Source organism: Bacillus sp. SJ-10, from assembly GCF_002843505.1.
Lineage (GTDB): Bacteria > Bacillota > Bacilli > Bacillales > Bacillaceae > Bacillus > Bacillus velezensis.
In genome coordinates this window covers 3,674,048-3,731,718 of sequence record NZ_CP025258.1, presented here as the reverse complement: position 1 = coordinate 3,731,718, position 57,671 = coordinate 3,674,048, and the positions used below count along the sequence as shown (strand labels likewise).

The 57,671-nt window shown below is 47.5% G+C and carries 58 protein-coding genes (2 of these 58 running past the window's edge); 31 read left to right on the top strand and 27 right to left on the bottom strand.

Annotated elements, in window-relative coordinates; all coding sequences use genetic code 11:
• The 7 genes from CXL14_RS18420 to CXL14_RS18390 form a co-directional block, all read left to right on the top strand.
• Positions 1–10: the 3' end of an MIP/aquaporin family protein gene (locus tag CXL14_RS18420; protein WP_021494903.1), read on the top strand. Its footprint begins 818 nt before the window's first position; only the last 10 of its 828 coding nucleotides appear in the window; its start codon lies off the left edge, out of view; its stop codon occupies positions 8–10.
• A 16-nt stretch (positions 11–26) separates the two neighbouring features.
• A complete protein-coding gene (glpK, locus tag CXL14_RS18415; RefSeq protein WP_014417284.1) occupies positions 27–1,517 on the top strand; it encodes a glycerol kinase GlpK in 1,491 nt (496 codons plus the stop codon).
• A gap of 138 nt (positions 1,518–1,655) precedes the next feature.
• Positions 1,656–3,323, top strand: a complete 1,668-nt coding sequence (gene glpD, locus CXL14_RS18410; protein ID WP_003155341.1) for a glycerol-3-phosphate dehydrogenase — start codon at positions 1,656–1,658, stop codon at positions 3,321–3,323.
• Between the two features lie 139 nt (positions 3,324–3,462).
• On the top strand, positions 3,463–5,205 hold the full coding sequence (locus CXL14_RS18405) for a phospho-sugar mutase (protein WP_088056542.1): 1,743 nt from the start codon (positions 3,463–3,465) through the stop codon (positions 5,203–5,205).
• Positions 5,206–5,347: 142 nt separating this feature from the next.
• Positions 5,348–6,484, top strand: coding sequence for a GAF domain-containing sensor histidine kinase (locus CXL14_RS18400; protein WP_014417287.1), 1,137 nt, complete (start codon positions 5,348–5,350; stop codon positions 6,482–6,484).
• The gene (locus tag CXL14_RS18395) at positions 6,484–7,131 is read left to right on the top strand and encodes a response regulator (RefSeq protein ID WP_014417288.1); all 648 of its coding nucleotides are present in this window, start codon (positions 6,484–6,486) and stop codon (positions 7,129–7,131) included. The genes CXL14_RS18400 and CXL14_RS18395 overlap by 1 nt, the downstream gene beginning before the upstream one ends.
• Positions 7,128–7,652, top strand: a complete 525-nt coding sequence (locus tag CXL14_RS18390) for an NADPH-dependent FMN reductase (protein ID WP_014417289.1) — start codon at positions 7,128–7,130, stop codon at positions 7,650–7,652. Before CXL14_RS18395 ends, CXL14_RS18390 begins: the two co-directional genes overlap by 4 nt.
• Positions 7,653–7,665: 13 nt before the next feature.
• On the opposite strand, the gene CXL14_RS18385 is transcribed toward CXL14_RS18390, so the two are convergent.
• Positions 7,666–7,908, bottom strand: a complete 243-nt coding sequence (locus CXL14_RS18385) for a YhdB family protein (RefSeq protein WP_003155335.1) — start codon at positions 7,906–7,908, stop codon at positions 7,666–7,668.
• 190 nt (positions 7,909–8,098) lie between these two features.
• Here CXL14_RS18385 and CXL14_RS18380 point away from each other — a divergent pair, with 190 nt between their 5' ends.
• A complete protein-coding gene (locus CXL14_RS18380; protein ID WP_003155332.1) occupies positions 8,099–8,422 on the top strand; it encodes a DUF3889 domain-containing protein in 324 nt (107 codons plus the stop codon).
• Positions 8,423–8,466: 44 nt separating this feature from the next.
• Here the strand turns inward: CXL14_RS18380 and CXL14_RS18375 are convergent, their stop codons facing one another.
• From CXL14_RS18375 to CXL14_RS18365, 3 genes are all read right to left on the bottom strand, one after another.
• Complete coding sequence (locus CXL14_RS18375) at positions 8,467–9,921, bottom strand: peptidoglycan endopeptidase LytF (RefSeq protein ID WP_014417290.1); 1,455 nt, start codon at positions 9,919–9,921, stop codon at positions 8,467–8,469.
• Between the two features lie 178 nt (positions 9,922–10,099).
• Positions 10,100–10,534, bottom strand: coding sequence for a nitric oxide-sensing transcriptional repressor NsrR (nsrR, locus tag CXL14_RS18370; protein ID WP_007610306.1), 435 nt, complete (start codon positions 10,532–10,534; stop codon positions 10,100–10,102).
• A gap of 133 nt (positions 10,535–10,667) precedes the next feature.
• Entirely contained in the window at positions 10,668–12,182 is a 1,515-nt protein-coding gene (locus CXL14_RS18365) for a mechanosensitive ion channel (protein WP_014417291.1), read from the bottom strand.
• Between the two features lie 168 nt (positions 12,183–12,350).
• On the opposite strand from CXL14_RS18365, the gene CXL14_RS18360 reads away from it, so the two are divergent.
• Positions 12,351–13,757 (top strand): SpoVR family protein, encoded by a 1,407-nt coding sequence (locus CXL14_RS18360; RefSeq protein WP_014417292.1) that lies wholly within the window; start codon positions 12,351–12,353, stop codon positions 13,755–13,757.
• A 38-nt stretch (positions 13,758–13,795) separates the two neighbouring features.
• Here the strand turns inward: CXL14_RS18360 and CXL14_RS18355 are convergent, their stop codons facing one another.
• Positions 13,796–15,175, bottom strand: coding sequence for an alkaline phosphatase PhoA (locus CXL14_RS18355; protein WP_014417293.1), 1,380 nt, complete (start codon positions 15,173–15,175; stop codon positions 13,796–13,798).
• Positions 15,176–15,633: 458 nt separating this feature from the next.
• Here CXL14_RS18355 and CXL14_RS18350 point away from each other — a divergent pair, with 458 nt between their 5' ends.
• A complete protein-coding gene (locus CXL14_RS18350) occupies positions 15,634–16,458 on the top strand; it encodes a C40 family peptidase (protein ID WP_014417294.1) in 825 nt (274 codons plus the stop codon).
• A 68-nt stretch (positions 16,459–16,526) separates the two neighbouring features.
• Here CXL14_RS18350 and CXL14_RS18345 read toward each other — a convergent pair whose 3' ends face one another.
• The gene (locus tag CXL14_RS18345; RefSeq protein ID WP_007409271.1) at positions 16,527–17,402 is read right to left on the bottom strand and encodes a transcriptional regulator CitR; all 876 of its coding nucleotides are present in this window, start codon (positions 17,400–17,402) and stop codon (positions 16,527–16,529) included.
• Between the two features lie 109 nt (positions 17,403–17,511).
• Between CXL14_RS18345 and CXL14_RS18340 the strand changes: the two genes are divergently transcribed.
• The 4 genes from CXL14_RS18340 (at position 17,512) to CXL14_RS18325 (ending at position 22,771) form a co-directional block, all read left to right on the top strand.
• On the top strand, positions 17,512–18,615 hold the full coding sequence (locus tag CXL14_RS18340; RefSeq protein ID WP_032863841.1) for a citrate synthase/methylcitrate synthase: 1,104 nt from the start codon (positions 17,512–17,514) through the stop codon (positions 18,613–18,615).
• 78 nt (positions 18,616–18,693) lie between these two features.
• Positions 18,694–19,563: an SDR family oxidoreductase gene (locus CXL14_RS18335; protein ID WP_014417296.1), complete on the top strand. Its 870-nt coding sequence runs from the start codon at positions 18,694–18,696 to the stop codon at positions 19,561–19,563.
• A 334-nt stretch (positions 19,564–19,897) separates the two neighbouring features.
• Complete coding sequence (locus CXL14_RS18330; RefSeq protein WP_014417297.1) at positions 19,898–21,301, top strand: branched-chain amino acid transporter BcaP; 1,404 nt, start codon at positions 19,898–19,900, stop codon at positions 21,299–21,301.
• A 114-nt stretch (positions 21,302–21,415) separates the two neighbouring features.
• Positions 21,416–22,771: a sodium-dependent transporter gene (locus tag CXL14_RS18325; RefSeq protein WP_014417298.1), complete on the top strand. Its 1,356-nt coding sequence runs from the start codon at positions 21,416–21,418 to the stop codon at positions 22,769–22,771.
• A 36-nt stretch (positions 22,772–22,807) separates the two neighbouring features.
• Here the strand turns inward: CXL14_RS18325 and CXL14_RS18320 are convergent, their stop codons facing one another.
• The 3 genes from CXL14_RS18320 to sigM are packed head-to-tail and all read right to left on the bottom strand — an operon-like array spanning position 22,808 to position 24,643.
• Positions 22,808–23,098, bottom strand: coding sequence for an anti-sigma-M factor (locus CXL14_RS18320; RefSeq protein ID WP_003155315.1), 291 nt, complete (start codon positions 23,096–23,098; stop codon positions 22,808–22,810).
• Positions 23,086–24,162, bottom strand: a complete 1,077-nt coding sequence (locus CXL14_RS18315; RefSeq protein ID WP_087920756.1) for an anti-sigma factor — start codon at positions 24,160–24,162, stop codon at positions 23,086–23,088. The genes CXL14_RS18320 and CXL14_RS18315 overlap by 13 nt, the downstream gene beginning before the upstream one ends.
• The gene (sigM, locus tag CXL14_RS18310; RefSeq protein WP_003155312.1) at positions 24,152–24,643 is read right to left on the bottom strand and encodes an RNA polymerase sigma factor SigM; all 492 of its coding nucleotides are present in this window, start codon (positions 24,641–24,643) and stop codon (positions 24,152–24,154) included. The genes CXL14_RS18315 and sigM overlap by 11 nt, the downstream gene beginning before the upstream one ends.
• 240 nt (positions 24,644–24,883) lie before the next feature.
• On the opposite strand from sigM, the gene CXL14_RS18305 reads away from it, so the two are divergent.
• Positions 24,884–25,483, top strand: coding sequence for a lysophospholipid acyltransferase family protein (locus CXL14_RS18305; RefSeq protein WP_007409265.1), 600 nt, complete (start codon positions 24,884–24,886; stop codon positions 25,481–25,483).
• A gap of 45 nt (positions 25,484–25,528) precedes the next feature.
• Here the strand turns inward: CXL14_RS18305 and CXL14_RS18300 are convergent, their stop codons facing one another.
• Together CXL14_RS18300 and CXL14_RS18295 are read right to left on the bottom strand one after the other, a co-directional pair.
• Positions 25,529–26,863, bottom strand: coding sequence for a hemolysin family protein (locus CXL14_RS18300; RefSeq protein ID WP_007409264.1), 1,335 nt, complete (start codon positions 26,861–26,863; stop codon positions 25,529–25,531).
• Between the two features lie 61 nt (positions 26,864–26,924).
• Complete coding sequence (locus CXL14_RS18295) at positions 26,925–27,350, bottom strand: Cu(I)-responsive transcriptional regulator (RefSeq protein WP_007409263.1); 426 nt, start codon at positions 27,348–27,350, stop codon at positions 26,925–26,927.
• A gap of 179 nt (positions 27,351–27,529) precedes the next feature.
• On the opposite strand from CXL14_RS18295, the gene CXL14_RS18290 reads away from it, so the two are divergent.
• The 3 genes from CXL14_RS18290 (at position 27,530) to CXL14_RS18280 (ending at position 31,611) form a co-directional block, all read left to right on the top strand.
• A complete protein-coding gene (locus tag CXL14_RS18290; RefSeq protein ID WP_014417299.1) occupies positions 27,530–28,714 on the top strand; it encodes a pyridoxal phosphate-dependent aminotransferase in 1,185 nt (394 codons plus the stop codon).
• A 32-nt stretch (positions 28,715–28,746) separates the two neighbouring features.
• Positions 28,747–29,991 (top strand): beta-ketoacyl synthase N-terminal-like domain-containing protein, encoded by a 1,245-nt coding sequence (locus CXL14_RS18285; RefSeq protein WP_014417300.1) that lies wholly within the window; start codon positions 28,747–28,749, stop codon positions 29,989–29,991.
• Positions 29,992–30,222: 231 nt separating this feature from the next.
• Positions 30,223–31,611: a hemolysin family protein gene (locus CXL14_RS18280; RefSeq protein WP_014417301.1), complete on the top strand. Its 1,389-nt coding sequence runs from the start codon at positions 30,223–30,225 to the stop codon at positions 31,609–31,611.
• Positions 31,612–31,624: 13 nt separating this feature from the next.
• Here the strand turns inward: CXL14_RS18280 and crcB are convergent, their stop codons facing one another.
• From crcB to CXL14_RS18265, 3 genes are read right to left on the bottom strand one after another with little or no spacing between them, the layout of a single operon-like run.
• Positions 31,625–31,984, bottom strand: a complete 360-nt coding sequence (gene crcB, locus CXL14_RS18275) for a fluoride efflux transporter CrcB (protein ID WP_014417302.1) — start codon at positions 31,982–31,984, stop codon at positions 31,625–31,627.
• The gene (locus tag CXL14_RS18270; protein WP_014417303.1) at positions 31,981–32,376 is read right to left on the bottom strand and encodes a fluoride efflux transporter FluC; all 396 of its coding nucleotides are present in this window, start codon (positions 32,374–32,376) and stop codon (positions 31,981–31,983) included. Before CXL14_RS18270 ends, crcB begins: the two co-directional genes overlap by 4 nt.
• A 1-nt stretch (position 32,377) precedes the next feature.
• Complete coding sequence (locus CXL14_RS18265) at positions 32,378–33,094, bottom strand: glycerophosphodiester phosphodiesterase (protein WP_014417304.1); 717 nt, start codon at positions 33,092–33,094, stop codon at positions 32,378–32,380.
• A 169-nt stretch (positions 33,095–33,263) separates the two neighbouring features.
• Here CXL14_RS18265 and CXL14_RS18260 point away from each other — a divergent pair, with 169 nt between their 5' ends.
• The 3 genes from CXL14_RS18260 to CXL14_RS18250 all read left to right on the top strand — a co-directional run bounded on the left by CXL14_RS18260 (position 33,264) and on the right by CXL14_RS18250 (position 35,439).
• On the top strand, positions 33,264–33,368 hold the full coding sequence (locus CXL14_RS18260; RefSeq protein ID WP_003155299.1) for a YhdX family protein: 105 nt from the start codon (positions 33,264–33,266) through the stop codon (positions 33,366–33,368).
• Positions 33,369–33,528: 160 nt separating this feature from the next.
• Positions 33,529–34,644, top strand: coding sequence for a mechanosensitive ion channel family protein (locus CXL14_RS18255; protein ID WP_014417305.1), 1,116 nt, complete (start codon positions 33,529–33,531; stop codon positions 34,642–34,644).
• Positions 34,645–34,707: 63 nt separating this feature from the next.
• Positions 34,708–35,439, top strand: coding sequence for an NAD-dependent protein deacylase (locus tag CXL14_RS18250; RefSeq protein WP_370531147.1), 732 nt, complete (start codon positions 34,708–34,710; stop codon positions 35,437–35,439).
• Between the two features lie 32 nt (positions 35,440–35,471).
• On the opposite strand, the gene CXL14_RS18245 is transcribed toward CXL14_RS18250, so the two are convergent.
• Entirely contained in the window at positions 35,472–36,320 is an 849-nt protein-coding gene (locus tag CXL14_RS18245; RefSeq protein ID WP_014417307.1) for a polysaccharide deacetylase family protein, read from the bottom strand.
• Positions 36,321–36,576: 256 nt separating this feature from the next.
• On the opposite strand from CXL14_RS18245, the gene dat reads away from it, so the two are divergent.
• Positions 36,577–37,428: a D-amino-acid transaminase gene (gene dat / locus CXL14_RS18240; RefSeq protein ID WP_014417308.1), complete on the top strand. Its 852-nt coding sequence runs from the start codon at positions 36,577–36,579 to the stop codon at positions 37,426–37,428.
• Between the two features lie 42 nt (positions 37,429–37,470).
• On the opposite strand, the gene CXL14_RS18235 is transcribed toward dat, so the two are convergent.
• Positions 37,471–38,055, bottom strand: coding sequence for a TetR/AcrR family transcriptional regulator (locus tag CXL14_RS18235; RefSeq protein ID WP_014720932.1), 585 nt, complete (start codon positions 38,053–38,055; stop codon positions 37,471–37,473).
• Positions 38,056–38,163: 108 nt separating this feature from the next.
• Between CXL14_RS18235 and CXL14_RS18230 the strand changes: the two genes are divergently transcribed.
• Positions 38,164–38,715 (top strand): hypothetical protein, encoded by a 552-nt coding sequence (locus tag CXL14_RS18230; protein ID WP_014417310.1) that lies wholly within the window; start codon positions 38,164–38,166, stop codon positions 38,713–38,715.
• 38 nt (positions 38,716–38,753) lie between these two features.
• Here CXL14_RS18230 and CXL14_RS18225 read toward each other — a convergent pair whose 3' ends face one another.
• Entirely contained in the window at positions 38,754–39,254 is a 501-nt protein-coding gene (locus CXL14_RS18225; protein WP_007409250.1) for a universal stress protein, read from the bottom strand.
• 421 nt (positions 39,255–39,675) lie between these two features.
• Between CXL14_RS18225 and CXL14_RS18220 the strand changes: the two genes are divergently transcribed.
• Entirely contained in the window at positions 39,676–41,433 is a 1,758-nt protein-coding gene (locus tag CXL14_RS18220) for a multidrug ABC transporter ATP-binding protein BmrC (protein ID WP_014417312.1), read from the top strand.
• On the top strand, positions 41,430–43,451 hold the full coding sequence (locus tag CXL14_RS18215) for a multidrug resistance ABC transporter ATP-binding protein/permease BmrD (RefSeq protein WP_014417313.1): 2,022 nt from the start codon (positions 41,430–41,432) through the stop codon (positions 43,449–43,451). Before CXL14_RS18220 ends, CXL14_RS18215 begins: the two co-directional genes overlap by 4 nt.
• Before the next feature lie 39 nt (positions 43,452–43,490).
• Here the strand turns inward: CXL14_RS18215 and CXL14_RS18210 are convergent, their stop codons facing one another.
• The 6 genes from CXL14_RS18210 to CXL14_RS18185 all read right to left on the bottom strand — a co-directional run bounded on the left by CXL14_RS18210 (position 43,491) and on the right by CXL14_RS18185 (position 47,535).
• Complete coding sequence (locus CXL14_RS18210) at positions 43,491–44,111, bottom strand: NAD(P)-dependent oxidoreductase (RefSeq protein ID WP_014417314.1); 621 nt, start codon at positions 44,109–44,111, stop codon at positions 43,491–43,493.
• Positions 44,112–44,139: 28 nt separating this feature from the next.
• Positions 44,140–44,265, bottom strand: coding sequence for a hypothetical protein (locus CXL14_RS20465; protein WP_007610363.1), 126 nt, complete (start codon positions 44,263–44,265; stop codon positions 44,140–44,142).
• Positions 44,266–44,366: 101 nt separating this feature from the next.
• Positions 44,367–44,573, bottom strand: a complete 207-nt coding sequence (locus tag CXL14_RS18205; protein WP_014417315.1) for an alpha/beta-type small acid-soluble spore protein — start codon at positions 44,571–44,573, stop codon at positions 44,367–44,369.
• Positions 44,574–44,797: 224 nt separating this feature from the next.
• Positions 44,798–45,013 carry a YheE family protein gene (locus tag CXL14_RS18195; protein WP_012117190.1) on the bottom strand — a complete coding sequence of 72 codons (216 nt, stop codon included), beginning with the start codon at positions 45,011–45,013 and terminating at the stop codon, positions 44,798–44,800.
• A gap of 82 nt (positions 45,014–45,095) precedes the next feature.
• A complete protein-coding gene (locus tag CXL14_RS18190; protein ID WP_014417316.1) occupies positions 45,096–46,454 on the bottom strand; it encodes a YheC/YheD family endospore coat-associated protein in 1,359 nt (452 codons plus the stop codon).
• A complete protein-coding gene (locus CXL14_RS18185; RefSeq protein ID WP_014417317.1) occupies positions 46,444–47,535 on the bottom strand; it encodes a YheC/YheD family endospore coat-associated protein in 1,092 nt (363 codons plus the stop codon). Before CXL14_RS18185 ends, CXL14_RS18190 begins: the two co-directional genes overlap by 11 nt.
• A 238-nt stretch (positions 47,536–47,773) precedes the next feature.
• Between CXL14_RS18185 and CXL14_RS18180 the strand changes: the two genes are divergently transcribed.
• The gene (locus CXL14_RS18180) at positions 47,774–48,907 is read left to right on the top strand and encodes a DUF445 domain-containing protein (RefSeq protein WP_014417318.1); all 1,134 of its coding nucleotides are present in this window, start codon (positions 47,774–47,776) and stop codon (positions 48,905–48,907) included.
• Between the two features lie 85 nt (positions 48,908–48,992).
• Entirely contained in the window at positions 48,993–49,343 is a 351-nt protein-coding gene (locus CXL14_RS18175) for a YlbF/YmcA family competence regulator (protein WP_014720937.1), read from the top strand.
• A 38-nt stretch (positions 49,344–49,381) separates the two neighbouring features.
• Here the strand turns inward: CXL14_RS18175 and CXL14_RS18170 are convergent, their stop codons facing one another.
• Positions 49,382–50,521 carry a DNA alkylation repair protein gene (locus tag CXL14_RS18170; protein WP_014720938.1) on the bottom strand — a complete coding sequence of 380 codons (1,140 nt, stop codon included), beginning with the start codon at positions 50,519–50,521 and terminating at the stop codon, positions 49,382–49,384.
• Positions 50,522–50,904: 383 nt separating this feature from the next.
• On the opposite strand from CXL14_RS18170, the gene CXL14_RS18165 reads away from it, so the two are divergent.
• The 3 genes from CXL14_RS18165 to CXL14_RS18155 all read left to right on the top strand — a co-directional run bounded on the left by CXL14_RS18165 (position 50,905) and on the right by CXL14_RS18155 (position 54,776).
• On the top strand, positions 50,905–51,771 hold the full coding sequence (locus CXL14_RS18165; RefSeq protein WP_007409237.1) for a Cof-type HAD-IIB family hydrolase: 867 nt from the start codon (positions 50,905–50,907) through the stop codon (positions 51,769–51,771).
• A gap of 112 nt (positions 51,772–51,883) precedes the next feature.
• On the top strand, positions 51,884–53,386 hold the full coding sequence (locus CXL14_RS18160; protein ID WP_007409236.1) for a coproporphyrinogen III oxidase: 1,503 nt from the start codon (positions 51,884–51,886) through the stop codon (positions 53,384–53,386).
• Positions 53,387–53,486: 100 nt separating this feature from the next.
• Complete coding sequence (locus CXL14_RS18155; protein ID WP_014417321.1) at positions 53,487–54,776, top strand: lysine N(6)-hydroxylase/L-ornithine N(5)-oxygenase family protein; 1,290 nt, start codon at positions 53,487–53,489, stop codon at positions 54,774–54,776.
• 25 nt (positions 54,777–54,801) lie between these two features.
• Here the strand turns inward: CXL14_RS18155 and CXL14_RS18150 are convergent, their stop codons facing one another.
• From CXL14_RS18150 to CXL14_RS18140, 3 genes are read right to left on the bottom strand one after another with little or no spacing between them, the layout of a single operon-like run.
• The gene (locus CXL14_RS18150; RefSeq protein WP_003155266.1) at positions 54,802–56,016 is read right to left on the bottom strand and encodes a cation:proton antiporter; all 1,215 of its coding nucleotides are present in this window, start codon (positions 56,014–56,016) and stop codon (positions 54,802–54,804) included.
• Positions 56,017–56,023: 7 nt separating this feature from the next.
• Positions 56,024–56,521 (bottom strand): cation:proton antiporter regulatory subunit, encoded by a 498-nt coding sequence (locus CXL14_RS18145; protein WP_012117200.1) that lies wholly within the window; start codon positions 56,519–56,521, stop codon positions 56,024–56,026.
• A gap of 27 nt (positions 56,522–56,548) precedes the next feature.
• On the bottom strand, positions 56,549–56,902 hold the full coding sequence (locus tag CXL14_RS18140) for a hypothetical protein (protein WP_014417322.1): 354 nt from the start codon (positions 56,900–56,902) through the stop codon (positions 56,549–56,551).
• Between the two features lie 184 nt (positions 56,903–57,086).
• Here CXL14_RS18140 and CXL14_RS18135 point away from each other — a divergent pair, with 184 nt between their 5' ends.
• Positions 57,087–57,671 carry the 5' portion of an enoyl-CoA hydratase gene (locus tag CXL14_RS18135; RefSeq protein WP_007409232.1) on the top strand. Its footprint extends 183 nt past the window's final position, so only the first 585 of its 768 coding nucleotides appear in the window; it begins with the start codon at positions 57,087–57,089; its stop codon lies off the right edge, out of view.

The window sequence follows — 57,671 nt, the reverse complement described above, 5'->3', positions numbered from 1 at the left end:
ATATATTTAAAAAGGAGAGCGGCATCATGGAGACCTATATTTTATCAATTGACCAAGGCACAACAAGTTCAAGAGCGATTCTTTTTAATAAAGAAGGAAAAATCGTGCATTCCGCTCAAAAGGAATTCACACAGCATTTCCCTCAGCCGGGCTGGGTGGAGCACAATGCGAACGAAATCTGGGGATCGGTGCTCGCCGTTATCGCGACTGTGATCTCCGAGTCCGGAATCAGCGCTGATCAAATTGCCGGCATCGGCATCACGAACCAAAGGGAAACGACGGTCGTATGGGATAAAGATACCGGAAAGCCGGTATACAATGCGATTGTGTGGCAATCGAGACAAACATCCGGCATTTGCGAAGAGCTTCGTGAAAAAGGATATAATGATACATTCAGAGAAAAAACGGGACTTTTGATCGACCCTTATTTCTCAGGAACGAAAGTCAAATGGATTCTTGACAATGTAGAAGGCGCGCGGGAAAAAGCGGAAAACGGAAATCTTCTGTTCGGAACGATTGATTCATGGCTCATCTGGAAAATGTCCGGAGGGGCGGCGCACGTAACGGATTATTCCAACGCTTCAAGAACGCTGATGTTTAATATTCATGAATTAAAATGGGATGACGAGCTGCTTGATATTTTAGGCGTGCCGAAATCAATGCTGCCGGAAGTGAAACCGTCTTCTCATGTGTACGCGAAAACGGTTGATTATCATTTCTTCGGTAAAAACATTCCGATTGCGGGAGCGGCGGGAGACCAGCAGTCAGCGCTGTTCGGCCAGGCGTGCTTTGAAGAAGGCATGGGGAAAAACACATACGGCACAGGCTGCTTTATGCTGATGAATACCGGAGAAAAAGCCATCACTTCTGATCACGGCCTTCTGACGACAATCGCCTGGGGATTAGACGGAAAAGTCGAGTATGCACTGGAAGGAAGCATCTTTGTCGCAGGTTCTGCCATCCAATGGCTGAGAGACGGCATGCGGATGTTCCAGGATTCAAAAGAAAGCGAGACATACGCAGAGCGCGTGGATTCCGCTGACGGTGTTTATGTCGTGCCCGCTTTCGTCGGATTAGGCACACCGTACTGGGACAGTGACGTGCGCGGCTCAGTTTTCGGCCTGACACGCGGAACGACGAAGGAGCATTTCATCCGGGCTACGCTTGAATCTCTCGCTTATCAGGCGAAAGATGTGCTTGATGCCATGGAGGCTGATTCAGGCATCTCTTTAAAAACATTGCGTGTAGACGGCGGAGCGGTAAAAAATAACTTCCTCATGCAGTTCCAAAGCGACTTGCTTGATGTGCCGGTCGAACGTCCGGAAATTAATGAAACGACGGCGCTCGGTGCCGCGTATTTGGCCGGAATCGCTGTCGGATACTGGAAGGACAGCACTGAAATCGCCGATCAGTGGAACCTTGATAAGCAATTCAAACCGGAAATGGAAGATGAAAAGCGCGAAGAATTGTACGGCGGATGGAAAAAAGCAGTAAATGCAGCTATGGCTTTTAAATAAGATAAAAATGTGGTATACTGAAAACAAGTTAATAGGAACGGTCCTGAGATGAGGAGAGACCACAGCACCAAAGTGATGACATGCGCTTTGGCTGTTGTGGTCTCTTTTTCTATACCGTGACAACAAGGAGGAAACGTAATGATGAATCACCAATTTTCAAGTTTGGAACGGGATCATATGCTGGAAGACATGACTAAAAAAACATACGATCTGTTTATTATAGGCGGAGGTATTACGGGTGCCGGTACGGCGCTTGACGCAGCTTCAAGGGGAATGAAAGTCGCTTTGAGCGAAATGCAGGATTTCGCGGCCGGCACATCAAGCCGATCCACAAAGCTTGTCCACGGCGGTTTGCGTTATCTGAAGCAATTTGAAGTCAAAATGGTTGCAGAAGTCGGTAAGGAACGTGCCATCGTGTACGAAAACGGCCCGCACGTCACGACGCCGGAATGGATGCTGCTGCCGTTTCATAAAGGCGGCACGTTCGGTTCATTCTCTACTTCCATCGGCCTGCGTGTGTATGACTATTTAGCGGGAGTAAAAAAATCAGAGCGCAGAAGCATGCTGTCTGCTAAAGAAACGCTGCAAAAAGAGCCGCTCGTCAAAAAAGACGGCTTAAAAGGCGGAGGCTATTATGTAGAGTACCGGACGGACGATGCGAGACTGACGATTGAAGTCATGAAAGAAGCCGTTAAATTCGGTGCGGAGCCTGTCAACTACTCTAAAGTGAAAGAACTGCTTTATGAAAAAGGAAAAGTTGTCGGCGTTTTAATTGAAGATCTGCTGTCAGGCAAGGAATACAAAGTTTACGCCAAAAAAATCGTCAATGCGACAGGTCCGTGGGTCGACGAGCTGAGAGAAAAAGACCACAGTAAAAGCGGAAAACATCTTCAGCACACAAAAGGGGTCCATCTCGTATTCGACCAATCCGTATTCCCGCTTAAACAGGCGGTATACTTTGATACGCCGGACGGCCGGATGGTGTTCGCCATTCCGCGTGAAGGAAAAACATACGTGGGTACGACCGATACGGTTTACAAACAAAAACTTGAGCATCCGCGCATGACGGTGCAGGATCGCGATTATGTCGTCAGCTCCATCAATTATATGTTCCCGGAACTGAACATTACGGCGGACGATATTGAATCAAGCTGGGCCGGCCTCAGACCGCTTATTCACGAAGAAGGGAAAGACCCGTCTGAGATCTCCCGTAAAGATGAAATCTGGACATCTCAATCAGGCCTGATTACGATCGCCGGAGGAAAACTGACGGGCTACCGTAAAATGGCTGAGCACATTGTCGATCTTGTCCGCGACCGCTTGAAAGAAGAGGGCGGCCAGGACTTCGGCGGCTGCAAGACGAAGACGATGCCGATTTCCGGCGGACATGTCGGGGGCTCTAAAAACTTCGAGTCATTTGTGGAAGCAAAGACAAAAGACGGCTTGAAAATCGGTTTATCACAGGAAACCGCTAAGCAGTTAGCCATCAGATACGGCTCTAACGTTGAAAATGTATTCAGCCGGATTGAAGGTCTGAAAGACGAAGCGGAAAAACGCCAGATTCCGGTTCACATTCTGGCTGAAGCGGCTTACAGCATCGAAGAAGAAATGGCTGCGACACCTGCCGATTTCTTCGTCCGCAGAACGGGAAGACTGTTCTTCGACATCAAATGGGTGCAAACGTATAAAACGGCCGTGATTGATTACATGAGCGACCGATTCCAATGGAATGACGAAACGAAAGAAAAACACACTGAGTGGTTAAATACGCTGCTGCACGACGCGGTTGTTCCGCTCGAACAATAATAACCGGAGGGCTGTGCCGAAAAGGCATGAGCCCTTCTTTTATCTTCTTACATAAAGCATTTGGTTAGGTTATCAAGTGACACGGGCAGCCGATTCATATTAAAATATGGTCATAAGCTGAAATTATAGGAGGACGAACATGAGTTGGAGTAAGAGCTACGAACGCTGGAATCAGGCCGAACAATTAGATTCAGAATTGAAAAAATTATTGGCGGACGCAGAAGGAAACGAGCAGCTGCTGGAAGATTTTTTCTACAAAAATCTTGAGTTCGGAACAGGAGGCATGAGAGGAGAAATCGGGCCGGGTACGAACAGGATGAATATTTACACGGTCCGCAAAGCATCCGCCGGACTTGCGGCGTATATCGAAAAACAGGGAGAAGACGCGAAAAAAAGAGGGGTTGCGATCGCATACGACTCCCGTCATAAATCTCCTGAGTTTGCGATGGAAGCTGCAAAAACCCTTGCTTCCCAAGGCATTCAAACATACGTATTTGATGAGCTCCGCCCGACGCCTGAGCTGTCTTTTGCGGTGAGAAAGCTGAACGCTTATGCCGGTATCGTCGTGACGGCCAGCCATAACCCGCCTGAATATAACGGATATAAAGTGTATGGCGATGACGGCGCACAGCTGCCGCCGAAAGAAGCGGACATCGTCATTGCGGAAGTGAATGCCATAGAAAATGAATTAACGATTCAAGTTGAAGATGAACAGTCGCTGAAAGAAAAAGGTTTGATTAAAATAATCGGTGAAGAAATTGATAAACCGTATACTGAAAAACTGACTTCCATCTCCGTACATCCCGAGCTTTCGGATGAAGTGGATGTCAGCGTCGTGTTCACTCCGCTGCACGGCACGGCAAATAAACCGGTACGCCGCGGTCTTGAAGCACTCGGTTACAAAAACGTCACCGTCGTAAAGGAGCAAGAGCTGCCGGACCCGGATTTTTCAACCGTCAAATCGCCGAATCCGGAAGAGCACGCGGCATTCGAATATGCCATTAAACTCGGAGAAGAACAAAATGCCGATATTCTCGTCGCTACGGACCCGGATGCCGACCGTCTCGGCATTGCCGTAAAAAACAGCGAAGGCAAGTACACAGTGCTGACGGGAAATCAGACAGGCGCGCTTTTATTGCATTACCTGCTTTCCGAGAAGAAAAAACAGGGCACCCTTCCTGAAAACGGTGTCGTCATGAAAACGATTGTCACGAGCGAATTGGGCCGCTCCGTCGCTTCATCGTTCGGGTTAGATACGATTGACACGCTGACAGGCTTCAAATTTATCGGTGAAAAGATCAAAGAATATGAAAAATCAGGCCAATACACGTTCCAGTTCGGGTATGAAGAAAGCTACGGCTACTTAATCGGCGATTTCGCGCGTGACAAAGACGCGATCCAGGCTGCGCTGTTAGCCGTCGAGGTATGCGCCTTTTATAAAAAGCAGGGCATGTCGCTTTATGACGCGCTGCTGTCCATTTTTAAAGAATACGGTTATTACCGTGAAGGTTTGAAGTCATTGACGTTAAAAGGAAAACAGGGAGCAGAGCAGATTTCCGCTATCCTGACTTCATTCCGAAACGATCCGCCGAAGCAGATGGCCGGAAAACAAATCACGCAGGCTGAAGACTATTCAACGGGAAAACGGACTGTATTTGCCGATCATCGTGAAGAAGATATTGATCTTCCGAAGTCAAATGTCCTGAAATATTTCCTTGAAGACGGCTCTTGGTTCTGCCTTCGTCCATCGGGAACGGAGCCGAAAGTGAAGTTCTATTTCGCCGTGAAGGGAACTTCTTTACAAGACAGCGAACAGCGTCTTGCCGCATTATCTGAAGCCGTCATGAAAACGGTGGATGGCATAGTGGAAAATACGAAATAAACAACAACCGCCGGAAGCGACATCCGGCGGTTTTTTTACGTCTCATCCGAAAGTATGAGGAAAATTCATGCTGAAAACAAAGGAATATACAGAAAAGAATTGATATAATATGGATAATTCTGATTGGCCGGAGTGAGGGAAATTGACGAAAACGACGGTAGAAACGTTAAAAACGTTAAAAGCGATTGCGGAAACCTTAAACCAAAGCCACGATTTAAAGGAAGCGCTTGATAAAGTGCTCCGCGAACTGCTCAGCCTGACCGGGCTGCAGACAGGGTGGATTTTTCTGATTGAGCCGGACGGGTCTTATACGCTCGCCGCATCCGCTTATTTACCGCCGGCTCTCGGTCAGCGGGAAAATGCACTCATGTGCAGCGGGGAATGCTATTGTCTGACCAAATTCAGCAATGGCGGATTGACAAAAGCCGTAAACATAATGAATTGTAAACGGATTGAATTTGCGGAACAGACGACGAACTGCCGCGATACGGAGGGCATTACCCATCATGCGACTGTACCGCTTGAGGACGGCGGCCGGAAGTTCGGTTTATTAAACGTCGCCGCAAGCGAAAAGACATTTTTCAACGAAGAAGAACTGCATCTGCTTGAAGCGGTTGCATTTCAAATCGGAACGGCGATTCAGCGGATGAAATTGGCCGAATTTGAGCAGCAGAACGCCCTGTTGATGGAACGAAGCAGACTTGCGCAAGAGCTGCATGATTCCGTCAATCAGATGCTGTTTTCTGTCAGCTTAACGGCAAAAGCCGCAAAGAGCTTTACAGATGATGATCGACTCCGGCAGATGATTACGTTTATTCAAGAGCTGTCTCAGGATGCGCTAACAGAAATGAGGGCGCTTATTTGGCAGCTGAAGCCGGAAAGTTTGACGAAAGGGCTGTATGCGTCGATCAAAAGCTATGCCGCTCTTATCGGCCTGGAAGCCGTTTGTGAAATGGAGGATGAGCTGGAGCTTACGGATGAACAGGAACACGCGCTTTGGCGGATCGCCCAGGAAGCCTTGAATAACTGTAAAAAGCATGCGGGAACGGACCGGGTTATCATTTCCGCCGTTAAAAAGCCGGATTGCGCTGAGCTTCACATCAGCGACCGTGGAGCGGGCTTCAGCGCTGATGCGCACGCTGTGCTCCCATCGCTCGGCGTGGCCGGCATGAAAGCGCGGGCTGAAGCGATCGGAGGCCGCTTTACACTACAATCCGAGCTTGGCGCCGGAACGATTGTCTCCGTTCGGCTTCCGTTTCGGGACAGGAGGTCTGATTGATGAAAATTGTGATTGCTGATGATCATCACGTTGTCCGCAAAGGACTGCGCTATTTCTTCGCCACTCAGGAAGACATTGAAGTTGTCGGTGAGGCATCCACCGGTGCTGAAGCGCTTCAGCAAGCTGAAAAGACGGAGCCGGACATCATTCTGATGGATTTATCAATGCCTGATATGGACGGCATAGAAGCGGCAAAAATTGCGGCTGAACGATTTCCGGACATCAGTATCGTCGTTTTGACGAGCTATTCTGATCAGGAGCATGTCATTCCCGCCCTTAAAGCCGGCGCAAAAGCATATCAGCTGAAAGACGCCCAGCCCGATGATTTAGTGAAAACGCTCCGGGAAGTGTATTCCGGACGTTACCGGCTGTCGGCGGATATTGTGCCTCACGTGCTGACCCATATGGTTCAGGATGATCAGGATAAGGAAAAATATTATCAGCTGACCCCCCGTGAAAAAGATGTTCTTCAAGAAATATCCAAAGGGAAAAGCAATAAGGAAATTGCGGCGGCACTGTGTATTTCCGAAAAAACAGTGAAGACCCACGTATCTAACCTGCTCTCAAAGCTGAATCTTTCCGATCGGACGCAGGCGGCATTGTATGCGGTAAAATATAATGTTTTTGGAAAGGCGGTAAAATTATGAGCATATTAGTGATCAGCGGAACACCGAGAAAAAACGGGCGGACTAGAATTGCCGCTTCTTATATCAGAGATCGGTTTCATACCGATTTTATTGATTTGAGCGAAAGTGAACTGCCGCTTTATAACGGTGAAGAAGAACAGAACGAGCTGCCTTCAGTGCAAGAGTTAAGGCGGCAGGTGAAAAAGTCGGCGGCCGTCGTCTTATTATCTCCCGAGTATCACAGCGGCATGAGCGGCGCTTTAAAAAACGCCATCGATTTTTTAAGCAGCGATCACTGGGCATACAAACCGGTGGCAATCATTGCCGCGGCGGGCGGAGGAAAAGGAGGCATGAACGCGCTGGCGAATATGCGGACGGTCATGCGGGGCGTCTATGCAAATGTCATCCCGAAACAGCTGGTCTTAGACCCGATTCACATCGACATGGAGCGCCGGACCGTATCTGAGGATATGGCGGTCAGCCTGAAAGACATGATTGAAGAGCTGAATATGTTCACAAACACAGGAAATCCCGGCGTCTGACGCCGGGATTGTTTTATGTCAGCATGGCTAATTGATCTTCATAAGCGAGCTCTGTCGCATGATCAATATACCCGAGAAGGGAATACAGCTCTTTTTCAAGCACCGCATGATCATATTCGAAATGATACGCGTGCAGAAAGTGCTCAATACGCTTTGATAATAAATCATCTTTTGTACGAACCATCAAAATTAATAAATTGTCCCATTGAGACCGGTGTGTGTAATACAAGGCTTTGTCATAATCGGCATGATCCATCTTACGCTTCTCCTTTCAATGAGAAGTTCTCCGTTAGTTTATGCCGTCGAAGCCCGGATGCAACGGGGGAAAAGTTGGTGTCCTTATCACATCGGCATAGCAATATGAGGGAGACATAAAATAAAACCGCATATCCGTCTCTTCTTTGGACACGCTAAGATTGACAAAAACGACTCAGGAGAACATAAAGATGAAATCTCTTCCATTTGCGCTTGCCCTCTTGTTTTGCGGCATTCTCATTGCCTCGATCGCTGAAAAAGGGCATACAGAACACCTCGATCCGTCAGTTGAAAAATGGGAGCAGCTCGCATGGAACCAGCTTGAACGTGAATACAAGGGGGCCGAGCTTACCGATTATTCGTACATGGGCCGTACAAAAGTGAACCGGGAACAGACGAAAGATGTGTTTCGCGTAACGGTGCAAACAGCAAAAGAAACGTTTTCATCCCGTGCTGAAGTGTATTTCCACCCCGTAACAAAACACGTGATCAGCATTAATATTTTCAGACTATAAAAAAAGCTGCACAGCCTAATTGAGGCCGTACAGCTTGTCAGATATCAGAAGAAGCGTTTTGCGCCGAGGTAGCGCTGTTTCCAATAGGAATTGTTCATGCTGGAAATAACGACACCCGAATCGTTGGCATTAATAAACTGGCCGTTCCCGAGATAAATACCGACGTGGGAAGGTCCGGCTTTATAAGTTGAGAAAAAGACAAAGTCACCGACCGCCGGCTGGCTGACTGATGTCATCGTATTCCAGTAGCCTGCGGCTGAAAGTCTGGATACAGAAGTGACCTTATTGAGAACGTAATAAATGAAACCGCTGCAGTCAAAGCCTCTCGGCGTTGTCCCGCCCCATACATACGGTACGCCCAGTTGAGCTTTTGCGGCATCGATCATTACATTAATCTTCGCACTTGTTGAACCTGTGCCGCCTGTGTTGCCGGACTGATTCGGTGTCGTGTTTGTCTGCTGCCCGGTAATCGTCAGCTTTTGTCCGATTTGAAGAACATCTGTTTTCAGATTGTTTTTCTCGCGGATCTGCTGGGCGGTCACATTGAACTTTTGGGCGATCACCCATAAAGAATCCCCGCTTTTCACGGTATATGTAGTGGTTTTCCCTGTATCTCCGGACTGGTTCGGAGTTGACGGTGAAGTCGAAGAGCCGGAAGATGACGTTTTGGTCAGCTTAAGCACTTGTCCGACCCGCAGCATGTCTGACGTCAGTTTGTTGATGCTTCTGATTTGCTGAACCGTCATATTGTATGCGTTTGCGATTTTCCAGAGCGAGTCTCCGCTTTTTACTGTATAAGAGGACGTTTGCGTCTGGTTTTTATTTTGGTTTGAATTGTCTTTTGACGGCGTGTTTCCCGAAGAAGACGTTCCTTTTGTTTTCAGGACTTGGTTTACGTAGATCGTATCCGTTTTTAAGTTGTTTAATACTTTGAGTTCCGCAATGGTCATATTGACGCTGTTTGCGATCTTCCATAGGGAATCGCCGAGTTTTACTTTATACGTCCCGGAAGATGATGACTGATTTTTGCTGCTGTTTGAGCTGCTGCCAGGAGCGGTTTTTTTCTGATCGGTGCTTGAGGAAACTTTCCCCGTCACTTGCAGCTTCTGTCCGGCGCGGATTAAGTCGCTTGTCAGACCGTTCAATTTTTTCAGTTCCTGTACGGACATTTTAAAATCAGATGCGATCAGCCACAGCGAGTCGCCGCTTTTCACTGTATAAACGCTTTTAGTCGTGCCGCTGTTCTTTGAAGATGGCTTTTTGCTGCCGGAATCTGATTTGCCGTTAGGAATGTTGAGCGTCTGCCCGATAGAAAGAACGGTGGATTTTAGATGATTCGCTGATGTAATGGCATCCACGCTTGTATTGTAGTTTTGGGCAAGCTTCCATAATGAATCTCCGCTTTTAACCTTAATCGTTTGTGCTTCTGCCGGTGTTACAGCTAACGCAGACCCGACGATCGCAGATGCAGTCAAACCGACCGCTACCTTTTTTTTCATAATGAATCTCCCTTTTCCTGCGATGATTTTACTATCCCCATTCGTTGCAGCCGCAAGGTGAGGATATCAGTAATGATAATCTTTATATCGGCACTTGTCTGCAATCGTTTATCATATTAATAGAAATAGTCCTTTTTTCTTATGCCGGCATAAAAAAAGAAGGAATGCGGACATTCCTTCAGCTTCTGAGCAGTCTCATAATCTCCTCTTTGTTTTTGACCAGATCCCTTAACGTATATTTGTCTAAAACGGCCAGGTAAGCTTGCAGGGCTTCATTCAGAAGGTTCTTTAAGTTGCAGGCGGGAGATATGATACAGAGATTTTTTTTGGAGTCAAAGCATTCTACGATGTTAAAGTCGTCTTCTGTATTTCGAACGACTTCTCCAATGTTTATGTCTTCCGGTGTCATTCCTAATCGGATTCCGCCTCCCCGGCCCCGGATCGTTTCGACATATCCGAGCTGTCCGAGGCGGTAAATGACTTTCATGAGGTGGTTTTTAGAGATGGAATAAGTATCTGCGATTTCTTTTATGTTGGAAAGTTCGTCGGAATGTCTGGAAGCCAAAAAAATCAAAACGCGTAAAGAATAATCAGTATAGTTCGTTAATTTCATAGAATGACCTCGAAAAAAGAGATTTTGCTTCTGTTACAGTCTATCATATATGAATCTAAAATGAAAAAAAAGGAATTTGTCCCTTTAACTCAAAAAAAAAACGTGCGCTCCTTCTGAGCACACGTTTTTTTCGTTAAGACATCGGCGGCTTACGATCGTCAGCCGATTGATGTTTTTCAATTTTGCGATCCAATTTTGCGAGATAACGGGAGGCGAATTCTTTTCCGCCAAGACCGAATGAAAGTCCGAAGGCAAGCGCGAAACCGCCCAGAATCAGAATAAACGCGGCATTTACGATCGTGTCGGCGACACCGAGCTGATCCAGCGCCATAAAGATTGAAAGAGTGATAATGGTATATTTCGCAAGCGGCGCCAGGAATCTGAATTCCTTTCCGCTCAGCATGCCGGCAAGCAGCCTGCTGACGAGCTGTCCGGCCAAAAGCCCGATTCCGAGAATAAATACAGCGGCCAGAACATTAGGCAGGTAAGCGATAATACCTGTTGCGATAACGACGAGAAATTCAAGATGGACAAGCTGCAGCGCCTCTGCCGTAAAGAGCAGGACGATGATGATCTGAACAATCATGCCGACCGTCTGAGAAAGCGTCAGCTTCGGGGTACCCGCCTGTTCAAAGCCCATTTTACCGAGAAGAGAGTCGAAACCGGCCCGGTGCAAGAGCCCGGATACAATGCTGTTGACCCATTTTCCGATCCAGATGCCGGCGATGATCAGCACAATACCGATGATGATATTAGGGAGCATTGTGAAGACCGTGTGCAGCATGGCTGACGCCGGTTCAGAAATACCCGCGACATCAAGCCGGTCAAGCGCAGAGATGATCACCGGAATGAAAATCAGCACGTAGACAATCGTTCCGATGATTGCCGACAGGCTTGTATCCTTCAGATAAATAGAAAGCCCCATACGTGCGGCAAGCCTTTCCGTGCCGATACTCGCCAGAAAGTTTGTGACGATATCACGGACGAGACGGGCAACAAGCCAGCCGATTAAAACAATCAGCGCCGCGGCGAATAATTTCGGTATAAAGGACAAAACGCTTTGGATCATATTTGTAAACGGCCCTGATACTCCGCTGATTTGGAGAGCGGCCAAGACGCCGGGCAGGAACAAGAGCAAGACGAAGTAAAAAACGATTCGTGAAGCGGCCGTAACGGATCTGCTCATTTCCGCTTCTTCAGACACCATTGTCCATTTTCTGAGCCGGCCGTTTTCAGCGAGTTTCATGCCCGCTTTTTTGACGAGATAGCTGAAAAGCGAAGCGGCCGCCCAGCCCAACAGCAGAATCAGGCCGGCTTTTAAAATGCTCGGCACAGCCGCCGTTATCGCTGACAGCATGCTGACAAAAGGCGAAGCCACGGTTGTCAGATGCAGAATGTTAAAGAATAGAATAAAAACGATGATTAATGCGATAAAATAAATGACTTTACTGATGACTTTTTCTGAGGAATAGCGCGCCGGCTTTTTTTCGGCGAACAGCCTGTCGTCGATTTTTGTTTTTTGCAGGCCTTTGTATACGGCTTTTTCAATGATTTTGGCAATGCCCCAGCCGATAAGCAGGACGAGCAGTGCAATGATCAGATTCGGGAGTTTGCTGAGATACGTCGTAAGCATGTCTGCTGTATTCAAGTAGAATCGCTCCTTTTCTTTTTGGGTATGGTGTGTGTTTTACCCACTTACATATAAAGCAAACGGGGCGGATGTGCCGAAAGTTTTCAGCCGGAAACCGGTCTGTTATTTCATCTTTTGAGAGGAGGGGTCATACATTATAAATAAGTCCAAGTAGGGGGGATTCGGTTGAACGCGGAGGAGACAAAAGGTTTACAGCGGGCAATTGAGGAAATAACCGACATTGCCAAGGGTTTCGGCCTTGATTTCTACCCGATGAGATATGAAATTTGCCCGGCTGAAATTATTTATACATTCGGCGCGTACGGCATGCCGACGAGATTCAGCCACTGGAGTTTCGGCAAACAATTTCATAAGATGAAACTCCATTATGATCTCGGTTTGAGCAAAATTTATGAACTTGTCATTAATTCCAACCCTTGCTACGCTTTTTTGCTGGACAGCAATTCGCTGATCCAAAATAAATTAATTGTAGCCCATGTTCTTGCCCATTGTGATTTTTTCAAACATAACTGCCGCTTTCAAAATACGAACCGGGACATGGTTGAGAGTATGGCGGCTGCGGCGGAGCGGATTAAGCATTATGAAAGAATGCACGGGATAAAAGAGGTGGAGTCCTTTTTAGATGCCATTCTGGCGATTCAGGAGCATATCGATCCGTCGCTCGTCAGGCCGAAGCTGCTGTGGAGCGTCGATGACGAAGAGGAGGACGAAGAAGAAACCGCGCCATCGCCTTACGATGATTTATGGGGAATGGATAAGCCGAAGCAGGTGAAAAAGAAAAAAGGGAAAAAACCGTTTCCGCCCCGGCCGGAAAAAGATATTCTGCTGTTTATCGAAGAACATTCGCGGGAGCTTGAACCGTGGCAGCGTGACATTTTAACCATGATGAGAGAAGAAATGCTGTATTTCTGGCCGCAGCTGGAAACGAAAATCATGAACGAAGGCTGGGCATCTTATTGGCATCAGCGGATTATCCGCGAGCTTGACCTGACTTCAGATGAAGCCATCGAATTTGCGAAGCTGAACGCAGGCGTCGTTCAGCCGTCAAAAACGGGAATCAACCCGTATTATTTAGGGCTGAAAATTTTTGAAGACATCGAAGAGCGTTATGACAACCCGACAGATGAAATGAAAAAAACAGGAGTAAAGCCCGGTTCCGGCCGCGAGAAAATGTTTGAGGTCAGGGAAATTGAATCGGATATATCATTTATCCGCAATTATTTGACGAAAGATCTCGTGATGCGTGAGGATTTGTATTTATTCCAAAAGCAGGGCAGGGACTATAAAGTGATCGACAAAGAATGGAAGGCCGTGCGCGACCAGCTCGTGAACATGCGGGTCAACGGGGGATTTCCTTATCTGACCGTCAATGACGGGGATTACCTGAAGAATAATGAGCTTTATATTAAACATTGGTATGAGGGAATTGAGCTTGATCTGAAATATTTGGAGAAAGTGCTGCCGTATCTGTACCAGCTGTGGGGCAGGAGCGTGCACATCGAATCTGTTCTTGAAGACAGAGAAGTGATGTTTTCTTATGACGGCAAAGGAGTGCACCGGAGATATCTGTAAAAGAAGAAAGGATGCGGGAGTTTCCCCGCATCCTTTTTTTATTTTCCGTGTTTCAGGATGTGAAAGATCTTTTTGGCCTGGTCCGTGTTGTTTAAAAGCCCCGTAAATGACTCTCTTCCCGGACCGTACGCGTAAACGGGAACTTCTTCGCCCGTATGATCGCCGGTTGTCCAGCCGCTGTTGGTTTTCGCATTAAAGAGCTTAATGATCGCTTTGTAGATGCTCTTGTCAGCATCCTGTTTTGCGGCCGTTTCGATCTGTTTGATCTCAGCTTTTGACCATTTCAGGTCTGTATAACGCGCAAGCACGGAAGATACGGATTTGCCCGCTTTGATTTGGTCAGCCATAAATGCCGGGGTTTTTTTGGCGGCAAGAATCGGTTCAACATGCCAGTTTTTATCGTCATTCGCGCCGATCGTCAATCCGCCGGTGGTATGATCGGCCGTGGCAACGACAAGCGTATGTTTGTCCTTTTTGGCAAATGCGATCGCTGCTTTATACGCTTTTTCAAAATCCTTCATTTCACTCATTGCGCCGACTATATCATTGTCATGTCCCGCCCAGTCAATTTGGCTGCCTTCGACCATTAAGAAAAACCCTTTTTTATTCTTGTTCAGCCTGTCGATCGCTGCCGTTGTCATGTCTTCTAATGAAGGGACGGCGTTTGAGCGGTCGATTGCTTTGTCGAGTCCGCCATCGGCAAACAGGCCGAGAATCTTCTTGTTACGATCCTTTTTGAGCTCCTGTTTTGATGTAACGTAGCTGTATCCCGCTTTTTTGAAATCCTTTGTTACATTGCGGTCTTTACGGATAAAGTTTGATTTGCCGCCTCCGAGGAGCACATCGACTTTCTGTTTTCCGTTGATGCGGTCATCAAAGTAGCTGCTTGCGATGTCATCCATATTTTTTCTGGATTTGTTATGGGCTCCGAATGCCGCAGGAGTGGCGTGGGCAATCTCCGAAGTTGCGACAAGTCCGGTGGATTTGCCTCTTTGTTTCGCTTCTTCGAGGACGGATTTTATCCGCTTTCCTTTTTTATCGACTCCGATCGCCGCGTTATACGTTTTCACGCCTGTGGCCATTGCCGTGCCTGCCGCCGCGGAATCGGTAATATTGGAATCAGGATCGTCAGGGTAAGTCATCATCATACCGGTGAGATTGGGGTCGAATGCCGTCAGTTTCATGCCGTCTGCAGGCTTTCCTTTGTTAATGACCGAACGGTAGGCGTTCATATAGGGAGCGCCCATTCCGTCGCCGACCATGAAGATGACGTTTCTGATCTCGTTTTTGTCAGGCTGTTTTTTTGCCGCAGCCTGTTCGGAGTGCTGAAGCCCCGCGCCCGCAATCAGACCGGCTGTCAGCACGGATACGGCTGCCGCCGGCAGAAGTTTTGATCGAACCTGTTTAAATAGACTCATTCTCACTCGTCCTCCTTTAATCTTGTCTGCATGTCTAATGGTAGGGGATGTTTGTAAAGAGCGCCTGTTCCTCCTGTAAATTTCAGGTGAAACATTGTTAGAAATGTAAATTCCGGTGTAACTTATGTTTTCAAGAAAGAGTGAAAACCATTCACTTTTTTGAAAAAGACGAGGATTTTTTTAACAAGGGGTTATTTGGAAAATAAACTGCTTTGTTTTTCCAAAATACGAGGATCACAGGAAAAAAACATGACAAATTGACTCATTTTTCGTCACGTTTGAAATCAAATTGAAATATTTAATACCCTTAAAAACTTTTTTTAAAAACGAATTAGTAAGAAATTTGTCACGGGAAGTCAAGTCTATTTCTAGTGGAAATTGAACCTTATAATAGGAAACAGATAAAAACTTTAAAAAAGAGACACATAAAATAGATAGAATCATTCGGGGAGGAAAACATGAAAAAGCAACTTGTTACAGCAACAACGGCAGTGGTTTTGGGGACGACTTTGTTTGCGGGCGCGGCATCTGCGCAAACGATTAAGGTAAAAAAAGGCGATACATTATGGGGACTTTCAAATCGGTACGGAACGTCAATTAATTCCATTAAATCTGAGAACAAATTAAAATCGGATATCATTTACATCGGCCAGACGCTTTCGATCAACGGTAAATCATCTTCAGGTTCAAATTCGGGCAGCAAGTCATCATCGTCTACATATAAAGTCGTAAAAGGCGACAGCCTTTGGAAAATTGCGAATAAATATAAAATGACGGTAAACCAATTAAAAAGTTTAAACGGTTTAAAAACGGACCTGATCCGCATCGGACAAGTTCTTAAAGTAAAGGGATCAACTTCCGGTTCAACGTCTTCAGGATCTTCGTCATCAAAGCAGCCTTCATCCAGCCATAATGCTGCACAGACGAGCCTGAATGTAAACAAGCTGATTTCTGATGCGCAATCTTTAATCGGCACGCCGTATGTATGGGGCGGAACAACGACTTCCGGCTTTGACTGCAGCGGATTTATCTGGTACCTGTTAAACAAACAGACGAGTGTCGGCAGAACAAGCACTGCGGGATACTGGAGCTCAATGAAGAGCGTGTCCAGCCCGTCAAGAGGAGACTTCGTCTTCTTTACAACATATCAGGCCGGCCCTTCACACATGGGTGTGTACATCGGAAACAACAAGTTCATCCATGCCGGTTCTGACGGCGTCACAACAAGTGATCTGAATAACAGCTACTGGAAACCTCGCTACCTTGGCGCGAAAAGATTCTAGCAGCGATAGAAACCCGTTCATCAGAACGGGTTTTTTATTTAGACGGGACAGAGCTCCATTTGTTTCACCTAAAAATGAAAATGTGATAAAAAATCTAAAAAGGTTTTCTTTTTTTCATTTTCATAGAGGGCGATGGCGTACGCGCCCGCGCTCGGCATCTGGGCGAATTCGCACGGAATTTCAATCATGCTGCCTGCGGCGAGCTCGGCCCGTACCGCTGACAGCGGCAGAAATGAGACACCCAGCCCCTCTTTAATAAATCGTTTCGTAATATGCGTCTGTGTCACCTTCATTGTCCTGACGAAAGGGAACTGTATTCTGACCTGGCGGAGCAAATCATCCCAATAGTCAGGGTGGTTATGGGTCAAAAGCAGATATTGTCCGAACAGGTCTTTCACTTCATCCGCCTTCCCTGTCCCGGGTTTTCGGCCGGGCGGCGCGACGAGGACAACGGGGTCATTGTACAGGGGGCGGCAAGTGAGGGAAGATGATTGCACCTTTAAGCAGCTCAGTCCGATATCGGCTGAGCCGTTTCTGATTTGAGAGGCGATTTCTTCCGATTCGAAAATGGTGACCGTCATTTCGGTTTCTTTATTGTCCTCTGTATAACGCTTCATGACAGACGGGAGAACGGTGTCGGCGATAAGCGGCGAAACAGCGAGTGTCAGTGTGTGCGAGTAGCCCTGGCGCACCCTGTGCAGCTCCGCCATGCTGTTTTCATAGTCTTCCAAAAGCCTCATGGCAAACGGCACGTATGCTTTTCCTTCTTCCGTCAATTGTATTTTCCGGCCGCTTCGCTGAAACAGCTTGCAGCTGATTTCTTTCTCTAATAATTTTATATGAACGGTGACGGTCGGCTGAGATAAAAAAAGCGTTTCTGCCGTTTTTCTGAAATTCTCATATTTTGCCGCAGTGACGAAGGTGTGAAGCCATTTAAAATCCATAGATGCACTCCTCTGATTAAAAGTTTTAATTAATTCCCTTAAAAATATTCATTATTTTTTAAATATTATATTTACTATAATAACAGAAAGAGGATAAGGGGGAATGAAATTGATTTATCGTGGATTGAAAGGGATTACTTGTGCAGAAACGGCTATCAGCCACATTGACGGAGAAAAGGGGCATTTAATATATCGCGGCTATGATGCGAAGGATATCGCGCTGCAATCCAGTTTTGAAGAAGCGGCGTATCTCATTTTGAACGGGGCGCTTCCTGATGAGCGGCAATTGCTTGCGTTTCAGGAAGAACTTGCAGCCGAGCGCGGGCTTCCGAAACATTTGATCGACTTACTGGAAACGCTTCCGGATGAAATGGACGACATGGCGGTGCTGAGAACGGCTGTTTCAGGTTTGGGCACAGATTCATTTACATATCCGCCCAAGCCGGAAGAAGCGATTAAACTGATTGCCGTCACACCGACGATTATTGCGTACAGATACCGCCGTAAGCAAGGGAAGGAAGCGTTGTCACCTGAGGCGCGATACGGACACGTTGAAAACTATTTGTATATGCTGACAGGCAGGCAGCCGTCCGCAGCCCAAAAGAAAGCGCTTGAGACGTATATGATTCTGGCGATGGAGCACGGGATGAATGCATCGACTTTTTCAGCGAGAGTCACCGTTTCGACTGAATCGGACTTAGTGTCTGCCGTCACTGCCGCACTGGGTACGATGAAAGGGCCGCTGCACGGAGGCGCGCCTTCAGGCGTCACGAAAATGCTTGAAGACATCGAGGAAAAAGAAAATGCAGAAGCGTATTTGACAGCGAAGCTTATGAGGGGAGAACGCCTGATGGGCTTCGGGCACAGGGTGTACAAAACAAAAGACCCGCGGGCGGAAGCGCTGCGCATAAAGGCTGAAGAAGTGGCGGGAAATGATCCGTCGCTTGACTTGGCGCTTTATGTGGAGAAGGAAGCCATCCGCTTGTTAGAGCAATATAAGCCCGGACGGAAGCTGTATACGAATGTGGAGTTTTACGCAGCGGCTGTGATGCAGGCCATTGATGTCGACAATGATTTATTTACGCCGACCTTTTCAGCAAGCAGAATGGCAGGCTGGTGCGCACACGTGCTTGAACAGTCCGCTGACAACATGATTTACAGGCCGTCTGCGAAATACACCGGCGCTTTTCCCGAAACGGCTCAGCAGCTTTAATACCGGCATATTTGTCCGTTTAACTCTCAGCACTGCGTGGTATCGTCTCAGTAATACCAATTGCAGGAGTGTGAGAATATGAATCCGATGGACAGACAGACGGAAGGACAAAAGCCGCAGGTGCAAAACCGCCAGCCCGGCATTGAGTCAGACATGGAGCCGAAGCCGCTCTTGGAGGACCCGGATGTAAAAGGGTCGGGCAGATTAAAAGGAAAAGTCGCCGTCATCACGGGCGGAGACAGCGGCATCGGCGCAGCGGCTGCGATCGCTTACGCGAAGGAAGGGGCGGATCTTGCCATCCTGTACCTAGACGAACATGCCGATGCCGAGAGAACGAAAAAGCGTGCGGAAGAATACCAGGCCGAATGCCTGTTAATTCCGGGGGACGTCGGTGATGAGGCGCATTGTCAGAAGGCGGTCCGGCAAGTCTTAGATCACTACGGAAAAATAGATATTCTCGTTAATAATGCGGCTGAGCAGCATCCGCAAAACGGGATTCTTGATATTACAGCTGAACAGCTGGAGAAGACATTCCGTACAAACATGTTTTCCATGTTTCATATGACAAAAGCCGTGCTGCCTCATCTCAAAAGAGGGAGCGCCATCATTAATACAACGTCGATTACCGCTTATCAGGGAGACACATCATTGATCGACTATTCGTGCACGAAAGGCGGCATCGTTTCCTTTACTCGTTCAATGGCGATGTCATTGGCCGATCAGGGGATCAGAGTAAATGCGGTGGCCCCTGGCCCGATCTGGACCGCCCTGATTCCGGCAACGTTTACTGAAGAAAAGGTGGAAAAGCATGGTCTGGACACTCCGATGGGAAGACCGGGACAGCCTGCGGAACACGCCGGAGCTTACGTGCTTCTGGCTTCAGACGAATCTTCCTATATGACGGGGCAAACCATTCACGTAAATGGCGGCAGATTTATTTCAACATAATACGCAAGTCTTATCCCGCGCTTTTAAAAAGGGCGGGATTTTTATTTGAACGTACATATGAATACGATTTTAAAAAAAATAAAAGTCGCTAGCTGAATCACTAATGTTAATATTTCACAGTGGAAAATCCGCTGAGTTCTGTTTCATGAAAACTAAAAATAATATATAGAATTTTCAAAAAAGTTATTTTCATTTTTATATTTTTCGCTATAATATGATGTAGGAGAAAGGAATGATGTGCTGAAACATTTCATGCGAAAAATAAGAATTTAGTCATTATTGCTATTGTTATCTGAATATTCTAACATATATTGGTTTACAAGGAGTGAAGCAGATGAAGGGGAGCGTATTCAGAAAGAAAAGCATTCAGGACCTGCTTGCCGCAACGGGCGGGGAAAAGTCGCTAAAAAGAGAGTTAGGGGCCTTTGATTTGACCCTTCTGGGGATAGGGGCCATCATCGGAACGGGGATTTTTGTATTAACCGGAACAGGCGCTGTCACGGCGGGGCCGGGGCTGACCGTTTCATTTGTCATCGCCGCTCTTGCGTGTTTATTTGCGGCTCTGTCATATGCCGAATTTGCTTCAAGCGTCCCGGTTTCCGGTTCCGTCTACACGTTTACTTATGCGACACTGGGTGAACTTCTCGCGTTTATTATCGGATGGGATTTAATCTTGGAATATATGCTCGCCGTCAGCGCGGTTTCGGTCGGATGGTCCGGCTATTTTCAATCATTCTTGGCGGGCTTCGGCATTCATCTTCCGACCGCATTAACGGCCGCGCCGGGGTCAATAAAAGGCACGGTCACATTCTTTAATCTCCCCGCATTTGTTATCGTGCTTGCGATTACATTCCTCCTCTACTTAGGCATTAGGGAATCGAAGCGGGTCAATAATATTATGGTCATTTTGAAGGTTCTGGTTGTTCTATTGTTTATCGCCGTTGCGGCCGTATATGTCAAACCTCACAACTGGCAGCCGTTTATACCGATGGGGTTCGGCGGTGTTTTCAGTGCCGCGGCGCTCGTTTTCTTCTCTTTTATCGGTTTTGACGCCGTCTCTTCCGCCGCTGAAGAAACGAAAAATCCAGCAAAGGATCTGCCGAAAGGAATTATCTTTTCATTAATCGTCTGCACTGTGCTGTATGTGACCGTATCGGCGATTATGACGGGCGTCGTTCCGTTTGCCCGCTTTGAAGGCGTTGACCATCCCGTGTCTCTCGTCCTGCAGATGGCAGGACAGAATTGGGTGGCCGGGATTATTGATATCGGCGCAGTGTTGGGAATGACAACGGTGATGCTCGTCATGCTGTACGGCCAGACGAGGGTGATGTTTGCCATGTCCCGTGACGGTTTAGTGCCGGGGGCGCTTTCAAAAGTCCATCCGAAGCATAAAACGCCGCACGTGGTGACGTGGGTGTTCGGCATCCTGTCAGCATTACTCGGTTCGCTCGTCCCGCTTGATGAACTGGCGAAGCTGGTGAACATCGGCACGCTTGCCGCGTTTGTCCTGATTTCAGTGGCGGTTATCGTATTGAGAAAGAAACAGCCTGATCTGCCGAGGGCTTTTAAATGTCCGGGGGTTCCCTTTATTCCGATATTGTCCATTCTGTTCTGCGTGTTTTTGATTATTAACCTCGGCGCCACCACCATATTCCGTTTCTTTATCTGGCTGATCATCGGTCTGGTGATTTATTTCTTATATTCGAGAAAGCATTCGAAATTAAACGGGGATTTGTAAGGAGCGGCACCCGCCGCTCCTTTTTATTTTTCGGAATAATGAAACATATTGAAATGGGCTTAAGTTATCGCAGTGAATAAGGGATAATATAGGGCGGAAGGGAAGTGGAAAGTCGTGTCTGACCAAAAAAGGGTTCAATGGGCCTCAAAAATAGGATTTATTATGGCCGCTGCCGGTTCGGCGATCGGCCTGGGAGCCATTTGGAAGTTCCCTTACGTAGCGGGTACGAACGGAGGAGGCGCTTTTTTTCTTGTTTTCGTTCTCTTTACCGTGCTTTTAGGCTATCCGCTTTTGCTCGGTGAATTTATTTTCGGAAGACGGAGCCAGACAAATGCGATTGATGCCTACAAACAAGCCGCGCCGAAGTCGGTATGGCACCTCACGGGTTATGTGGGTGTGGCGGCCTGTTTTTTAGTTTTGTCTTTTTACAGTGTTGTCGGCGGGTGGATTTTGCTTTATGTGTTAAAAGCCGTTACCGGTTCTTTATCCGGGCTCACTCAGGAGCAGTACGGCACGGTGTTCGGGACAGTCATTGAAAATCCGATCCAGACTCTCGTTGCGCAGCTTGTATTTATGATCATGACGGTAGCGGTCGTCGCAAAAGGCGTGCAGAAAGGGATTGAACGTGTCAGTGCGGTGCTGATGCCGATTTTATTTGTGCTGTTTCTATTGCTTGTGCTGCGATCAGTCACGCTCGATCATGCCGTTGAGGGGATTAAATTTTTATTGGTTCCGCACTTTGAAGATTTGACGCCGGAATCCATCCTATATGCTTTAGGACAGGCGTTTTTTACATTAACGCTCGGTGTTTCGGTCATGGTGACATACAGTTCGTATCTGCCGAAAACCCAAAATCTTCCGGGTTCGGCGGGTTCCATTGTTATGATGAATGTACTCGTTACGCTGTTTGCGGGACTGGCCATTTTCCCGGCGGTTTTTTCGTTCGGCTTTAAACCGGATGAAGGGCCTACACTGCTGTTTACCGTGCTGCCGGCTGTGTTTGACCGGCTGCCGTTCGGCTCGCTGTTTTTTATCAGCTTTCTGGCGGTCTTTTTCTTCGCCGCGCTGACTTCGGCCTTTTCGATGGTGGAAATTATCGTGGCGACTGTGGGGAAAGGTGATGAAACGAAAAGAAAGAAGCTGTCGTGGACAAGCGGTCTGCTCATTTTCTTAGTCGGAATTCCGTCCTGTTTATCATACGGTGTTCTCGGTGATGTTCATTTGTTCGGAAAAACGTTTTTTGATCTTGCGGATTTCACCGTCAGCAATGTGCTGATTCCGCTCGGCGCTTTATTAATATCAATCTTCGTCCCGCTGAAAATACCGAAGCAGGAGCTGTTTGCCGAGATGAAAAGCGGTTCCGCCATCGGCTATCGTTTCTTTCAGGTGTGGTATTTCCTTCTGAAATATCTCGTGCCGCTGGCTATCATCGTCGTATTGCTGCATTTAATCGGCGTTCTTTCATTTTAAAAAAACAGGCCCCCGTAAAAGGGCCTGTTTTTATGTTTAAAAACCGAATTGCAGATTCGTATCAACCGCAACGATCGTATATACACAGACAATGACGAACAGATTGAGAATGACACCGAGCAGTCCCGGGCCCGTCCGTCCTTTTTTAATAAACAGCTCAATGATGCCGAACGGCACGGCGGCCATCGCAAACGGCAGCATCTGATAAGAATAGAAAGTCACATTGCTGATGATTGCCACGTTCAAAAGCAGCAGCGACAAAATCGCGGTACCGACTGATATCCAGCCGAAAACATTATGCTCTTTAAAAATTCTTACCAATTCCATAATTCCACCTCACCGATGTTTGCTGCTTTTACTGTTTTGTTTTTCAGCAGACGTTCGATTTCTTTTGTCGGCCCCGTCACGACAGAGCCGTATACGTTCATTCCGTGATGTTCAACATAGTCGATTCGGCTGCCAAGATTCATGTCTTTTCGTTTCGATATTGCATGCGCCCATTTTTTATGGCGGGACATAAATTCAAGGGCATTGATAAATTGTTCACGGTCTGTCTGTCCTTGCGTTTCGAAAGAGGACACCATCTTAGAATCTTTCCCGGGAAATCCTAACGGCTCGGCATAAGGACTGTCTTTCAGATTTTTCTCCGTTTCGACCGCATTCCATAAAAACTTCACATCGTATTTTTTAAAAGTTGAATATACTTGAGAAGAAGGGTAGGCCCGGTCATAAGAAAGATAGACCTCCGCCACGCTTCCTTCAGGCAATTTTTTTAATGTCTGACCGGCTTTTTCAATCGTGCGTTCCTTTAAGCCGGAAGGATGGGCGAAATAATGCTTTGCCTGTGCCGCGTCTAGATCATAGTAGTTAACGGCAGGCGATTTGACCGTATCTAAAAACATTTCAATCCGTTCTCCGCCGACGGATTTCGTTTTTGTGCCGATCTGCTTTTGCAGCGGAAATTCCGTATTCATTCCAAACAGCTTCACCTGGCTTTTCAGTCCGGAGGTATCGACGAGGACGTTCGGCATTGTGGTCGCCACCGTCACTGCCGCGGTCTCCATTAATTGATTGCCGGTGCTTTCCTTTCCTCCCAGACCGTAATAGAGGTAGCTTCCCAAAGTGCAAAGCGGCAAAATCATCAAAGTGGAGATGACGGCGAGAACTGAAATCCGCAAATACGATTTGCGTTTTCCGTATGATAAAATGGCCTTCTGTTTTTCCGGGCTGATGCCGACGTCCCATTCCCGGTCGTCCTGCATTTCGCTTTCAATCAACTCCTGATAGACTTCCAGCTTTTCCAGCTCTTCTTCAAAGGCGGCCATTTCCCGGTCGCTCATTTCTCCATTTTTGTATTGGTAAAAACGCTTTTTAAATTCTTCATTCATCATTAACACCTCTATTATAAAGTGCTTTCAGCCGCTGTCTGGCACGAAATAAAACACTTTTAAAATTAGCCTCTGAAATATTCATAATATGGGATGCTTCTTTGTAATTCAGTTCTTTTAAATAATACAGTGTTAAGGCCTCCCGATAATTGTCGGGAAGTTCGGACATATACCCTGTCAGCACTTCCTTGATTTCAATCTGATGAGCCGGGCTTTGAACAGCCGTCTGAAAAAGGCTCCCAATTAAGTCATCGGAAATGGTCACTTCCTTTTTATGTTTTCTGACATAATCTATAAACGCATTTCTCGCCACTTGAAAAAGCCATGGCTTTACTTTGCTGTGGTCGTAGGAGTGAATGTGTATGTATGCCCTCATAAAGGTTTCCTGCAGCAAATCTTCAGCGAGATGCTTGTCTTTTGTCATGGAGAGCAGGAACCGGTAAACATCATTCATATACATTTGGTAAATTTCATCGATCGTCACTGCCTTTTCTCCCCTCTATGTTATACACGCATAAGAAAGGTTTAAAGTTGCACGTTCCATGCAAACGGCTTAAATTCATTTTCACCTCATCAAACACCATTTCTCTATAGTACCCAAAAACCGTCATAAAAGATAGAGATCGGCAGAGGAAAAATATAATTATTAGTACCAGGTAATAAAAAATATTGTTATAATAGAGAGAGAGAACACTTTTGATCATTACAACAAAGGAAGTGCGTTATGTATAAGTTTTGTGCAAATGCCATCAAATGCATTCTATCTCTGCGCGGAGGAGTGAAAGTGTACAATAAAGAGAATCTTCCGTCTGATAAAGGATTCGTTATCGCGTGCACGCATGCGGGCTGGGTGGACGTCCTCACGCTCGGTGTCGGGATATTGCCCCATCAGATTCATTATATGGCGAAAAAAGAGCTGTTTCAGAAAAAGTGGATCGGACGTTTTTTGAAGAAGATTCACGCGTTCCCGGTTGACCGTGAAAATCCGGGCCCGAGCAGCATTAAAACGCCGATTAAGCTTCTGAAGGAAGGGAAGATTGTCGGGATTTTTCCGAGCGGTACGAGAACATCAGAAGACGTCCCGCTGAAAAGAGGGGCCGTGACCATCGCCCAAATGGGAAAAGCGCCGCTCGTTCCGGCCGCATATAAAGGGCCGTCTACGGGAAAAGCGCTGTTTAAAAAGGGAAAAATGCGGCTTATCATCGGAGAGCCGATTTTTTTGGAGGACTTTTCCGATCTTGCGCCGAAGGAGAGGCTTGCGGCCATGACAGAAGAGCTGAATGCCAGAATTAAAGAGCTTGAGAAAAAACTTGAACAATTGTAAATGAAAAAAAGCTTGCCGTCTGTATCAGACGCGCAAGCTTTTTTGTTATGCTTCTTTTTGTTCGGCGGTTTCCAGCAGTTCATCAAACGCCAGTTTTTTCACTTCGATATATGCGACGTGGTGGCCGTCAATTTCATTAATGATAAATTCACAGCCTTCTTCGATAATCGAGTCGTATTGTTCGACGTCGTATTTCTGGGTAAGGAACCAGCCGCCGATGGTGTCGACCTCGTCATTTTCTAAATGGATGCCGAGGAGTTCGTTCACTTGATCAATCAGGACCTTGCCGTCAAGCATGTAATGGCCGTCGCCGAGTTTACGGATTTCGTTGATTTCATCGATATCAAATTCATCACGGATTTCCCCGACGATTTCTTCAATAATGTCTTCAACGGTGACAAGCCCCGCTGTTCCGCCGTATTCATCCGACAGAATCGCCATATGAACCCGTTCCTTCTGCATTTTTACAAGCAGATCGTGAATCGGTGCCGACTCAATCACATGGATGATCGGATTGACAAAATCGGTAATCGGCGAGTCGACTGATACTTCGCCGCTTATGCAGGCGGTCAGCACTTCTTTAATGTTAATAACGCCGATAATATTATCTTTGTCACCCTCTTCGACAGGGTACCGGGTATATTTTTCAATCTGAATGATGTCCATCATTTCAGAGATTTTGATATCATGCGGCAGACTGACGATTTCCGTACGCGGAATCATGATTTCTTTTGCAAGTCTGTCGTCAAATTCAAAGATTTTGTTCACATATTTAAATTCAGACTGGTTGATTTCACCGCTTTTATAGCTTTCCGATAAAATAATGCGCAGCTCTTCTTCAGAGTGGGCAAGCTCATTTTCAGACACCGTCTCCAGACCGAACGCCTTCGTTAAAAGACGGGCGGAGTTGTTCAGAAGCCAGATAAACGGGAACATGATGCGGTAAAACCAAATGAGCGGTTTCGAAAACAGCATTGAAACGGCTTCCGCTTTCTGGATGGCGACTGTTTTCGGCGCCAATTCTCCCACGACCACGTGTAAGAATGTAATGATCGCATAGGCGAGAATAAATGAAATAATATGCGATAATGAGCTTGGTACGTTTATCTTTGTGAAAAGCGGATGAAGCAAGCGTTCAATCGTTGATTCGCCTAAGACACCAAGACCGATGGAAGTCAATGTTATGCCGAGCTGGCACGCCGATAAATACTCATCTAAATGCGTGGTCACTTTTTTGACACCGATTGCGGCTTTATTTCCTTCTGCTATAAGCTGGTCAACCCGTGAGCCTCTGATTCTGATTATCGCAAACTCAGATGCTACGAAAAATGCCGTCAGCGCGATTAAAACCGCGACTAAAATCAAATTCACAATGTCCAATTAGAACCTTCACTCCTTTTGGGAAGATGAAGGTAACACCTCCTGTTAGTAAGATAATGGTTTAACTTAACAGCAGCATAAATGATTGAAGCACTGCAAGCTTTTCAGGAGCCAGCCTTTTTTTCAGCTGGGCGCGCTCCTCTGGTTCAAGCTTTTCAAACCGATTCAAGATCACGGAGATGTTTTGATTCATGTGATCAATTTCCGATGCCAGATTTCCAATATCGTCAGGCAGGGCTGAAGAGGGAAACTGGTTCTCCAGTCGATCTTTTATATCAGACAGGGCCAATCGCTGCTTTTTACAAGCGACTATAAACTTTAACCGATTAAGTGCAAGTGTATCGTAGTAACGATAGTTCGAACAAGACCTGTCAGGCTTTAAAAGCCCGAGGTTTGTGTAGTAATCCACCGTGCGTTTCGTTACACCGGCAAGCTCTGCTAATTCACTGATGCGATAAGTCTCAGCCCCATCTAAATCCCTCCCCAACCATCACGTTATAGTTATGAGAATAGTTTAATATATGAAGGGGAGTTTGCACAAGTTTATTGTTTTCCGTCTTTCTCCTGAAACGGCGCGGCGGGCTGTCTGAAAAAGCGTTGACTGCGCCAGGTAAATCTTTCATAATCATTGTAAATAGAAACGGAAGAAAAAGACAGAAGGGACAGATGACAGTGGCCGATTTATCACGGGAAGTGACACAGAATCTGGAGAAAGGTTCATGGATACGCAAACTATTTGATGAAGGCGCGCGGCTGAAAAAAGAGTTCGGCGCCGATAAGGTGTTTGACTTTTCAATAGGAAATCCGGTTGCGGAGCCGCCTGAAACGTTTAAAAAGGCGCTTTGCGAAGCGGCTGAAACAGGGCGGCACGGATACATACAAAACCAGGGGCTTCCGGAGGCGAGAGAAAAGGTTGCGCGCTTTTTGTCAGAGCGGTTTCAGACAGAAATTTCCGCCAGGCATACAGTCATGACGGTCGGAGCCGGCGGGGCGCTGAATGTCGCGCTGAAGAGCATTTTAAACCCGGAGGAAGAAGTCATCCTCCTTTCGCCTTATTTTGCGGAATATAAAGCGTATGTTGAAAATTACCGCGGCAGACCCGTCATCTGCCCGCTGACTGACTCATTTGAGATTGATATTGAAGCGGTTAAAGGTGCGATCACCCCCCGTACGAAAGGACTGATCGTTAATACGCCGCATAATCCGACGGGGACTGTGCTCAGCCAGAAAAACCTTAACGAATTGGGCGCCTTATTAAAAGAAGCCGAAGAGCGGAACGGCCAAAGCATATTTATTTTATTTGATGAACCGTACAGCCAGCTGATCTACGGAGAAGAGCAGGCGAATCCGTTTCAGGCGTATCACCGCGTGATTTTAGTCAGTTCGTTCAGTAAAGATCTCGGCATTGCGGGGGAAAGGCTCGGGTATATCGCGGCAGACGCCCAAATGCCTGAGGGCGATCTTCTGACGGATGCGTTCGTTTTCTGCAACCGGACGCTCGGTTTTGTGAACGCTCCGGTCATGATGCAGCGCGCCGTGGCGAAAATGGATGATCTTTCGATTGACGCTGAACCTTACAGAAAGCGGAGAGACCTTATGGTGGACATCCTCACAGAAGCCGGCTTCGAATTTGAAATGCCGAAAGGAGGCTTTTTCGTCTTTCCGAAATCACCGATTGAAGACGAGGTGGCGTTCTGCATGCATGCCGCACAGAAATACAAACTATTGATCGTACCCGGCAGCGGATTTGGAAAAAGCGGCTATTTCCGATTATCTTTCAGCGTGCCTTCAGAACAGATCAGACAGTCGCGCGATATTTTCAAAGCACTGTATCAAGATTTTTCTTCATAGCTTCCAATACATAAAGATGGGAGAACGGACAAATGTCGAGGAGAAATAATGGCACGTCAGACATCAGCATTACAGGAATCGGAGTCTTAACCGCGGTCGGACAAGGCAAGGAGGCGTTTCTCGATGCGCTCATGGAGGGGCGGCACGCCTTTGATGTGATGAAACGGCCCGGCCGGCAGAAAGGCAGTTCGTTTATCGGCGCGGAGCTTAGCGAATTAACGCCGCCGGACGCGCTGTCCAAGCGCTTGTACCGAAGGGCCGCATTATCAGGAAAGACGGCGCTTATCGCTTTATATGAAGCGTGGCATGACGCTCAATTAGACGGCGCTGACCACAGCCGCACCGGTCTGATCATCGGCGGCTCGAATATGACGCAGCGCGAATTGCTGCAGGTCTTTGAGAAAAACGGTGAAACGCCGCAATTTGTAAATCCGACATACGGGCTTTCTTTTATGGATAGTGATTTGTCGGGGCTTTGTACGGAGCAATTCGGGATAAAAGGGCCGGCCTTTACGGTCGGCGGCGCGTCGGCAAGCGGCCAGGCGGCGGTTATTCAGGCTGCTCAAGGAATCAAAGGAGGCCTGTTTGACCGGTGCATCGTGATCGGGGCGCTGGCCGATCTGTCGTACATGGAGTGTCATGCTCTCCGTTCTTTGGGAGCGATGGGCACTGATACATACGCTGAACGGCCTGAAGCCGCCTGCCGCCCGTTTGACCGGCATACGGACGGGTTTATATTCGGAGAGGCGTGCGGGGCGATTGTGCTGGAACGCGCTGAATCTGCCGAACAGAGGGGCGCGCGTTCGTGGGCCGGCTTAAAGGGCTGGGGGATGGCTTCCGATGCAAACCGCAACCCGAATCCTTCAGCAGAGGGCGAAATGACGGTGATCCGCCAGGCGCTGGAGCGGGCCGGTCTTTCAGCAAAAGAGATCGATTACATCAACCCGCACGGCACCGGTTCGCCGATCGGTGATAAGACTGAATGCCGGGCGCTTTCTGAAAGCGGCCTGTCGCACGCGCGGATTAATGCGACAAAATCGATTACCGGACACGGTCTGAGTGCGGCCGGAACGGTGGAAATCATTGCTGCTCTCTTGCAAATGCGGGAAAACAAGCTTCATCCGATCCGAAACTTAACGGAGCCGATTGACGATTCTTTTCAGTGGGTGACCGACGGGCCGAGCATCCATACCGTACACCATGCGTTAAGCTTAAGCATGGGATTCGGGGGGATTAATACGGCGCTTTGTTTAGAAAATCATTTCCGAAGCAGATAACGGCAGCCTTCTTTTTGAAGGCTGTTTTTTATATGATAAAAAAATCTGAAAATGATGAAAGAATGGAGTTGTGATACAATAAACTATACAAATGACAATCATGCTTTGACTTAGGAGGTGGCAGGATGGGGCCCTCTGTGTAGTCAATCACCCATTTCGTTCCTCTCGCTTAAGAAAAAACGATGAAATCAGGAGGTGACGTCCTTATCCTTCAATTCGGGATAAGGTGAAATGGACGATATTGACAGTTTGATTTTAATCGGTGTGCTCATTGCGTTAACCGCATTTTTCGTGGCGAGTGAATTTGCGATCGTCAGAGTGAGAAGATCCAGAATCGATCAGCTCATCTCAGAAGGGAACAGACGGGCGGTGCTCGCAAAGCGTATCATTACGGATCTTGATGAGTATTTATCCGCCTCGCAGCTTGGCATTACACTCACATCCATCGGGCTCGGCGTACTGGGAGAGCCTGCATTTGAGCGGATGCTTCATCCTGTGTTTCAGGGCATGGGGCTGCCGGATTCAGCTGAGCATGTGATTGCTTTTGCTGCGGCGTACGGGCTGATTACGTTTTTACATGTCGTCGTCGGTGAGCTTGCGCCTAAAACGGTTGCGATTCAAAAAGCGGAAAAGCTGACGTTATGGATTGCCGGACCGCTTCGGTTATTTTACGTGTTCATGTTCCCGTTTATTTGGGTGCTGAACGGCTCCGCGAGAATTCTGACCGGTTTGGCCGGATTAAAGCCGGCATCTGAGCATGAAGGCTCCCACTCTGAAGAAGAGCTGCGGTTCCTGCTGTCAGAAAGTTTAAAAAACGGAGAAATCAATCCGTCTGAATATACATTTGTGAATAAAATTTTTGATTTTGATAATCGGATCGCCAAGGAAATCATGATCCCGAGAAAAGAAATCGCGGCTGTTTCCACTGATATGGACGTGCCGGAAATGCTTGATATGATGCTGAAAGACAAATATACGCGCTGGCCCGTAACGGACGGGGACAAAGACAGTGTCATCGGCATGATCAATACGAAGCATCTCTTTTCAGATCTGCTGTTTATGACAGAAGATGAAAAAGAGGAAGTATCCATCACGTCTTACGTCCGCCCGGTGATTGAAGTCATCGAGACGATCCCGATACACGACCTGCTGATAAAAATGCAGAGAGAACGGATTCATTTGGCGATATTGTCTGATGAATACGGCGGAACGTCCGGTCTTGTGACGACCGAAGACATCCTTGAAGAAATCGTCGGCGATATCAGAGACGAATTTGATGAGGATGAACAGCCGCAGATTCAAAAGCTGTCCGAACGCCATTATGTGCTGGACGGAAAGGTTCGGATTGATCAGGTGAATCATCTTCTCGGCGCAGGGATTGAAGAGGAAGTCGACACGATCGGCGGTCTTGTGCTGAAACGGAATATTGACATCTGTGCGGGTGAGTCGATACAAATCGGGGGATACACTGCCCTCATATTAGAAATGGACGGCCGGTTTATTAAACAGCTTGAACTCAAAGAAGAACAGGGCCGCCCGGGCGGTCAGGGAACAATAAACCGCCAGCTGCCCGTGCCTGAAACGGTCATGCTTCATAACGCAACCTTGAGCGAAAAATAAGCTCAAGGTTTTTTTAAATGGACATGATAATGAAGCCGCACCAGAACGCCAAAAGGCTTCCGGCTGCTGAAACAGCGATGTAGAGCAGGCTTTCCTTTATGCGGTTGTTCATCATCAGCTGCACGGCTTCAATACTGAACGTGGAAAAGGTCGTAAACGCACCGAAAAAGCCCGTCGCGATGATGATGCCGGCGGAAGGATTATCCAGGCCCAGTCCGGTGAACATGCCGAGGCCGAAGGAGCCGAGCAGGTTGACCGCAGCCATTCCAAGCGGAATCGGAAAACTTTTTGTTCTTTCTGAAATTGCTTTACCCAGCAGAGACCGTAATACCGCTCCGATACCCGCTGCGATAAGCATCAGGACAATCGTCATGGCGTATCATGCCCCCTTCCCGCTGCGTGAAGGGCAATCCGCCGTCCCCAGAAAATGCCGGCGTATGCAAGGGCAATGCCAGAGATTAATGTCGCGGCAGCATAACAAAAAGCCGCTGCGGGAGACGATTGCAGCAGAAAAATGGTTTCTTTTGCGAAGGTTGACATCGTCGTGAAACCTCCGCAAAAACCGGTTCCTAAAAAGGCGGTCAAAAGAGGGCGTTTAGCCCGAATGATGAAATAACCCGTAATAAGACCGAGTAAAAGGCTTCCCGCCGCGTTTTCGAGGAAAGTGGCCGCCGGGAAAGAACCGCTGTGAATGTGCGCGCTCATTTCAAAGCGGAGCAAAGCGCCAAGCGCGCCTCCGATAAAAATTGCGATGTATTGTTTCATATCAGCCATCCTTAGAAATAAAATCCGGAAAATCAGTTACAATGCCGTCAACTGCCATCATTTGCAGCTTTTGGGCCGTCTTTTGATTTCTGACCGTCCAGGCAAACACTTTCAGGCCGTGTCTGTGAGCGGTGGAAATCAAGAACCGATTCAGGCGGGTATATTTAATATTGACATAATGTACGGCTGATTTGTAGGCGGCCAGCTGGCTTTTGGAAAACATCCCGAAGCTGGGTCTTGCAATAATTGCAGTCGGAACGGACGGATACATGTCGTGAAAGGTCTGAATCGACTTGAGGCTGAATGATTGAACGATAGGGTGGATGGAAAAGGAAAACCTGCTTAACAGCTGGCCGACTGCTTTTTCAAGACCGACTTGAGAAACGTGCCCTTTCAGTTCAATTAAAAATCCGATTTTAGAATGATAACGCTTCAAGACCTCTTCGAGCAGGGGAATCCGCTCCCCTTTAAACTCAGCCCCATACCAGCTGCCGGCGTCCAGAGACTGCAGCTTCTTCAGCGTAAAATCTTTTACAAAACCGGAGCCGTCCGTCGTCCGGTCGACTTTGTCATCATGGATGACGACAATCTGGCCGTCTTTTGTGAGCTGGACGTCAAGCTCAATGAAATCAGCGTTCATTTCGGCAGCGATATCAAATGCCGCAAATGTATTTTCGGGCGCGTAACCGGATGCGCCGCGATGAGCGATGGTATACAAGCTTGTCAGCTCCCCTCATGGGCATTTCTGTTATTATATCAGATTCGTATATGCACAGCGATTCAAACTGGTGAATGTGCGAAACAGTATTTTTTTGGAATAAAGATAGTGCTTTTTTCGGTTTACAATCCGCAGTGATGATTTATAATGGCAAAAAGGAGGCGAGATCATGGGAAAAGGGAGATTGAAAGTGGAAGAAAGAATTAAGGCCGAAACCGATGCTGAAATCCAAAAAGCGACTCTCCTGAAACAGACACAATCAAAGAAGAAATAGTGCCTGACCCTGTTGTATCTGGCTGAAAGATGAACGAATGTGTGAAAACCCCGGCTGTGCTCTGATGCCGGGGTTTTTCAGGCTGCCTAAAGACATTAAAAGAAGCTGATGTCCGAATGTTTTAGTATAATAGATTTTCGACAAGACAAAGGAGCATGCCATGATGACACAATTTCAGAGCTTTTTTACGCTTGACCATATTTCGCAGATCAGTATCAGCATCGGAATTTTAGCGGCTTTTCTCGTTTTGAGAAAACTGTTTGTCAAATACTTTTTTCAGCTCGTTTACAAATTGGCGAACAAGCCGAAAACCGACATATTCAAACAGATTGCCGTAGCGTTTGACAAGCCGGCCAGATGGTTTTTCGTGGCGCTGGGTCTGTTTTTGGCGATTGAGTATTCGCCGTTTTTAGACGGGCAGATGGACATTGTCAAAAAATTGTACCGCTCTCTGATCGTTGCGCTGATCGCCTGGGGGCTTTGCAATCTGACATCGGCGTCTTCGTTTTTATTTCATAAAGTCAATCAGCGCTTTGAGCTTGATATGGATGACATTTTGGCGCCGTTTTTATCCAAGGTGCTGCGCTTTGTCATTCTCGCGCTCAGCGTCAGTGTGATCGCGCAGGAATTCAATTATGATGTAAACGGGTTCGTGGCCGGACTCGGACTTGGCGGATTGGCCTTCGCGCTCGCGGCTAAAGATACGATCAGCAATTTTTTCGGCGGCATTATCATCATTACGGAAAAGCCGTTTACGATCGGCGACTGGGTCGAGACGTCATCTGTAACGGGGGGCGTTGAAGATATCACATTCCGAAGCACAAGGTTCCGGACGGCGCAGGGGGCGCTTGTTACCGTGCCCAATTCAACGCTGTCCATGGAAGCCATCACAAACTGGACGAGGATGACGAAGCGCCAGGTCACGTTTTCCGTTCGTGTTTCTTATGCGACGCCGATTGATCGTTTAGAGCGGTGCATCACAAGGCTCAGAGAAATGCTTCGTGAACATGAAGGCGTGCATGATGATACGATTATGGTTAACTTTGACGTGTTTGCGGACAGCTATTATAATCTGTTTTTCAACTTTTACACAAAGACCATCGTCTGGGCGGAAAGCCTGGACGTGCGGCAGGATATCAACCGCCGAATTATTGATATTTTTGCTGAGGAAGGCGTGGAGTTCGCCTATCCGGGCCAGAATGTATTCGTAAAACAGAAGAGCCACGATGATCCGGTTCATGTGAAGGATCATTCCGGAGAAAAAGAACGGGCATAACAGGCGCCGTTCTTTTTTCATGATATGATAAAAAGAAAAGGCGGTGGAAGAGTGGAAGCGTTTATGACATTGATCAATCAGGCGGAACGTATCGTGGTGCTGACGGGAGCGGGAATGAGCACGGAATCCGGCATTCCTGATTTTCGTTCGGCGGGCGGTATATGGACCGAAGACACCTCCAGAATGGAAGCGATGAGCAGGGAATACTTTGAACGCCGTCCGCGTGAATTCTGGCCTAAATTCAAACAGCTCTTTCAGATGAAAATGAGCGGAGGCTATGAGCCGAATGCCGGCCATACGTATTTGGCGGATCTTGAAAAGCGGGGAAAGCAGGTAGACATTTTCACGCAGAATATTGACGGGCTGCATAAGAAAGCGGGAAGCAGCAGTGTCTATGAGCTTCACGGTTCAATTCAGACCGCCGCATGCCCCCGCTGCGGAGCGCGCTACGGGCTTTCTCATCTGCTGAAGGACGAAGTGCCGGAATGTACGGCGGAAATCGGTGATCATGCGGTATGCGGCACCGTATTAAAAACGGATGTCGTGCTGTTCGGCGATCTCGTTCAGCATTTTGAAACCCTTTATGAAAAGCTTGATAAAGCTGATCTTCTTCTTGTGATCGGCACTTCGCTTGAAGTGGCGCCGGCAAGGTTTGTCCCTGAGGATGCGGGCCGGATTCCCGGTTTGAAGCAGGTGATCATTAACCTTGAGCCGACATATTGCGACCATTTATTTGATCTTGTCATCCATGAGAAGATCGGTGAATTTGCAAAACGGATCAGCGCCGCGACATAAAAAAGCCGGATCATATACAGATCCGGCTTTTCTTATTCATGGACGGGAATCATTTGATCCGTCAGAACATCAAAGGAGTAGCCCTGGGCTTTCAGTTTTTGGATCAGGCTAGGCAAAGCGTGCACCGTCGCAGGCAGATCGTGCATTAAAATGACATGCGGCCTGCTCGTATGAACGCTTTCCAAATATGCGAGCTGATTCAATACTTCTGGCACGTACCGTGCGTTTTTGTACTTCCAGTCTTCACTGTCTATCGTCCAGTCCCAGTACACGAATCCGCCTTTTTCGAGATTCTTAATCTGGGCAGCCGTCAATGACGGTTTACTGCCGTAAGGCGTGCGGACAAGATCCGTTTTTACTCCGGTGATTGCCTCGAGCGTATCGCGTCCCTGCTGCATTTCGTTCAGCGGTGATGTCGGTGTTTGATAAAACAGGTGATTATCGTGCGTCACGCCGTGCAGGCCGAGCGCGATTCCTTCCTGCTTCGCTCTTTGCACGGAATGCTTATAGGCTTTCATCCGCGGTTCAAGCATAAAAAAAGTGGCCTTTGCGCCATTTGCCTTCAATACATTCAACAGCTGTTCAGTATATGGAGACGGCCCGTCGTCGAAGGTTAAATATACCGTTTTTTTCCCTGGGTCACGCTCTTTCTGCAAATGTTTCATTAAGACGTCGGGAGAATCATTTTTCAGCCGCAGGCTTTCTGCTTCATCCCGAAGCTGCCCGTTTGCGGTCACGGTGACCTGTTTGTTTTTTGCGGCGGAAGCGGAATATCCCATTATGACGATTACCAGAAGCAGTCCGCACAAAACTGCTAAACTCGTAAGTTTAAAAGCCAATGAAAACAGAGAAGGGGAAGCACCTTCTTTTGTGTTGCGCATAACAATCTCTCCAGTAGCATAAGTTTCTGCATAATGCCGATAACAGCGGAGGCTTGCGAAGTGCCATAAGTTAACAGCATATGTATGTCGAATCAAGTATACAGGAACAAAACTGGAAAAGACATAGAAAAGATGTCGAATAATAAGATTTTAAGAAAAAAATAAACTCCGCAGCCGGCTCGTTCAGTATGATAGAATAGTTGACAATAACAGCTGAGAATGTACATCACGGCAGATAACGATTAGGAGGGTTTACATGAAGACATTAGTAAACGGCCAGTTGATTGATCGTGAAGAAGCGGCAGTTGATATTGAGGACCGCGGATATCAATTCGGTGACGGTGTGTATGAGGTCATCAGAGTGTATAACGGCGCCTTATTCGGTCTGCGTGAGCATATCGTCCGTCTTTTCAGAAGCGCCGCAGAAATCGGCATCACCCTGCCGTTCTCCGCAGAGGACATAGAATGGGATCTGCAAAAGCTCGTACAGGAAAACAAACTCATTGACGGCGGGGTCTATATACAGACGACGAGAGGGAAGGCGCCGCGGAAGCACCAGTATGACGAAGGATTGGAACCGCAGACGACGGCATACACCTTTTCAGTGAAAAAACCGGAAAATGAACAAAAAGCCGGAGCGCAGGCCATAACGGCGGAAGACAAACGCTGGCTGAGGTGTGACATTAAGAGTCTGAATTTACTGTATAATGTGATGATTAAACAAAAAGCCTATGAAGCAGGCGCTTATGAAGCGGTGCTGATAAGGGACGGAGCGGTTACGGAAGGAACCTCTTCCAATGTATACGCCGTCATAAACGGCACTGTCCGGACGCATCCTGCAAATGAGCTGATTTTAAACGGCATTACGCGGATGAAACTGTTAGAGCTGATGAAAGAAAACGGGATTGAGGTGCGGGAGAAGGCTCTTACCGAAGACGAACTCAGGGATGCGGATGAAATTTTCATCTCGTCAACGACGGCTGAATTAATCCCGATCGTAACCCTTGACGGAAAACCGGTCGGAAGCGGCGCGCCGGGACCTGTAGCCAAAACGATTCAGGAGGCTTTTCAGTCGCACATTCAGCAGGAGCTCGGCGTTCAGTCATAAGCTGAAAAAAAGGCCGGAACACATCCGGCCTTTTTGCTTCAGTCAGATAAAAAGAGATTCGATATGCTGAACGAGCACACGGGAGATCTTCTCTTTTGAAAGACGATCAGGTTCAAGCATGGCATGCAGCGCCAATCCGTCGGCGATGGCGTACATTTTCTCCGCTTCGATCTCTTTATCAAGATTCGGTTTCAGAAGCTTATTTTCATCCAGCCAGTCAATCAGGCCGCGGATATATGCCAAGATCCCGTCCTGCTGGGGATGAAACTCTTCTCCCTTATGTCTGGCATAAGCTGTGAAAGCGAACCATACCTCCATTTCAGCCATCGTTTCTTCATCTGTCGGGATGATTTCAAGCATCAGACGCACCGCTTTTTCTTTCGGCGGCAGATCTTTCATGGCAACTTCGTTAATTCTGGCGGCCGCTTTTTCTTTTACGAGTGTCATCGCATACCCTAAAAGCTCATCCTGTGTGGTGAAATAGTGCCTCAGCGCGCCTAAAGAAAGACCCGCTTCCTGGGCGATGTTTCTCACTGTCGCTCCTTCCATTCCCCGCTCCAAAATCGTCCGCCAAGTGGCTTCGGCTATTTGTTTTCTTCTTTTTTCATGATCGATTATTTTAGGCATGGTTCCAGTGTAACAGGAAATATTTTTTCTTGCAATTTTGTAATACAGTTGTATTAAATAAAAAGCAGTGATACAATGCATTTTAGAAAACGATAAGGGGGAACCGGATTGAACGCGATTGCTTGGTTGATTGTCATTTGTGAGGCTGCGTTTTGGGCGGCTGTCATCTTCGGATTGGCGGCGCGCTATATATTCAGGCGGCAAAAGCTCGGAATGTTTTTTTTCGCTCTCATTCCTTTATTGGATGCCGTACTGTTTCTGGCGGCCGCAGCTGATTTATACAGAGGGGCGGCGGCGACTATGGCGCATGCGGTGGCGGCCATTTATATCGGAGTGTCTGTCGCCTTCGGGAAAAGCATGATTCAATGGGCGGATGAGCGGTTCCGCTATTATGTGGTCAAGGAAGGGGCAAAACCGGTCAAGCGGTACGGACTGGATTATGCCAAACATTATGCAAAAGGGTGGGGGAGACATGTATTAGCGTTTGTCATCGGCGGCGTTCTTTTAGCCGGAACGGTATTTCTCATTCAGGACGCTTCCCGCACCGAAGCGCTCAGCGTACTGTTAAAGGGCTGGTCTGTCGTATTGTGCATCGATTTTTTGATCATGGCGAGTTTTTTTGTGATGCCGAAAAAAAGAAGAAACAGCCGGGAGCTGTAAAAAAAGCAGCTTTTGATTAAGCTGCTTTACAGAAAGAATTATTTTACGATCAGCACGGGAATATCGGATTTCGATGACAGTTTTTCACTGACGCTTCCGAATAAAAGTTTTTTCAGCCTGTTCTGGTCCCGGCTCCCCATGACGATCAAATCCGCCGATATACGGTCGGCATGCTCGATAATGGCATCAGCGGGATCACCTTCTAAAATGTCGATATCCCCGTCAATCTGGCTGTCGTTCATCAGCATTCTCGCTTCCGCAACGATTTCTTCCGTACGGTCTTCATAAATCATCGGATCAGGGGAGATTCTTTCCGCCTGGAGCGGGTCAGGAACGCTTGCAATCCCGCCGCCGATATACGTTGCCCCGGCTCCCGGCCTCGGGGGATCAACAATCGTCCGGGTATCTTTTGCATTGTGGGAATGTACGACCGTTAAATCCGCGTGAAACGTTTTTGAAAGGTCTATGGCTTTTTGGAGCGCTTTTTTACTATCATCACTTCCGTCAAAAGCTGCTATCAACCGGTCCGCGTGAAACATCGGCCTCATCCTTTCAGTAAAAAAGGTTTGTTTTACAATACCCGTATGGCAGAAATGTAAAACCTGCATTGACAAAAAAAGGATTTGTTTATATGATGAAGGAACAATATAGGGAAAAAGGAGGTATGGATCATGTCAAAACTAAAGCTTGTCAACTCATCTTCAGCTGAATACCGGCGTGACTCCCATACAGCTTCCGTTTTCTGAACATTTGCTTAAAAACGGGGCAGTCGCGCATAAACGGCGGGTCTGTACCTTATTTATAATAATAAGAGGCATGGAGCTGAGGCTTCATGTCTTTTTTTATACAAAAAAATGAAAGAAAGACAGGTGTGATGCATGTGGCGGTATTAGCGAAAACAATGAAAAACAATCCGGAAAAGCTTGAGGGCGGCTGATTGATGAAAGGGGATGACGGTATTTGTTTACTGTATTAAAAAAGCTCGCGTGGTTTTTTAGAGCCTATTGGCTGCGCTATACGACAGCGATTGTTCTGTTATTGATTGTGAATGTCATTGAAATGTTTCCGCCTAAACTTCTTGGTAACGCGATAGACGATATGAAGGCGGGTGTGTTTACAAAAAGCGGGATGCTGTTTTACATATGTGTTTTTCTCGCATTAACGGCAGCCGTCTATTTACTGTCTTATTTTTGGATGTATCAGCTTTTCGGCGGGGCGAATGTCATGGAGAAGATTCTCCGTTCAAAGCTGATGGGAAGGCTTCTTCAAATGTCACCGCCGTTTTACGAGAAATACAGAACGGGCGATTTAATGGCGCGGGGGACAAATGACTTGCAGGCCGTCAGTATGACGACGGGCTTCGGGGTCTTAACGCTCATTGATTCGACGATGTATATGCTGACGATATTTTTGACAATGGGGCTTCTCATCAGCTGGAAGCTGACATTTGCCGCGATTATTCCGCTGCCGATAATGGCGGCTGCGGTCAGCCTGTACGGAAAAAAGATCCATGAGCGGTTTACGGAAGCGCAGGATGCTTTCGGATCATTAAATGACAAGGTGCTGGAGTCAGTATCCGGCGTCCGGGTCATCCGGGCATTCGTGCAGGAAAAAAATGATGTCAGCCGGTTCGGTGATATGACGGCGGATGTATATGAGAAAAATATGAAAGTGGCGTTTATCGATTCACTTTTTGAACCGACTGTGAAACTTCTCGTCGGCCTCAGCTATCTCATCGGTCTCGGCTACGGCGCTTATCTCGTTTTTCAAAACCGGCTGACGCTGGGAGAGCTGGTATCGTTTAACGTGTACCTCGGAATGATGATCTGGCCGATGTTTGCGATCGGAGAATTAATCAATATCATGCAGCGCGGAAATGCCTCCTTGGATCGTGTCAATGAGACGCTTTCCTATGAGCCTGACGTGACAGGACCCAAGCACCCCGCCGGCATCAAGGAGCCCGGGCGTCTTGCTTTTGAACATGTGACTTTCACATATCCGATCGGAGCTGGACCGGCGGTTTCCGATGTGTCATTTTCCGTTGAGAAAGGGCAGACACTCGGCATCGTCGGGAAGACGGGAAGCGGAAAGACGACGATCATTAAGCAGCTGTTGCGTGAATATCCGCCCGGTGCGGGAGCAATCACGTTTACAGGCGTTCCGATTCAGGAGATTCCGCTTGAGGAGCTCCGCGGGTGGATCGGCTATGTGCCGCAGGATCATATTTTATTTTCAAAGACTGTAAAAGAGAATCTGCTTTACGGACGGCAGGATGCAAACGAAGAGGAAATCGGCAGCGCGCTGAAAGATGCGCATTTTGAAAACGATATCGGCATGCTTTCCGACGGGCTTGAGACGCTTGTCGGCGAGAAGGGCGTAGCGCTCTCTGGCGGACAAAAGCAGCGCATCTCAATTGCGAGAGCGCTTTTGACCGATCCGGACATTCTCATATTAGATGATTCGCTATCTGCCGTAGACGCGAAAACGGAAGCCGCCATCATTGACAGCATCCGTAAAAAACGGCGGCATAAAACAACGATTATCACCACCCACCGGCTCTCGGCAGTTGAACACGCAGATCTCATTCTCGTCATGGATGAAGGCCGGGTATCTGAAAGAGGCACGCACCGGGAGCTATTGGCGCAGAACGGCTGGTATCGAAAACAATATGAGAGGCAGCAGCTGTCCTCTCTTGAAGAAGGGGGGACGGGCGCATGAAGACCGGGAGAAGATTATGGAATTACGCGCTTCAATATAAGAAGCTGCTGATATGGGCGGTCGTCCTGCTCATCATTGCGGTCGGCACTGAGCTGACCGGCCCGTTTATCGGAAAAAAAATGATTGACGACCACATTCTCGGCATTGAAAAAACATGGGTTAAAGCCTCTGCGGACGATCCGGGCGCCGTCAGGTTCCGGGGGCATGATTATGTCAGGGAGGACCGGCTCAAACCGGGGGCGGACAAAACCGGAGAGGCGCACATTTATCAAGTCGGTGCGGGCTACTATTTTGTTGACCGTCCCGTCAGTTTTGACGGAAACCGTTCGGTGTCTGACGGCCGGCTGACAATATCAAACGGTAAAGAAAGCAGGTCATATCCCGCCATTACGTTATCAAGACAGGAGATTTTTCAATTTTACCGTCCCGAAATAAAAGGATTGCTGACGCTGACCGCCATTTACGCGGGACTGCTCATGTTTTCCGTATGTTTTCATTACGGCCAGCATTATCTGCTGCAGATGGGAGCGAACCGGATCATACAGCGCATGAGGCAGGATGTATTTTCACACATTCAGAAAATGCCGATCCGCTACTTTGATAATCTGCCTGCCGGAAAAGTCGTGGCCCGCATTACGAATGACACAGAAGCGGTCAGGGATTTATATGTAACGGTGCTGTCGACATTTATCACAAGCGGCGTTTATATGCTCGGCATTTTTACGGCGCTGTTTATGCTTGACGTCAGGCTGGCCGCCGTTTGCCTGCTGATTATCCCGATTTTAATGGTCTGGTCGGTTGTGTACCGCAAATACGCATCCGTCTTCAACCAAAAAATCCGTTCCATTAACAGTGACATCAATGCGAAAATGAACGAATCCATTCAAGGAATGCCGATTATTCAGGCGTTCCGCCGAGAGAAGGAAACGATGAAGGAATTTGAAGAATTGAATGAATCTCATTTCCGCTACAAAAACAAAATGCTGTCCTTAAATTCTCTCATGTCCCACAGTCTTGTCAATGTGTTGCGCAATCTGGCGTTTGTCGGGCTGATATGGTATTTCGGAGGCGCGAGTCTGAGTGCGGCCGGTATTGTTTCGATCGGCGTTTTATATGCATTTGTTGATTATTTAAACCGTTTATTCCAGCCGGTTACGGGAATTGTCAACCAATTTTCGAAGCTTGAATTGGCCCGTGTCTCTGCCGCCAGGGTATTCGAGCTTTTACAGGAGGAGGAAACGGAAGAAGAAGGCGCTCCCGCAGACAGAAAGGCGAAAGGAACTGTGGAATTCCGCGATGTTTCTTTTGGATATCGAAAGGGAGAAGAGGTGCTGAAACACATCAGCTTTACAGCTGAAAAAGGGGAGACGGTCGCCCTCGTCGGCCATACGGGGTCCGGCAAAAGCTCCATCCTGAATCTTCTGTTCCGTTTTTATGATGCTCAAAAAGGGGATATTCTGCTGGATGGTCAGAGCATATACGGCATGTCGAGGCAGGAGCTGAGGTCGCATATGGGCATTGTGCTGCAAGACCCGTATCTTTTCTCGGGCACGATCGGCTCCAATGTGACACTCGATGATCAGCGTATTTCTTTGGAGCAGGCGGAAGAAGCGCTTCGCCAAGTCGGCGCCGCAAGTCTTCTGAAATCTCTGCCAAAGGGCATCAGAGAGCCCGTTACTGAAAAAGGCGGCACACTGTCCTCAGGCCAGCGTCAGCTGATTTCTTTTGCAAGAGCGCTTGTGTTTGATCCGGCCATTTTAATTTTGGATGAGGCGACGGCGCACATTGACACCGAAACAGAAGCAGTCATTCAAAAAGCGCTGCAAGTCGTTCAAGAAGGGCGTACGACATTTATTATCGCCCATCGGCTTTCCACGATCAGACACGCAGACCAGATTCTCGTGCTGGAAAAGGGCCGCATCATTGAAAAGGGAAGCCATGACGAATTAATGGCGCAAAAGGGGCAGTACCATCAAATGTATGAATTGCAGAAAGGAACGGCGAAGTCCGCGGTGTAATCGGAAAGGGTGAATCTAAAGATTCGCCCTTTTTTTCATTCAGTAAGCCAGTCCCACCCGTTTTCTGACAAACTGCGGGCTGATCAGCTCACGGTACAGAAAATGCGCCGTGTCTCCGACGGTGATTTCAGCGCCGTCTTCAGGAAGGCGATCTTGTTCGAACCGGTAAACTCCGGCAGCATCTCCGTCAGGAAGATAGGTGGGACAGATGATCGTCCAGTCAAGATCCTCTGCCAGCAGCATCTCGTATACGCGGGCGTGTTCTTTTGCGGCTCTTGTTGATTTTCGTTTTGATTCTGCCGATTCAAAACGGTATTGATCAGGCATAAGCCGTGATTGAAGGATACCCGCGGTGCCGATCGTAATCAGACGCTGAACATGATGCCGTTTCATGCCGTCTATGATATGGGTCATAGCGGCTGAAAGGGTATCGTCACCGTCCGTGCCGAGACAGCTCACGACTGTGTCCGCTTTGGAAATCAATCGGCTTACATCTTCCCGCCGCCTCGCATTCCCTGTTATGATATGTTTTTCAGGAATGGGAAGGACTGTTCCGGCTGATCTGACAAGAGCGAATATCTCCATGTGTCCATGTTTCTGCGCTTCTTTTATAAAAGCCTGTCCGACTCTTCCCGTTGCTCCGAGTAAAGCGATGTTCATGTAAAAAACCTCCTCGCCGCTCATTATATCATTCAAAACAGCGGGGAAAAGAATACCTGTGAATAAACGGGAAATGGTGGGCAACATATTCATTGACCAAAGAGACACTTACGAACTGAAACAGCTCCCAATTGACTGAGGCAATGAATGACATGTTTTCCCTCCTTTTTTCCTAGGGTATGTGGAATAGGAAAAAAGGGTGACGGCATAAAAGAAGACGCGGTATCCCGCGCCTTCTGTAAGCCATTTATTGAGTTATTGTACGCCTTGGCCGCCCATGCTCTGCTGTGCGAAAGATACTAAACGTTTCGTGATTTCTCCTCCGACAGAACCGTTTGCACGAGAAGTTGTTTCTCCGCCAAGGTTTACGCCGAACTCAGAAGCAATTTCGTATTTCATTTGGTCGATTGCTTGAGCAGCGCCGGGTACTACGAGTTGGTTTGAAGAGTTGTTGTTTGCCATTTGTATGATCTCCTTTATAAAGTAGTATGGTTGGGTTTGCTGGAATTGCACCAGCCGATGATTTTCGGAATGAAAACCATTGCCAGCTCGGCTTCACCCAATGCTGTTTGCCGCTTTGTACTACGTATTATGGTAAAGCAAACGGCATCTCATTCGGAAAACGGTGTGGTAAATAGCGGAAGGAAAAAGAAAAGCCCAGCCTGGTGCGGCTGAGCTTTTAGCTTTCAGTCATATATGTGATAAAGCATTAATTCATGCAGCTCTTTTACGAGAGCCGGCTCTTCTTTTCCCGGATGTGTGTGTCCCCATTCAATGTCTCCGGACTTATGGTAAATCCCTTCGTAATGCGTACCCTGCCAGTAAAATGAAATCCGCCATCCGGGCAGTTTCTCTTTTTTGAATAACGGTTTCCAGCTGAAGTGCGAAATCATGACGTTCACGCTCCTTATGGGAAATGTTGATCTTGTTCATTGTAGCTCATCGTTCATTGCCTGTCCCGGGTAAACCAAAAAAAAGACAGCCTCACCGCCAAAGTTTTTCCGGGGCGGTGATGGACCGTTCTGATAAATACGACGCGTATTCAAAATTTCTCCGTTTTGTCAGGTAATCGACCGATCTCAGCTTCGGATGGGAAAAAATGCTGCGCCCGGGGCGGGAATTGGCTTCAAACATCCAAACTTTCCCTGAATGATCGACGCCGAGGTCAAAACCGATTTCGCCGATAAAACCTTCAATGTGCTCATTTAACACGCGGCTGACCGCCAAGGCGGCTTTTGAAAGTTTCCGCATCATGCCGACTCTCTCGCGCGGATCGCCGTATAATTCAGCTAACGTCCTGACTTCTCCGCCGGTTGCCAGATGCGTCGTGATGCTGTTTTCACCGGAAATTTTTGCCGCAATGGCCGTCACTGTCCACTTCCCCTCGGCGTTTTTATTCGTGTGCACCCTGAAATCGACGGGGCGCCCATCCAGCCGGATCAGGTCAATGCCTTGCTGAATTAAAAATGCGGACGGGTCATTGTTTTCTTTAAATGATGTCATGAAGGATGCCGCATCTGAATACTCTGCCGTCACCACCGTTTTTTCCTCATTCGTGTGTTTGACAGATAAGCCGGCATCTGTTTTTTCCACCTTGTAAATCCCCGTTCCGAGTGCGCCGTCTGCAGGTTTGATATAGACGGTGTCAAACGTGCTGCATAACGTTTCTAACGCTTCCGCATTCGGGTGCAGGATAGATTTTGGCAGAAGTGAAGCGGTGAGACTGTTTTTTTCCAGAAGCTTATGAATGTCCCATTTATTAAAGAATTGCGGATTAAACCACGGAATCTGATAGACATTCATCAGCCTTTGTTTTGTCTGTTGTAAAAGCGGAACTTCTTCCGTTTTTCGGCTCGGGAGTCTGTCATATACGACATTCGGAAGCGGGACGGCCGTCCGTTTCCAGCTGTTTTCTTTATAAATCAGCGCTTGGACGGTGCCTTCTTCCCAGTTGATCTGATGAGCACCGAAAACAAAACAATATCCGTTCGCCTGTTCATGAAGAGAGAGCATCTTGGAAAAGAAGTCTGTGCGGTCTCTTAACGGGCGGGTCGGCGATGATGTGAACCCGGCTGTGAAAACGCCGATCAGCGGACCGATGTGCACCGTCTGGCCGTGTATGAGAAAGTCAGCCCGGCTTTTATGCGGTATCAACAGCTCCTCAAACAAATCTTCAGAAAGGAGCGCGCTTTTTTCAAGTGATTGAGAAAAGGCTACACGGCATTTGACAACCTTGGTCCCGAAGGCAGCGGATAAAAGCCCTTCCCGTTTCATGGAGGAGGGGAGAAACAGCGTATTTTTGCTTTTTTTATCGATGCCGACAATCATCCCTTTATGATTCACGCGGTAATACTCCTTTCCGGCTTTCCTGTGACTGAAGTTCGCGGAAGCGTCTCAGCGGACTCGTATACAAATCCTCTTTCGCCTCCGGAGCCACGCTTAAAATAGCTTTCCGCCCCGGCTTTGAATTGACATCCAAAAGCCAGATGCGTCCGTCTTTGGCATAACAAATATCGAGCCCCAGCTCAAACAGCGGCCCGAACCGTTCGTCAAGGAAATAAGGGACGGATTGGGTGATCGAAAAGACATCATCCAATAAAACGGCCTGCTGCTTTCTCGGAATTTCCTCAAACCATGTGTCAAACTTAATCGGTTCAGATCCTCCGGGGAAATGAGATAAAAGACCGTTCTGATAACCCCTTCTGACCGCTTTTCCGACCGTTTCCCAAACGCCTGACTCAGTTTTGCGCATGAAAATGCGGATGTCGCACGGATGCCGCTCTTTATCCTGGATATTTAAGTAGGATTGAAGCAAATAGCGGTGCTGCAGCACTTTTTTGCACCAAGACTTAAAAGACACGTGATTGGAAAATGATTTTGTTTGTTTGTTTTTTCCGATATAGTAAGTGGCCGTAATTGATTTTTTGCCTGTTTCAAGCAGGATGATGCCTCTGCCTCCCGCGCCGAAAGCGGGCTTAAGTATACATGCTTTTTCCTTGGCTAAGTATGATTGCACCTGTTCATAGCGGCTGACTTCGGCCGTTTCAGGAATATAGGGACTGATCAGATGATGTTTTTGGAGCGCATCCGTGACCGTCCATTTATCAGGAAGCCCCCGGCCGATAAATTCCGTTTTCCGATATTTTTTCAGCCATTCGACGATCGGTTTGGCTTTTTGCGCTTCAGCGGATTTTCCGTAAAAACAGCGGTCGTAAATATATTCGGGAATATCGATTTCCGTTTCGTTCCACTTTCCGCTTTGCGGGTGATAGACGAGCGCTTTTACGCGCAAAGAATCCGGAAATATATCAAACGGTGTAAAGCGGGCTAAGCGCACATTATATTGAGGCGCTCTTTCAGCCAATTCCCCGGCGTAATCTTCTTCGTGCCGGCGGGATACAGACATAAAACCGAGTGTTGTCATATTATTACTCCCCCTTTATTCAAAAAGCCGCTGATGGAACGGCCCTTCCATCCAATAAATATGCTAAGGCGCATCATAAAAGATGATCTACTGTAAAGAGTACGAAACAGCATCTTGCCTTATTCCTCACAAACAACAATTCAGGTTCTTCATTTGCCCGCATGCACGCCAGCCTCTATAATACGAATAGATATATCATCAAGAAAATAGAACATTAGATGGAGGCAGAAGAAAAGGAATGGGCATAGCAGGAACGTTTCTATTTATGATTGTGATCGGAGCCGCGATCGGCGCGGTGACGAATCATCTTGCCATTCAGATGTTATTTCGTCCGTACCGGCCGTATTACCTGTTCGGAAAACGGGTTCCGTTTACGCCGGGGCTGATCCCGAAAAGGCGGGATGAATTGGCAAAACAAATGGGGCTCATGGTGACGAACCACCTTTTAACCCCGGAAGGAATAAAAAAACGGCTTTTATCAGATACCGTTAAAAACCAGGCGCTTCTTTTCGCCGAACAATTCACGCAAAAAATGGCCGCTTCCGAGATGACGGTGCACGAAGCTTTGGCCGCCGCGGGCATCCGGAATCCGCAGGAAAAAACGGATGCCTGGATTGACCGTTTTACCGATGAAAAGCTTTCGGAACTGTACCGGAAATATGAGCACCGCGCCATAAAAGACTGGCTTCCTGATGAGCTTCAGGAAAAGCTGGATGAAAAAGTCCCGATGGCCGCAGATTATATCCTGAAGCGGAGCATTGATTATTTTGAGAGCGAAGAAGGGAAAGACAGGCTCGGAAATATGATTGACGACTTTTTGAATTCCCGGGGGATGCTCGGCAGCATGGTGCAGATGTTCCTCGGCAATTCAAGCTTGGCAGACCGTGTGCTGCCTGAGCTGTTAAAGTTTTTGCGCAATGAGGAAACGAAAAAGCTTCTGGCTGATCTGCTTTCTCAAGAATGGGGCAAGCTCAAATCTTATACACTTTATGAGGCCGATGAAAAGTGGAATGCGAAAGATCTGCTGTTCAGCATGAAAAAGCGGGCTTTGGCCGCACTTCAAACCGCGCCCTTTTTCGAATGCCGGCTCGGTGACATCATCTCCCGTTATGAAGGGGAGATTACGGGAACGTACGCGCCGAAGCTGCTTGATGCGGCACTCGGCAGTATTGCCGCTCATTTGGAGGATGTACTGAAACGGCTGCGTCTTGAGGAAGTGGTCAAAGAGCAGGTTGATCAGTTTCCCGTTGAACGGCTGGAGGAAATGGTGCTGTCGATTTCCAAGAGAGAATTTAAGATGATAACGTATTTAGGCGGTTTGCTCGGCGGGATAATCGGAGCAATTCAGGCTTTGTTTGTCATTCTTTTCTAAGGAAAACATACGCCGATGATGAAAGTCGCTCCGCAGTCTGTTATAGTGGAGTGGTATGTCCGAAAGGAAGAAAGGAGCGGTTACTATGGCAGTTCATTTTTATGATGCAGCATATGATCTTGAAAAAGCTTTGCGAAACAGTGATGAATACAGCCGTCTGAGAGGGCTTTATGATCAAGTAAACGCAGATGAATCGGCAAAACGCATGTTTGATAACTTCCGCAATGTACAGCTGCAGCTGCAGCAGAAACAGATGTCAGGTGAAGAAATCACTCAGGAAGAGGTAGAGCAGGCACAAAAAACGGTTGCTCTCGTACAGCAGCATGAATTGATTTCTCAGCTGATGGAAGCGGAACAGCGCATGAGCATGCTGATCGGCGAGTTAAACAAAATCATTATGAAACCTCTTGAAGAGCTTTACGGCAGCCCGGAATAAGCTCCAAACCCCTCCATCTATGAAATGGAGGGGTTTTTTTATTCAACAGAAAAATCAAGCGAACCTTTTACCGTTCCGTTAATGATGATAGACAGAGTGTGAATTCCCCGATAATGCTTGCGGGTGGTTAAATCTTTAAGGGAATGATGTTTGCTGAAGGTTTTTACGTCCCCGTTATCCATGGCGGACTCCGACATCTTAAACACCTTGCGGCTGCGGTGCCCCCTTTTCTTTACAAAATCAATCGCGTATTCAACCCTGACTTTTTGCCGGGCGGATGAGCGGATCTGAAAAGAAAAATGTATGCTTGTTCCGATGGCGGCCGTTTCCGAATTCAGTGTAAAACGTTCCAATGAAATCCGGGAGGCGTCTTCAAACCCGAAAACCGCAAGCGCCTGTTTGTCTCCTCTTTTTAACAGTGTCCTGCAGGCGTGCTTCAAAATCCAGTTCGTGTGCGGACAGCTTCCGAACCGCTCGGCTGCGATCTGTAGCAGAAGATCCGGATGTGTTTTGGAGATGTCATTCAGGTTATTCGCCACGCTTTTTCTGACATATAACGAGTCATCCTGCATCAAGCGGTCCAGAACAGGGAGAATCGGAGAAGGATCGTCAAGAAGAGCCGGAATGGAGATTCCCCATGGGAGGCGCGGTCTTGAGCCTTCGCTGGCAAGCCTTCTGACATGTTCGTCCGGATGCTCCGTCCAGGAAAGGAACTCTTTGAACATCCGCTCCCGGTCAAGCCTGATATACGGGCGGACCGCAAATTCGGAAGTGGAAAAACGAGTGAAATACTGAAGCGCCTTCATGGATTCGTCCCAGTGATCCGTTCCGTACTGTTGGACATAATCGGGAAAAATAATCCCGGCGAGCCCTGAGAAGCGGGGAGCTGTCTCATATAAGACGTTAAGCGCCCGTATGTAATCCTTCGGCAGTGTTTCATATAAAGAGTCTGTGATCCGGCGCATCCGCTGTTTTAACGTCAGTCCGGGCCAATCTTCCTGAAACATCAGCGCCCGGCACTTGTCCCGCTCAAAAGCCGGATACGCCGATTTGATTCTGTTCAGAAGTGCTTCTGCAAATTCTTCGTTATAAATATCTTTTAATAGAGACATGACAGTCACCGCTTTTTTTCTTTTATTATATGAGAATGTATGTTCCCTTTCAACTTTATCATACATTCAGCATAGATATTTCCTCTGATTTTTTTAGTTAAAAAAACCCTTGTTTTTTAACAATATAATTGAGATAATAACTCTGAAAGCGCCTACACTTACAGATGATCTAAGGATACGGTCGCCTATACTGCCTGGTATGTTAAGGGGTAGCAACAGAGAGTAAGTGAAACGAGCGCATCAACGGTCAAATAAGGGGTTCCTGATATATTTCGTAAATAGAAATACACATTGGGGAGAAGGCAGCAAATCGATCGTATCCCAACAAAACGACAGTTCAAAGTCTGCTTGAGGCAGGCTTTTTTGCTGCGGAGAAAAGGTTGTTCTAAACAAAGAGACAGGGTCATATCCTAATGACAAGTACAGTCATCAAGGAGGGGGACTTCTCTGTGTCAAAACAAATGCTGGCGTTAAATATAGACGGAGCGCTTCTTCGCTCCAACGGCAAACTTCATCAGACGACAAAGGATGCCATCGAATACGTCAAGAAAAAAGGAATTTACGTCACACTGGTCACAAACCGCCATTTTCGCTCCGCTCAAAAAGTGGCGAAAATATTAAAGCTGAATGCAAAATTGATTACCCACAGCGGCGCATACATTTCTGAAAAAATAGATGAGCCGTTTTTTGAAAAGAAAATATCAGAAGATCACACGTTTAATATCGTTCAGGTGCTGGAAAGCTATCCATGCAATATCCGGCTTCTTCACGAAAAATATTCGATCGGAAACAAGAAGAAAGTGAACTCCAATCTGGTCGGGAAAACGATGATTCATCCGTCTGACCCGATTTTTTATCCGGTGCAGTTTGTCGAATCATTAAGTGACCTGCTCCTTGATGAGCCGGTTTCAGCGCCCGTCATTGAAGTGCATGCCGAAGATGGTCTGCAGGCTGATATAACGGATACGATAATGAAAGCATTCCCGGCCGTCGATGTGATCCGCGTCAACGGAGAAAAACTGAACATCGTGCCTAAAGGGGTTTCAAAAGAAAGCGGACTTTCGATGGTCGCCGCTGATCTCGGGCTTTCAATGGAAGAGGTTGTGGCTATCGGCCATCAGGAAGATGATCTGCCGATGATCGAGCTGGCCGGTCTCGGCGTCGCGATGGGGAATGCCTCAAATGAATTAAAAAGAAAAGCGGACTGGGTGACAAGGTCAAATGATGAACAGGGAGTCGCCTATATGATTAAGGAATATTTCCGCATGCAGCACCGCAAAGGCTTTCTCGATAAGTTCCATATGAAACGGCCGTAATCAAGAGCCGCAGACGCGAAACGCCGGTCTGCGGCTTTTTCGCGGATTGATTTTAGCCTGTTCTTTCTGTACACTAAAGAAAGTTTTGAATCTGAAAAATAAGGTGATCACATTGCAAATAAAAATAGACGGCATCACGGATGACAGGCTGCATCGTCCGCTGCAAAACATCGCGAATTTATTTTTTGAAGAGTGTGTTCTTGCGTACGGCGAAACGGAGGAACCCTCTGATCTCGTCATCTCACTTGCCATTTCTCAAGATGCAGACAGCGTGTCGGTATCCGGAGAAATCAAAGGAACCGGCGAAAAGGAACATCATACGAAACCGCTTCTTGCCGGATGGAGCGAAAAAGAAGTATTTAAACAGGTGAAAAACACGCTGTCATACGTCTACTTAAATCTTCTTCAATCGCATACGGGCATGACACAAAAATGGGGAATCTTAACCGGCATCAGACCTACTAAACTTCTTCATAAAAAGCTGCAGAGCGGCCTGACAAAAGAAGAGGCGCACGCCGATCTGAAAAAAGATTATCTGATCCATGATGAAAAAATCAATCTGATGCAGGAGATTGTCGACCGCCAGCTCGCTGCGGTTCCCGATCTGTATCGGGTCAAAGATGAAGTCAGCATATATATCGGCATCCCGTTCTGCCCGACGAAATGCGCCTACTGCACGTTTCCGGCTTATGCCATTCAAGGACAGGCGGGAAGAGTCGGCTCCTTTTTATGGGGGCTTCACTATGAAATGCAGAAAATCGGAGAATGGCTGAAGCGGCATGATATCAAAGTGACGACCATTTATTTCGGCGGCGGCACGCCGACAAGCATTACCGCTGAAGAAATGGATCTTTTATATGAAGAAATGGTCCGCTCTTTCCCGGATGTCGCGAATATCAGGGAGATTACCGTTGAAGCGGGCCGACCCGACACGATTACGGAGGAAAAGCTGGCCGTTTTAAATAAGTATAAGATTGACAGAATCAGCATTAACCCGCAATCTTATGAAAACGAAACGCTTAAGGCCATCGGCAGACATCATACAGTTGAAGAAACCATCGAAAAATACCATCTTTCCCGCAAACACGGCATGAATAACATCAACATGGACCTGATCATCGGCCTGCCGGGAGAAGGGACGGCTGAGTTCAGGCACAGTCTTGAAGAAACGGAAAAGCTGATGCCTGAATCTTTGACCGTTCATACGCTTTCTTTTAAACGGGCGTCAGAAATGACGAGAAACAAGCATAAGTATAAAGTTGCCGACAGACAGGAAGTGTCCCGCATGATGGATGACGCCGTCCGCTGGACAAAAGAGCACGGCTATACGCCGTACTACTTGTACCGGCAGAAAAACATTCTCGGAAACCTTGAAAATGTCGGCTACTCCTTCCCTGGTCAAGAAAGCATCTACAACATTATGATTATGGAAGAAGTGCAGACGATTATCGGTATCGGCTGCGGCGCGGCAAGCAAATTCATTCATCCGGAAACCGGAAAAATCACGCACTTCGCCAATCCGAAAGATCCGAAATCATATAATGACCGATTCGAGCATTATACAGAAGAGAAAATCAAATACTTAGATGAGATGTTCGTCAAATCTGCATTATAATATCAAAAATGGCACGGAATCAGCGTGCCGTTTTTTTATGTTTAACCGTCTGCAAAAATGGGAAAAGACCATCAGACTGTTATTCGTAAGAGGTGTAATTATGTATGATGTCATAGGAGCGGGAATCGGGCCGTTTAATTTAGGGCTTGCCGCATTGTTAGAGGATATACCAGGAACAGACGCTCTTTTTTTCGATAAAAAGAAAGAATTTGCGTGGCATCCCGGTCTATTAATTAAAGGGACGGATTTACAGGTGGCGTTTCTGGCGGACCTGGTCACGCTCGCCGATCCGAAAAGCCGCTACACGTTTTTAAACTTTCTCCATGAACATGACCGGCTGTACCGGTTTTATACGTTTAATGAATTTGATATTCCGAGACGGGAATTTAACGACTATTTGAGCTGGGCGGCTTCAGAAATCAAATCATGCCGTTTCGGCTCAGAGGTAATCGGTGTGAAAAATGCCGGCGGACATTATGACGTCAGCGTCAAGAACATTGAGGACGGAAGCATCAGTGTCTATCAAACGAAGCATTTCGTCATGGGGACGGGGTCTGAGCCGCTTATTCCCGCAGAGATTGCTGACGAAGCGCGTCAGGACACGATGGTCAGCACGGAATATTTGTTTCGGAAAGACGAGCTCGCCGGCGCCGAATCAATTACGGTGGTCGGTTCCGGACAGAGCGCCGCGGAGATCTTTTCTGACTTATTGCACGATGAACAATACCGCCGCAGCCGGCTGCAATGGGTGACACGCTCCGCCGGATTTCGAGAATTGGAAACCGCCAAGCTCGGGCAGGAAATGTTTACACCTGATTATGTGGAATATTTTAACCGCCTGCCTTTTAAAGAACGGCTGAACACGCTCCCTGAGCTGGACGGACTGCGCCACGGCATTGATTCTGACACACTTGCCGCCATTTACGATGCCCTGTATCACAGATCGATCAGCGGAGGTTCGCCTGACGTGTATATTCAGCCGATGGCGGAGCTTGAAAAAATTGAAAAGCAAAATGGGCGCTGCGTACTGAGCTTTCATCAATGGCAGATGGATGAAACCTTTACGGCCGATTCAGAAAAAGTGATATTGGCGACCGGCTTTAAACCTCATATTCCGGAATGGTTTACGGCAATTGCCCCCGATATCGAATGGGAGGATGAGAAACGGTTTAAAGTGACGGCCGATTCCCGTCTTATCTTTAAGGACGACAGGCGGCATCATTTTTTCACATTAACGAATCTTGATCATGCTCACGGAACAGGCGCTACGAATTTGAAGCTGTCTGTTTACAGAAACCAAAAAATCATCAATACCATTCTGGGGAAAGAGCATTTCTCCATTAATAAAAAAACGGCTTTTCAGCAATTTCTTCCCGCTCAAAAAAACTGACCCCTTATGAAGAGGTCAGTTTTTTTTATGATTTCTGCGGCTTCTTTTCAGGCGTCTTCCATTTGAACACGCTGTTCAACAGGAGATATATCCGCTTCGATTCTTTCGTGAGCAAAGGGCCGAAGATGGCCAGTATTAAAACATATAAGGCGGCGAAAGGTTTAAGTGAAGCGGACAGGCCGCCGGCGATGCCGAGATTTGCGACGATAATGGAGAATTCGCCGCGTGACACAATGGTCAGCCCGATATTAGACGATGCTTTATGAGAAAGCCCCGCCCGGCGTCCGGCGATCATGCCGGCGATAAAGTTTCCGGCAATCGTCAGCAGAACGGCGCCGAGGGCAAGCCATACCGCATCTCCGAGTGAAAACGGATCAATGCTGAGACCGAAGCTGAAGAAAAACATGGCCCCGAAAAAGTCACGGAACGGCACGACAAGATGCTCAATCCTGTCAGAATGGGCCGTCTCCGAAAATACGAGTCCGAGCAAGAGCGCGCCGATCGCTTCAGCGACATGAATCGTTTCGGAAAAGCCGGCAATGAAAAAGAGCGCGGCGAAAATGACGATGACAAATACCTCGTTTGAACGGATATCAAGCAGCTTGTTCAGCAGAGGCGGCAATTTTCGGGCGGCAATGAAAAACAGCAGCATATATCCGAAAGCGATCACGATTGACATCAGCGCGCCTCCGACAGACGTCGCGTCTCCCAGAACAAGCCCGGAGACGACGGACAAGTAAACCGCCAGAAAGATATCCTCAAACATAATGATGCCGAGAATCAGCTCCGTTTCCGGATTGGCCGTGCGCTTTAAGTCGACAAGCACCTTTGCGACAATGGCGCTTGATGATATCGTGATGACACCCGCCAATACAAGCACTTCCAAAAAGGAAAAGCCCGTGATAAAGCCGTAGATCAGCCCTAAACTGAAATTAATCAGAATATAAATCGTTCCGCCGGCGGCAATTGAACGTCCGGATTTGACTAATTTTCCGACCGAGAATTCAAGCCCGAGGTAAAAGAGGAGGAACAGGACGCCCATCCGTCCGAAAAATTCAATCACTTCCCGGCTTTCGATAAACGTCAGGTCAATGATGCCCGCTTGGGGCGCGTGCGGCCCGACAAGCATTCCTAAAATGATCAGGAAGGGGATGATCGAGAATTTAATTTTATTGGCGATGACACTCGCAATGGCCACAAGAACTAACGCCGTACCGACTTCAAATACGAGATGGTCCATAAACAGATCACACTCCGTCTCTGGAGAGGAAGTCTTGGATCAGTTTCTTCAGATGCTTTCTTTCACCTGAGAGGACGAGTGTATCGTTTGCTTCAAGGAGCGAATCAGCGCCCGGGTTTAAAAGCTTTTTCTGGTTATGCTTAATGATGGCGATGACCGTCACGTCATAGTTCTGGCGCACATCCAGTTCGCCGAGCGTCCGCCCTGCCGCTTTTGCCCCTTTTTCAACTTTAAACCATTCGATAATCAGATCGTTGAACGCCATTTCAATCGATTCAAGCGCCTGCGGTTTATACACCATCCCGCCGATAATCGCGGCAATCTGTCTTGCTTCCGCATCATCAAGTGAAATGCTTGCCAGAAGCTCATCAGGGTCGCGGTCATCAAATCTGTAAATTTCCCGCCTGCCGTCATCATGAATGATGATCGTCATTTTTTCATGATTTCTCGTTTCGATTTCGAATTTTTTCCCGATGCCGGGCAGATCGTTTTCTTTAATATTCATAAAAAATCCCTCCGGAATATACTGTTTTTACACCGTAAATACAGATTGGCAATGAGAAATGGTCTGATGCCGGAGGTAATTTGACTGGTATTGTATCGGAATGGCGCATGTCCTTTCCATGGTGGAATCAATGAATTGATCAAGAGGTTTGACAGATAACAGGGAGATCATCCGGGATAACGCACCGTATCCTTTTGACAGGCCTTGCGGAGCGGTTTTGGTTTGAACCGGCGTCTTTGCCGAATCCGTTTCCTGCGGGTAAACCGAAATTTGTACATGGCTGTCTGTTTCTGTCACCAATTGGGAAGGAAGAGCGACATCCGAAGGGGGGAACAGCACCATAAAAAAGCTCAGTAACAAGCTGAGTATCACATATTTCATTATCGGCGTTTTTCCCCCCTTTTGTTTTGTATATCAATTTCACTATATAAAAATGTATGTTCAGTTTCAAATGATATGCATTTTTCGGTATCTGTTGACCTTGAAAAATAAAGGAGTTTCGCTTCGGGGGAAGGAATATATCATTTGAACAAAATATGTAAGCGGATTCAAGGGGGATGTAAACATGCAGTATATTCGTTATGAAGAAAAGGGAAAGATCGCGGAGATTGTGCTGAACCGGCCTGACAGTTACAATGCGCTGAATGAACAAATGCTCCGGGAATTGGAAAATGCATGCGTGATGGCAGCCGACAGTGAGGCGCTTATCGTGCTTTTACGGGGGGAAGGCCGGGGATTTTCCGCGGGCGGTGATATTCAGATGATGACGTCTGATCATGATTCAGGAGAATATGAACGGCTCATGAAAATGATCGAATCCATTACGCTGACCCTCTATGATATGAAAAAAATTGTGATTGCCGCCATCCACGGAGCCGCGGCGGGGCTCGGGCTGAGTTTCGCGCTGTGCGCCGATGTGGTGCTCGCCGAAGAAAACGCCCGCCTCGCGATGAATTTCATCGGCATCGGATTGGTTCCCGATGGAGGAGGCCATTATTTATTAATGAGACGCGTCGGTGAGATCGAAGCGAAAAAACTGATTTGGAGCGGTGAAAAATTGCCTGCTGAAAAAGCGGTGCGGCTCAAGCTTGCCGACGGGCTGTTCAGCGGCGGCCCTGCGGAGGGGGCACAACCGTATATCGACCGATTG

Bases quoted from the DNA above. Each gene is read 5' to 3' on its own strand.
- glpK (WP_014417284.1), top strand. From the start codon at position 27: ATGGAGACCTATATTTTATCAATTGACCAAGGCACAACAAGTTCAAGA.
- glpD (WP_003155341.1), top strand. From the start codon at position 1,656: ATGATGAATCACCAATTTTCAAGTTTGGAACGGGATCATATGCTGGAA.
- CXL14_RS18405 (WP_088056542.1), top strand. From the start codon at position 3,463: ATGAGTTGGAGTAAGAGCTACGAACGCTGGAATCAGGCCGAACAATTA.
- CXL14_RS18395 (WP_014417288.1), top strand. From the start codon at position 6,484: ATGAAAATTGTGATTGCTGATGATCATCACGTTGTCCGCAAAGGACTG.
- CXL14_RS18390 (WP_014417289.1), top strand. From the start codon at position 7,128: ATGAGCATATTAGTGATCAGCGGAACACCGAGAAAAAACGGGCGGACT.
- CXL14_RS18385 (WP_003155335.1), bottom strand. From the start codon at position 7,908: ATGGATCATGCCGATTATGACAAAGCCTTGTATTACACACACCGGTCT.
- CXL14_RS18380 (WP_003155332.1), top strand. From the start codon at position 8,099: ATGAAATCTCTTCCATTTGCGCTTGCCCTCTTGTTTTGCGGCATTCTC.
- CXL14_RS18375 (WP_014417290.1), bottom strand. From the start codon at position 9,921: ATGAAAAAAAAGGTAGCGGTCGGTTTGACTGCATCTGCGATCGTCGGG.
- nsrR (WP_007610306.1), bottom strand. From the start codon at position 10,534: ATGAAATTAACGAACTATACTGATTATTCTTTACGCGTTTTGATTTTT.
- CXL14_RS18355 (WP_014417293.1), bottom strand. From the start codon at position 15,175: ATGAGTCTATTTAAACAGGTTCGATCAAAACTTCTGCCGGCGGCAGCC.
- CXL14_RS18350 (WP_014417294.1), top strand. From the start codon at position 15,634: ATGAAAAAGCAACTTGTTACAGCAACAACGGCAGTGGTTTTGGGGACG.
- CXL14_RS18345 (WP_007409271.1), bottom strand. From the start codon at position 17,402: ATGGATTTTAAATGGCTTCACACCTTCGTCACTGCGGCAAAATATGAG.
- CXL14_RS18335 (WP_014417296.1), top strand. From the start codon at position 18,694: ATGAATCCGATGGACAGACAGACGGAAGGACAAAAGCCGCAGGTGCAA.
- CXL14_RS18330 (WP_014417297.1), top strand. From the start codon at position 19,898: ATGAAGGGGAGCGTATTCAGAAAGAAAAGCATTCAGGACCTGCTTGCC.
- CXL14_RS18320 (WP_003155315.1), bottom strand. From the start codon at position 23,098: ATGGAATTGGTAAGAATTTTTAAAGAGCATAATGTTTTCGGCTGGATA.
- CXL14_RS18315 (WP_087920756.1), bottom strand. From the start codon at position 24,162: ATGATGAATGAAGAATTTAAAAAGCGTTTTTACCAATACAAAAATGGA.
- CXL14_RS18305 (WP_007409265.1), top strand. From the start codon at position 24,884: ATGTATAAGTTTTGTGCAAATGCCATCAAATGCATTCTATCTCTGCGC.
- CXL14_RS18290 (WP_014417299.1), top strand. From the start codon at position 27,530: ATGACAGTGGCCGATTTATCACGGGAAGTGACACAGAATCTGGAGAAA.
- CXL14_RS18285 (WP_014417300.1), top strand. From the start codon at position 28,747: ATGTCGAGGAGAAATAATGGCACGTCAGACATCAGCATTACAGGAATC.
- CXL14_RS18280 (WP_014417301.1), top strand. From the start codon at position 30,223: ATGGACGATATTGACAGTTTGATTTTAATCGGTGTGCTCATTGCGTTA.
- crcB (WP_014417302.1), bottom strand. From the start codon at position 31,984: ATGACGATTGTCCTGATGCTTATCGCAGCGGGTATCGGAGCGGTATTA.
- CXL14_RS18270 (WP_014417303.1), bottom strand. From the start codon at position 32,376: ATGAAACAATACATCGCAATTTTTATCGGAGGCGCGCTTGGCGCTTTG.
- CXL14_RS18260 (WP_003155299.1), top strand. From the start codon at position 33,264: ATGGGAAAAGGGAGATTGAAAGTGGAAGAAAGAATTAAGGCCGAAACC.
- CXL14_RS18255 (WP_014417305.1), top strand. From the start codon at position 33,529: ATGATGACACAATTTCAGAGCTTTTTTACGCTTGACCATATTTCGCAG.
- CXL14_RS18250 (WP_370531147.1), top strand. From the start codon at position 34,708: ATGACATTGATCAATCAGGCGGAACGTATCGTGGTGCTGACGGGAGCG.
- CXL14_RS18245 (WP_014417307.1), bottom strand. From the start codon at position 36,320: ATGCGCAACACAAAAGAAGGTGCTTCCCCTTCTCTGTTTTCATTGGCT.
- dat (WP_014417308.1), top strand. From the start codon at position 36,577: ATGAAGACATTAGTAAACGGCCAGTTGATTGATCGTGAAGAAGCGGCA.
- CXL14_RS18235 (WP_014720932.1), bottom strand. From the start codon at position 38,055: ATGCCTAAAATAATCGATCATGAAAAAAGAAGAAAACAAATAGCCGAA.
- CXL14_RS18225 (WP_007409250.1), bottom strand. From the start codon at position 39,254: ATGTTTCACGCGGACCGGTTGATAGCAGCTTTTGACGGAAGTGATGAT.
- CXL14_RS18215 (WP_014417313.1), top strand. From the start codon at position 41,430: ATGAAGACCGGGAGAAGATTATGGAATTACGCGCTTCAATATAAGAAG.
- CXL14_RS18210 (WP_014417314.1), bottom strand. From the start codon at position 44,111: ATGAACATCGCTTTACTCGGAGCAACGGGAAGAGTCGGACAGGCTTTT.
- CXL14_RS20465 (WP_007610363.1), bottom strand. From the start codon at position 44,265: ATGTCATTCATTGCCTCAGTCAATTGGGAGCTGTTTCAGTTCGTAAGT.
- CXL14_RS18205 (WP_014417315.1), bottom strand. From the start codon at position 44,573: ATGGCAAACAACAACTCTTCAAACCAACTCGTAGTACCCGGCGCTGCT.
- CXL14_RS18185 (WP_014417317.1), bottom strand. From the start codon at position 47,535: ATGACAACACTCGGTTTTATGTCTGTATCCCGCCGGCACGAAGAAGAT.
- CXL14_RS18180 (WP_014417318.1), top strand. From the start codon at position 47,774: ATGGGCATAGCAGGAACGTTTCTATTTATGATTGTGATCGGAGCCGCG.
- CXL14_RS18175 (WP_014720937.1), top strand. From the start codon at position 48,993: ATGGCAGTTCATTTTTATGATGCAGCATATGATCTTGAAAAAGCTTTG.
- CXL14_RS18170 (WP_014720938.1), bottom strand. From the start codon at position 50,521: ATGTATGATAAAGTTGAAAGGGAACATACATTCTCATATAATAAAAGA.
- CXL14_RS18155 (WP_014417321.1), top strand. From the start codon at position 53,487: ATGTATGATGTCATAGGAGCGGGAATCGGGCCGTTTAATTTAGGGCTT.
- CXL14_RS18150 (WP_003155266.1), bottom strand. From the start codon at position 56,016: ATGGACCATCTCGTATTTGAAGTCGGTACGGCGTTAGTTCTTGTGGCC.
- CXL14_RS18145 (WP_012117200.1), bottom strand. From the start codon at position 56,521: ATGAATATTAAAGAAAACGATCTGCCCGGCATCGGGAAAAAATTCGAA.
- CXL14_RS18140 (WP_014417322.1), bottom strand. From the start codon at position 56,902: ATGAAATATGTGATACTCAGCTTGTTACTGAGCTTTTTTATGGTGCTG.